Source organism: Krasilnikovia sp. MM14-A1259, from assembly GCF_047159535.1.
Classification (GTDB): Bacteria; Actinomycetota; Actinomycetes; order Mycobacteriales; family Micromonosporaceae; genus Actinoplanes.
Genome location: NZ_BAAGAJ010000002.1, coordinates 920160 through 977591, shown reverse-complemented (window position 1 = coordinate 977591; position 57432 = coordinate 920160). Strand labels below are relative to the sequence as shown.

The 57432-nt window shown below is 73.1% G+C and carries 50 protein-coding genes (2 of these 50 running past the window's edge); 21 read left to right on the top strand and 29 right to left on the bottom strand.

Translation table 11 applies throughout. From position 1 onward, the window contains the following. The 5 genes in view from paaA to paaN are tightly spaced (each overlapping or abutting the next) and all read right to left on the bottom strand, a layout consistent with a single transcriptional unit that may run on beyond the window. Positions 1–201 carry the start of a 1,2-phenylacetyl-CoA epoxidase subunit PaaA gene (paaA, locus tag ACMCNK_RS04085; RefSeq protein ID WP_412735041.1) on the bottom strand. The gene continues 756 nt to the left of window position 1, outside the view, so the window shows 201 of its 957 coding nt (coding positions 1–201); the start codon lies at positions 199–201; the stop codon falls past the left edge of the window. Then, positions 198–1061: a 3-hydroxyacyl-CoA dehydrogenase family protein gene (locus ACMCNK_RS04080; RefSeq protein ID WP_412735040.1), complete on the bottom strand. Its 864-nt coding sequence runs from the start codon at positions 1059–1061 to the stop codon at positions 198–200. Before ACMCNK_RS04080 ends, paaA begins: the two co-directional genes overlap by 4 nt. Beyond that, positions 1058–1843 (bottom strand): enoyl-CoA hydratase/isomerase family protein, encoded by a 786-nt coding sequence (locus ACMCNK_RS04075; protein ID WP_412735039.1) that lies wholly within the window; start codon positions 1841–1843, stop codon positions 1058–1060. Before ACMCNK_RS04075 ends, ACMCNK_RS04080 begins: the two co-directional genes overlap by 4 nt. Then, positions 1843–3063 carry a thiolase family protein gene (locus ACMCNK_RS04070; protein ID WP_412735038.1) on the bottom strand — a complete coding sequence of 407 codons (1221 nt, stop codon included), beginning with the start codon at positions 3061–3063 and terminating at the stop codon, positions 1843–1845. Before ACMCNK_RS04070 ends, ACMCNK_RS04075 begins: the two co-directional genes overlap by 1 nt. Further along, positions 3056–4741 (bottom strand): phenylacetic acid degradation protein PaaN, encoded by a 1686-nt coding sequence (gene paaN / locus ACMCNK_RS04065; RefSeq protein WP_412735037.1) that lies wholly within the window; start codon positions 4739–4741, stop codon positions 3056–3058. Before paaN ends, ACMCNK_RS04070 begins: the two co-directional genes overlap by 8 nt. 114 nt (positions 4742–4855) lie before the next feature. Here paaN and paaI point away from each other — a divergent pair, with 114 nt between their 5' ends. Both paaI and ACMCNK_RS04055 read left to right on the top strand, forming a co-directional pair. Next, a complete protein-coding gene (gene paaI / locus ACMCNK_RS04060; RefSeq protein ID WP_412740745.1) occupies positions 4856–5269 on the top strand; it encodes a hydroxyphenylacetyl-CoA thioesterase PaaI in 414 nt (137 codons plus the stop codon). Beyond that, positions 5266–5949 (top strand): TetR/AcrR family transcriptional regulator, encoded by a 684-nt coding sequence (locus ACMCNK_RS04055; protein ID WP_412735036.1) that lies wholly within the window; start codon positions 5266–5268, stop codon positions 5947–5949. The genes paaI and ACMCNK_RS04055 overlap by 4 nt, the downstream gene beginning before the upstream one ends. A gap of 8 nt (positions 5950–5957) precedes the next feature. On the opposite strand, the gene iolB is transcribed toward ACMCNK_RS04055, so the two are convergent. The 5 genes from iolB to ACMCNK_RS04030 all read right to left on the bottom strand — a co-directional run bounded on the left by iolB (position 5958) and on the right by ACMCNK_RS04030 (position 11181). Continuing rightward, a complete protein-coding gene (gene iolB / locus ACMCNK_RS04050; protein ID WP_412735035.1) occupies positions 5958–6869 on the bottom strand; it encodes a 5-deoxy-glucuronate isomerase in 912 nt (303 codons plus the stop codon). Between the two features lie 121 nt (positions 6870–6990). Beyond that, positions 6991–8277, bottom strand: a complete 1287-nt coding sequence (locus ACMCNK_RS04045) for an MFS transporter (protein ID WP_412735034.1) — start codon at positions 8275–8277, stop codon at positions 6991–6993. Positions 8278–8367: 90 nt separating this feature from the next. Continuing rightward, entirely contained in the window at positions 8368–8964 is a 597-nt protein-coding gene (locus ACMCNK_RS04040) for a GNAT family N-acetyltransferase (RefSeq protein WP_412735033.1), read from the bottom strand. Beyond that, positions 8961–10490, bottom strand: coding sequence for an APC family permease (locus ACMCNK_RS04035; RefSeq protein WP_412735032.1), 1530 nt, complete (start codon positions 10488–10490; stop codon positions 8961–8963). The genes ACMCNK_RS04040 and ACMCNK_RS04035 overlap by 4 nt, the downstream gene beginning before the upstream one ends. Positions 10491–10524: 34 nt before the next feature. After that, positions 10525–11181, bottom strand: coding sequence for a GOLPH3/VPS74 family protein (locus ACMCNK_RS04030; protein WP_412735031.1), 657 nt, complete (start codon positions 11179–11181; stop codon positions 10525–10527). Between the two features lie 287 nt (positions 11182–11468). Here ACMCNK_RS04030 and ACMCNK_RS04025 point away from each other — a divergent pair, with 287 nt between their 5' ends. Together ACMCNK_RS04025 and ACMCNK_RS04020 are read left to right on the top strand one after the other, a co-directional pair. After that, positions 11469–12251 carry a dioxygenase gene (locus ACMCNK_RS04025; RefSeq protein ID WP_412735030.1) on the top strand — a complete coding sequence of 261 codons (783 nt, stop codon included), beginning with the start codon at positions 11469–11471 and terminating at the stop codon, positions 12249–12251. Between the two features lie 82 nt (positions 12252–12333). Continuing rightward, positions 12334–13341 (top strand): TerC family protein, encoded by a 1008-nt coding sequence (locus tag ACMCNK_RS04020; protein WP_412735029.1) that lies wholly within the window; start codon positions 12334–12336, stop codon positions 13339–13341. A gap of 110 nt (positions 13342–13451) precedes the next feature. Here ACMCNK_RS04020 and ACMCNK_RS04015 read toward each other — a convergent pair whose 3' ends face one another. The 12 genes from ACMCNK_RS04015 to ACMCNK_RS03960 form a co-directional block, all read right to left on the bottom strand. Next, complete coding sequence (locus tag ACMCNK_RS04015) at positions 13452–13700, bottom strand: hypothetical protein (protein ID WP_412735028.1); 249 nt, start codon at positions 13698–13700, stop codon at positions 13452–13454. Between the two features lie 193 nt (positions 13701–13893). Beyond that, on the bottom strand, positions 13894–16722 hold the full coding sequence (locus ACMCNK_RS04010; RefSeq protein ID WP_412735027.1) for an AAA family ATPase: 2829 nt from the start codon (positions 16720–16722) through the stop codon (positions 13894–13896). Between the two features lie 170 nt (positions 16723–16892). Next, positions 16893–17708 carry a hypothetical protein gene (locus ACMCNK_RS04005; RefSeq protein WP_412735026.1) on the bottom strand — a complete coding sequence of 272 codons (816 nt, stop codon included), beginning with the start codon at positions 17706–17708 and terminating at the stop codon, positions 16893–16895. A 144-nt stretch (positions 17709–17852) separates the two neighbouring features. Continuing rightward, positions 17853–18854, bottom strand: coding sequence for a LacI family DNA-binding transcriptional regulator (locus tag ACMCNK_RS04000; protein ID WP_412735025.1), 1002 nt, complete (start codon positions 18852–18854; stop codon positions 17853–17855). A 66-nt stretch (positions 18855–18920) separates the two neighbouring features. Beyond that, positions 18921–19490 carry a histidine phosphatase family protein gene (locus ACMCNK_RS03995; protein WP_412735024.1) on the bottom strand — a complete coding sequence of 190 codons (570 nt, stop codon included), beginning with the start codon at positions 19488–19490 and terminating at the stop codon, positions 18921–18923. A 26-nt stretch (positions 19491–19516) separates the two neighbouring features. Beyond that, on the bottom strand, positions 19517–20122 hold the full coding sequence (locus ACMCNK_RS03990) for a CE1759 family FMN reductase (protein ID WP_412735023.1): 606 nt from the start codon (positions 20120–20122) through the stop codon (positions 19517–19519). Continuing rightward, positions 20119–21210: an LLM class flavin-dependent oxidoreductase gene (locus ACMCNK_RS03985; protein WP_412735022.1), complete on the bottom strand. Its 1092-nt coding sequence runs from the start codon at positions 21208–21210 to the stop codon at positions 20119–20121. Before ACMCNK_RS03985 ends, ACMCNK_RS03990 begins: the two co-directional genes overlap by 4 nt. A gap of 212 nt (positions 21211–21422) precedes the next feature. After that, positions 21423–22772, bottom strand: a complete 1350-nt coding sequence (locus tag ACMCNK_RS03980) for a carbohydrate-binding protein (protein WP_412735021.1) — start codon at positions 22770–22772, stop codon at positions 21423–21425. An 86-nt stretch (positions 22773–22858) separates the two neighbouring features. Beyond that, positions 22859–23647, bottom strand: coding sequence for an alpha/beta fold hydrolase (locus ACMCNK_RS03975; protein WP_412735020.1), 789 nt, complete (start codon positions 23645–23647; stop codon positions 22859–22861). Positions 23648–23669: 22 nt separating this feature from the next. Beyond that, positions 23670–24779, bottom strand: coding sequence for a winged helix DNA-binding domain-containing protein (locus tag ACMCNK_RS03970; RefSeq protein WP_412735019.1), 1110 nt, complete (start codon positions 24777–24779; stop codon positions 23670–23672). 40 nt (positions 24780–24819) lie between these two features. After that, on the bottom strand, positions 24820–26451 hold the full coding sequence (gene pgi, locus ACMCNK_RS03965) for a glucose-6-phosphate isomerase (RefSeq protein ID WP_412735018.1): 1632 nt from the start codon (positions 26449–26451) through the stop codon (positions 24820–24822). A gap of 76 nt (positions 26452–26527) precedes the next feature. Then, positions 26528–27238, bottom strand: coding sequence for a TetR/AcrR family transcriptional regulator (locus ACMCNK_RS03960; protein WP_412735017.1), 711 nt, complete (start codon positions 27236–27238; stop codon positions 26528–26530). A 100-nt stretch (positions 27239–27338) separates the two neighbouring features. On the opposite strand from ACMCNK_RS03960, the gene ACMCNK_RS03955 reads away from it, so the two are divergent. Next, positions 27339–28265, top strand: coding sequence for an NAD-dependent epimerase/dehydratase family protein (locus ACMCNK_RS03955; RefSeq protein WP_412735016.1), 927 nt, complete (start codon positions 27339–27341; stop codon positions 28263–28265). A gap of 24 nt (positions 28266–28289) precedes the next feature. Here ACMCNK_RS03955 and ACMCNK_RS03950 read toward each other — a convergent pair whose 3' ends face one another. Further along, the gene (locus ACMCNK_RS03950) at positions 28290–31019 is read right to left on the bottom strand and encodes a putative bifunctional diguanylate cyclase/phosphodiesterase (RefSeq protein ID WP_412735015.1); all 2730 of its coding nucleotides are present in this window, start codon (positions 31017–31019) and stop codon (positions 28290–28292) included. Between the two features lie 300 nt (positions 31020–31319). Further along, positions 31320–32966, bottom strand: coding sequence for a DNRLRE domain-containing protein (locus ACMCNK_RS03945; protein WP_412735014.1), 1647 nt, complete (start codon positions 32964–32966; stop codon positions 31320–31322). Positions 32967–33196: 230 nt separating this feature from the next. Between ACMCNK_RS03945 and ACMCNK_RS03940 the strand changes: the two genes are divergently transcribed. From ACMCNK_RS03940 to ACMCNK_RS03930, 3 genes are all read left to right on the top strand, one after another. After that, positions 33197–34408, top strand: a complete 1212-nt coding sequence (locus ACMCNK_RS03940; protein WP_412735013.1) for a dipeptidase — start codon at positions 33197–33199, stop codon at positions 34406–34408. An 80-nt stretch (positions 34409–34488) separates the two neighbouring features. After that, on the top strand, positions 34489–35319 hold the full coding sequence (locus ACMCNK_RS03935; protein ID WP_412735012.1) for a glycosyltransferase family 2 protein: 831 nt from the start codon (positions 34489–34491) through the stop codon (positions 35317–35319). Positions 35320–35512: 193 nt separating this feature from the next. Next, complete coding sequence (locus ACMCNK_RS03930; protein ID WP_412735011.1) at positions 35513–35779, top strand: hypothetical protein; 267 nt, start codon at positions 35513–35515, stop codon at positions 35777–35779. Positions 35780–35787: 8 nt separating this feature from the next. Here the strand turns inward: ACMCNK_RS03930 and ACMCNK_RS03925 are convergent, their stop codons facing one another. Next, positions 35788–36543 (bottom strand): cyclase family protein, encoded by a 756-nt coding sequence (locus tag ACMCNK_RS03925; protein WP_412735010.1) that lies wholly within the window; start codon positions 36541–36543, stop codon positions 35788–35790. Between the two features lie 97 nt (positions 36544–36640). Between ACMCNK_RS03925 and ACMCNK_RS03920 the strand changes: the two genes are divergently transcribed. Beyond that, a complete protein-coding gene (locus ACMCNK_RS03920) occupies positions 36641–37645 on the top strand; it encodes an aminoglycoside phosphotransferase family protein (RefSeq protein WP_412735009.1) in 1005 nt (334 codons plus the stop codon). 6 nt (positions 37646–37651) lie between these two features. On the opposite strand, the gene ACMCNK_RS03915 is transcribed toward ACMCNK_RS03920, so the two are convergent. Both ACMCNK_RS03915 and ACMCNK_RS03910 read right to left on the bottom strand, forming a co-directional pair. Further along, entirely contained in the window at positions 37652–38203 is a 552-nt protein-coding gene (locus ACMCNK_RS03915; protein ID WP_412735008.1) for a GNAT family N-acetyltransferase, read from the bottom strand. Next, on the bottom strand, positions 38200–38763 hold the full coding sequence (locus ACMCNK_RS03910) for a helix-turn-helix domain-containing protein (RefSeq protein WP_412735007.1): 564 nt from the start codon (positions 38761–38763) through the stop codon (positions 38200–38202). Before ACMCNK_RS03910 ends, ACMCNK_RS03915 begins: the two co-directional genes overlap by 4 nt. Before the next feature lie 64 nt (positions 38764–38827). On the opposite strand from ACMCNK_RS03910, the gene ACMCNK_RS03905 reads away from it, so the two are divergent. The 3 genes from ACMCNK_RS03905 to ACMCNK_RS03895 are packed head-to-tail and all read left to right on the top strand — an operon-like array spanning position 38828 to position 43028. Continuing rightward, positions 38828–39916 (top strand): CapA family protein, encoded by a 1089-nt coding sequence (locus ACMCNK_RS03905; protein WP_412735006.1) that lies wholly within the window; start codon positions 38828–38830, stop codon positions 39914–39916. A gap of 32 nt (positions 39917–39948) precedes the next feature. Continuing rightward, positions 39949–40659, top strand: a complete 711-nt coding sequence (locus ACMCNK_RS03900; RefSeq protein WP_412735005.1) for a MerR family transcriptional regulator — start codon at positions 39949–39951, stop codon at positions 40657–40659. After that, complete coding sequence (locus ACMCNK_RS03895) at positions 40656–43028, top strand: VIT domain-containing protein (protein WP_412735004.1); 2373 nt, start codon at positions 40656–40658, stop codon at positions 43026–43028. The genes ACMCNK_RS03900 and ACMCNK_RS03895 overlap by 4 nt, the downstream gene beginning before the upstream one ends. A 50-nt stretch (positions 43029–43078) precedes the next feature. Here ACMCNK_RS03895 and ACMCNK_RS03890 read toward each other — a convergent pair whose 3' ends face one another. Next, a complete protein-coding gene (locus ACMCNK_RS03890; RefSeq protein WP_412735003.1) occupies positions 43079–44875 on the bottom strand; it encodes an alpha/beta fold hydrolase in 1797 nt (598 codons plus the stop codon). A gap of 211 nt (positions 44876–45086) precedes the next feature. Between ACMCNK_RS03890 and ACMCNK_RS03885 the strand changes: the two genes are divergently transcribed. From ACMCNK_RS03885 to ACMCNK_RS03870, 4 genes are all read left to right on the top strand, one after another. Beyond that, positions 45087–47477 carry a phosphoketolase gene (locus ACMCNK_RS03885; protein WP_412735002.1) on the top strand — a complete coding sequence of 797 codons (2391 nt, stop codon included), beginning with the start codon at positions 45087–45089 and terminating at the stop codon, positions 47475–47477. 170 nt (positions 47478–47647) lie between these two features. Then, positions 47648–49885, top strand: coding sequence for a formate C-acetyltransferase (gene pflB, locus ACMCNK_RS03880; RefSeq protein WP_412735001.1), 2238 nt, complete (start codon positions 47648–47650; stop codon positions 49883–49885). After that, positions 49882–50631: a pyruvate formate-lyase-activating protein gene (gene pflA, locus ACMCNK_RS03875; RefSeq protein ID WP_412735000.1), complete on the top strand. Its 750-nt coding sequence runs from the start codon at positions 49882–49884 to the stop codon at positions 50629–50631. The genes pflB and pflA overlap by 4 nt, the downstream gene beginning before the upstream one ends. A 132-nt stretch (positions 50632–50763) precedes the next feature. Next, a complete protein-coding gene (locus ACMCNK_RS03870) occupies positions 50764–51741 on the top strand; it encodes a hypothetical protein (RefSeq protein ID WP_412734999.1) in 978 nt (325 codons plus the stop codon). 102 nt (positions 51742–51843) lie between these two features. Here the strand turns inward: ACMCNK_RS03870 and ACMCNK_RS03865 are convergent, their stop codons facing one another. Beyond that, a complete protein-coding gene (locus ACMCNK_RS03865; RefSeq protein ID WP_412734998.1) occupies positions 51844–52491 on the bottom strand; it encodes a response regulator in 648 nt (215 codons plus the stop codon). A 166-nt stretch (positions 52492–52657) separates the two neighbouring features. On the opposite strand from ACMCNK_RS03865, the gene ACMCNK_RS03860 reads away from it, so the two are divergent. From ACMCNK_RS03860 to ACMCNK_RS03840, 5 genes are all read left to right on the top strand, one after another. Then, positions 52658–53506 carry a universal stress protein gene (locus tag ACMCNK_RS03860; protein WP_412734997.1) on the top strand — a complete coding sequence of 283 codons (849 nt, stop codon included), beginning with the start codon at positions 52658–52660 and terminating at the stop codon, positions 53504–53506. Between the two features lie 50 nt (positions 53507–53556). After that, positions 53557–55284, top strand: a complete 1728-nt coding sequence (locus tag ACMCNK_RS03855) for a GAF domain-containing sensor histidine kinase (RefSeq protein WP_412734996.1) — start codon at positions 53557–53559, stop codon at positions 55282–55284. An 84-nt stretch (positions 55285–55368) separates the two neighbouring features. Then, on the top strand, positions 55369–56364 hold the full coding sequence (locus tag ACMCNK_RS03850) for an Acg family FMN-binding oxidoreductase (RefSeq protein WP_412734995.1): 996 nt from the start codon (positions 55369–55371) through the stop codon (positions 56362–56364). 9 nt (positions 56365–56373) lie between these two features. Continuing rightward, entirely contained in the window at positions 56374–57237 is an 864-nt protein-coding gene (locus ACMCNK_RS03845; RefSeq protein ID WP_412734994.1) for a universal stress protein, read from the top strand. Continuing rightward, positions 57234–57432: the start of an Acg family FMN-binding oxidoreductase gene (locus ACMCNK_RS03840; protein ID WP_412734993.1), read on the top strand. The gene runs 761 nt beyond the window's last position; the window shows 199 of its 960 coding nt (coding positions 1–199); it begins with the start codon at positions 57234–57236; its stop codon lies beyond the right edge, outside the window. Before ACMCNK_RS03845 ends, ACMCNK_RS03840 begins: the two co-directional genes overlap by 4 nt.

The window sequence follows — 57432 nt, the reverse complement described above, 5'->3', positions numbered from 1 at the left end:
GATGGCCTTACGGCGCAACGAGGGCGCCCGCGTGATCCAATCCCCCTCGGGCTGCATGCCGATGATCTCGGAGTGCGCGTGCTGCGCGATCTGCCGGATCATCGTCTTGCGGTAGCCCTCGGGCATCCAGTCACGCGGCTCGATCCGCTGATCCTTGTCGATGGTCTCCGTGAAGGCCCGTTCGCCCGCGTCGACGGTCATCGTGCCCCCTCCCACGTGTAGAAGCCCTGCCCGGTCTTGCGGCCGAGCTCGCCGCGGGCCACCTTGTCCCGCAGCAGCTGCGGCGGCGCGAACCGGTCGCCCAGTTCACGCTGCAAATGCTCGGCGATGGCCAGGCGGACGTCGAGGCCGACCAGGTCGGTCGAGCGCAGCGGGCCCATCGGGTGCCGATAGCCCAGCTCCATCGCCCGGTCGATGGCCGCCGCGTCGGCGACCCCCTCCTGCAGCATCCGGATGGCTTCGAGGCCGAGCAGCACACCGAGGCGGCTGGTCGCGAAGCCGGGCGAGTCGCGGACCACCACCTCGGTCTTGCCGAGAGCGCCCACCCATCCGACCGCCGCGTCGCGGACCGCCTCGGCGGTGCGCGGCCCCACGACGATCTCCACCAGCTCACTGGCGGGCACCGGGTTGAAGAAGTGCATGCCGACCAGGCGCTCGGGGTGGCGCAGGCCGTCGGCGAGGCCGCCGATCGACAACGAGCTGGTGTTGGTGGCGAGCACCGTCTGCTCACCGACCACGTCCTCGGCGGCGGCGAGCACCCGGGCCTTCAGGGCCGCGTCCTCGGGCACGGCCTCGACGACCAGCCCGGCCGCCGCGGGCACCGCGGACACGTCGCCGGCCAGGTCGATCCGCTCCAGCACGGAGGCGGCGTCCTCGCCCAGCTTGCCCCGCTCAGCGGCCCGGCGCAGTCCGGTGGCGACCCGGTCGCGGGCCGCGGTGGCCGCCGCCGGGTCACGTTCCACGAGGGTCACGGCAGCCCCGGCCACCGCGAGAACCTGGGCGATCCCGGCGCCCATCCAGCCGCCGCCGATCACCGCGACGATCTTCGGTACGCCGCTCACGGCCGCCCTCCCGCCAGAAACGCGTCCATCCGGGCGCGTTTGTCGTCCGACTCGAACAAGATGGCCTGTGCCAGGTCGTCGGCCACGGGGTGGGCCCTGGACGAGTCCGCCACGAGCTTGGTGAGCCGCAACGCGAGCGGGCCGCTCCGCGCCATCCGGTCGAGCAGCGCGTGGGCGCGATCCAGCAGGTCCTCGGCGGGCACGACCTCCGCCACCAGCCCCAGCCGGTACGCGTCGTCCGCGCCGAGCCGGCGCCCGGCCAGCAGCACCTGCTTGGCGACCGACGCCCCGACCAGCTCCCGCAGCCGCCAGCACGCCCCGGCCGCGGCGAGGATCCCCAGCCCCGGCTCGGGGTTGCCGAACGTGGCCGTCGGCGAGGCGAGCCGCACGTCGCACGCGTACGCCAACTCCGCGCCGCCGCCCAGCGCGTACCCGTCGACTGCGGCGACGGTCGGCATGGGCAGCCGCGCGATCCGGTCGAACAGGCGGCTGTTGATGCCCTGCAGCGCCTGGTCACGGCCGCGCTCACGCAGCTCGGCGATGTCGGCCCCGGCCGCGAACGTGCCGCCGTGGCCGGTGAGCAGCAGCAGCCGGGGGTGCTCCTCCAGCGCGGCGCACACGTCGTGCAGCTCGCGGATCATCGCCGCGTCGATGGCGTTGCGGGCCGCGGGCCGGTGCAGGGTCACCACGACGCGGTCGGGACGCTCCTCGACGAGCAGGGGGCCGCCCGGCGGCTCCCTGGTCAGGCCGGACTCGCGGGCGGCCGATCCGGTGGCGGTCATCAGGGCCGCTCCAGCAGCATCGCCACGCCCTGGCCGACACCCACGCAGAGGGTGGCGAGCCCGCGACGGGCGTTCTCGCGCTCCATGCGGCCCAGCAGGGTGACCGCCAGCCGCGCGCCGGAGCAGCCCAGCGGGTGACCCAGCGCGATGGCGCCGCCCTCGGCGTTCACCCGGTCCTCGTCGAGCTTGAGGCGGCGGATGACCGCCAGGGCCTGCACCGCGAACGCCTCGTTGAGCTCGACCGCGTCGAGGTCGGCGACGCCCCACCCGGCGCGGGCCAGCGCCAGCTCGGTGGCCGGCACCGGGCCCAGCCCCATGAGCTGCGGCGCGACACCGGCGCTGGCGGTGGTGACCACTCGCGCCCGCGGAGTCAGCCCGTACCGGCGGACCGCTTCGGCGCTGGCCACCACCACGGCGGCCGCACCGTCGGACAGCGGCGAGGACGTTCCCGCCGTGACCACCCCGTCAGGCCGGAACACCGGCCGCAGGGCCGCGAGCCGGTCGAGGCTGGTGTCGCGGCGCGGGATCTCGTCCGTGGTGAACTCGCCGCCGCGCACCGGTACCGGCACGAGCTCCGCGTCGAACCGGCCCGCGTCGATCGCCGCCGCGGCCCGCTGGTGGCTGCGCAGGGCGAACGCGTCGCTGTCGGCACGACCGATCCCGTCCAGGGCGGCGACCTCCTCGGCGGTCTCCCCCATGGCGAGGGTCACCCGGCGCTGCTCCGGGCTCGCGCCGGCAGGCACCGTCCGGTCGGCCTCGGCGAATCGCGGGTTGGTGAAACGCCAGCCCAGCGACGTGTCGGCGACCTCACCGGGCCGCGCCCACGGCGTGCCCGGCTTGGCCATCACCCAGGGGGCCCGGGTCATGGACTCGACGCCGCCGGCCACGACGAGCTGGGCGTCACCGGCGCGGACGGCCTGCGCGGCCGTCCCGATCGCGGTGAGCCCGCTCGCGCACAGCCGGTTGACCGTGTACGCGGGCACGGTGTCGGGCAGCCCCGCGAGCAGCACCGCCATCCGGGCCACGTTGCGGTTGTCCTCACCGGCCTGGTTCGCCGCGCCGAGCACCACCTCGTCGATCGCCTCCGGTGGCAGCCCGGCGCGGCGCGCCGCCTCCCCGACGACCAGTGCAGCCAGGTCGTCGGGGCGCACGCCGGCCAGGGCGCCGCCGTACCGGCCCTGCGGCGTGCGGACCCCGCCGACCAGGAACGCCTCAGGCATCGGCGGCCTCGATGTGGTGGCGCGACTGCAGGGTCTGGAAGCGGCCGGTCACGAAATGCGCGTCCGTCAGCGAGGCGGTGGCGGCCGGGTTGGCACCGGTGCCGTGTAGGTCGCTGAACGCCGCGGTCTGGTTGACGAACACCCCGCCGGTGAAGTTTTCCGCGAGGTGCACGCCTGCGTCCAGCGCGGCCTCCCGTGCGGCCGCGATGACCTGCGGCGACGTCGAGTACACCGCGGCGGTCAGCGCGCCGTGGTCACGGACCGTCTCGGTGAACACCCGCAGGCTGTGATCCGTCGACTCGGTGGCGATGACGAACGAGATCGGGCCGAACCACTCCCGCGTGTACGTCTTCTCGTCGGACGCGTCGAGCCGCACGACCACCGGAGTGCGGATGGTCGCGTTCGGGAACTGCTCGTCGGCGACCGCGGCGGACGGGTGGAGCACCGCGGCGGCATTGGCCGCCTCGGTCAGCCGGGCCAGCACGCCGTCGTTGACGATCGCGCCCAGGGTGCCCGCGGCCCGCTTCGGGTCGCCGAGCAGCTTGTCCAGCGCCGAGGCCAGGTCGGCGCCGAACTCCTCGGCGCTGCGGCGCCCCGCGTCGGTGGCGATGCCGGCCGCCGGCACGAGGAAGTTCTGCGGGGTGGTGCACATCTGGCCGCTGTACAGCGACAGGGAGAACGCCAGGTTGCGCAGCATGCCCTTGTAGTCGTCCGTGGAGTCGACGATGACCGTGTTGAGGCCGGACTTCTCGGTGTAGACCACGGCCTGGCGGGCGTTGGCCTCCAGCCAGTTGCCGAACTCGCTGGAGCCGGTGAAGTCGACGATCCGCACGTCGGGGTGCGTGGCCAGGGTGGCCGCGATGCCGTCGCCGCTCTCCTCGACCGCGAGTGTGACCACGTTCGGGTCCAGGCCCGCCTCGGCGAGCACCTCACGGGCGATCTGGACCGTGATGGCCAGCGGCAGCACCGCACCCGGATGCGGCTTGACGATCACCGGGTTGCCGGTCACCAGGCTGGCGAAGAGGCCCGGGTAGCCGTTCCAGGTGGGGAACGTGTTGCAGCCGATGACCAGGCCGACGCCGCGGCCGACCACCGTGCTCGTCTTGGACAGCCGCAGCGGGTCTGCGCCGCGCTGCGGCTTCTCCCAGGTGGTGGTGACCGGGACGCGGGTGGTCTCGGCGAGCGCGTACGCCACCGCTTCGAGGCCGCGGTCCTGGGCGTGCGGGCCGCCGGCCTGGAACGCCATCACGAACGCCTGGCCGGTGGTGTGCTGCACCGCGTGGGCCAGCTCGAACGAGCGCGCATTGATCCGGCGCAGGATCTCGGCCGCGACGCCGGCGCGTCCCTGCGGCCCGACGGCACGCCAGCCCGCCGCGGCGGCGCGGGCGGCCGCGACCAGGGCCGCCGGGTCCGCCCGGGGGTAGCTCACACCGAGCTCGATCCCGTACGGCGAGCGCTCGGTCGACACCGTGCCGGTGGCACCGGGCACCTCGATCGGGAACTGCTTGCCGAGCAGCGCGGTGAACGCCCGCTCCCCGGCGGGGGCGGCGTCCTCCCCGTACACGGATTTGCTGGGTGATTCGGGATAAGCCGACCAGTAGTCCCGCGTGCCGGCCGCCGCGATCGCCCGGTCCAGCAGCTCACGGTGCTGCTCGTAGAGATCGGCGGGGGTTGTCATCTGGCCTCCTGAGGTGTTGGCTTACCCTAAATATCTACCGTCCGGTCGGTTGGTTATCAAGGGTTTCAAGCGCTCGGCTGGCGGAGAGCGGGTGCGGCGGGAGAGCGGGTGAGAATGGCACGGACCGCAGCGCACGAGATGTTCGACCGCGACACGGCCTCGCGGAGTCTGGGCATGGAGCTGATCGCGGCTGCCGACGGCACCGCCGAGGTTCGTATGCCTGTCACTGAAGCCATGGTGAACGGCCACGACATCGTGCACGGCGGATTCGTGTTTCTGCTGGCCGACACCGCGTTCGCCTGCGCCTGCAACAGCCACGGCCCGGTCACCGTGGCGGCCGGCGCCGACATCGCCTTCCTGCGGCCGGTCCGCGCGGGCGACGTGCTCGTGGCGCGGGCCGGCGAGCGCGCCCGGCAGGGCCGCACCGGCCTCTACGACGTCACCGTGACCCGCGAGGGCCCCGGCGACGTGGTGGCCGAGTTCCGCGGGCGCAGCCACGTCGTGCGCCAGGCCGGAACACCGCGATGACCGGGCCCGCGGACAACGCGCCGGTGCGCGAACGGCGCGCCGACTTCGTCCGCGCCGCGCCGACCGTCCGCGCCGAGCCGACCGCGCGCGCGGGTGCCCGGCCGCGCCGGGGGCGCCCCGGCCACGACCAGGACGCCGTGCTCACCGCCGCGGTCCAGCTGTTCAACGAGCGCGGCTATGAGGCCACCAGCATGGGCGAGCTGGCCGAGCGCCTCGGCATCACCAAGTCGAGCATCTACCACCACGTCAGCAGCAAGCAGGAACTGCTACGGATGGCGGTCGACCACGCGCTGGACGGGCTGTTCGAGGCCGCCGACGAGGTCCGCGCCCAGCACACTCCCGCGATCGAGCGGCTGGAGCTGCTGATCCGGCGCAGCGTGCTGGTGCTCGCCGACCGGCTGGAGTATGTGACGCTGCTGCTGCGGGTGCGCGGCAACACCGCGGTCGAGCAGCAGGCTCTGCTGCGCCGCCGCGTCTTCGACGCGATCGTGACCGACCTGGTCAAGCAGGCCCAGGCGGACGGGGCGCTGCGGCCCGACGTGGATGCCGCGACCGCGGCCCGCCTGCTGTTCGGCATGGTCAACTCGCTGATCGAGTGGTACAGGCCGACCCGCGGCGGCGCCGAGCCGCTGGCCGACACGATCACCGCGATCGCGTTCGACGGGCTGCGCATGCGCTGAAGAACGCCTCACCAGGCGGGATCCCCGCGGCCCGGGCGGCGCGGGGTGGCCGAGGTGAGCGGCAGCCGCGGGTCGACCGCCCGGCCGGTCCACGAGGCGCGCACCCAGGCGTGCGCCGGGTCGTCGCAGGCGAGCCACCGCCGCTGACCCGGCCCGGCCATCACGTTCAGGTGGTAGAGGTCGTAGCCGGGCGCGGCCATCGTCGGCCCGTGCCACCCGTACGGGACGAGCACCGCGTCGCCGCTGCGCACCTCGGCGCACACCTCGATCGGGCCGTAGACCCGCTGGTAACCCACCCCGGGGGTGCCGGTGGGCGCCGCAGCGACCTCGAAGTAGTAGATCTCCTCCAGCCGGGCCTCCCCCGGGCGCTGCTCGTCGTGCTTGTGCGGCGGGTACGACGACCAGTTGCCGCCGGGCGTGAGCACCTCGCACACGATGAGCCGGTCGGCGTCGAAGCCCGGCGGCATGCAGATGCTGTTGACCTGGCGGCTGGCCTGCCCCGCCCCGCGCAGCTCGATCGCGACGTCCTCGGCGGCGCCGTACCGGAACGGCAGCGTCCGGCTCGCCCGCGCGCAGGGCAACGCGAACCGCCCGCCGTTCGGGGCGCGGACCGTGACGGTCGCGGCGCGCGGCACGTACGCAAAGTCGCTGATCCGGGCGAACACCGAGGCCCGGCCGGTCAGCGTGACCCGCTCGTCGTCGCAGGTGACGTCGCAACTGCCGGTCAGCGGCAGGACGAGCATCTCCTCGTCGCCGGTGGTGAACGTGGCCCGGCCCCCGATGGGCAGATCGAGCACGCGCAGCCCGGCGTACTGCCAGCCGGCCCGCTCCGGTGTCACCATCAGCTCGAACGGCGGCTGCGCGGTGCTGCCCCGGGGCACCCAGGGGCCGGCCTCGTGCGGTGCGTCGTCCGCGGGCATGCGGTTCCCTTCCACGGCGGTCGGTGTGAGCCGGGGCTGCGACGAACAAACCGGAAACGCGGGGATGACGGGGTCGCTGACATCGATGTAAGAGGGTGCGCCCGTCCACGTCAATACCCGGTCAGACCGGGCTTGTGACGCGCGGTTCCTCGGCGGCGGCCCGCCGCCGGGCGCGCCGGTCGGCCGACGCGACGAACGGGATGACCGCGAGCGCCAGCACGCCCCCTGCCACCGACAGCGTGGCGTAACTGGTGGCGGCCATGATCATGCCGCTGGCGATGCCGCCTCCGGCCCCGGCGAGTGCGACGCACAGGTCGACCGCGCCCTGGGTTTTCGCGCGGGTCTGCACGGGAGCCGCGTCGGTGATGATGGCGGTTCCGGAGACCAGTCCGAGGTTCCAGCCGAGGCCGAGCAACGCCAGCGCGAGCGCGAGCAGACCCACGGACGACTCGGGGGCGGTCGCCGACACGATCCCCGCCGCGAGCAGCGTGACACCGGCGGCGACCGCGACCGGGATGCGGCCGACGCGGTCGACGAGCAGGCCGGTGACCGGCGACGGCAGGTACATACCGGCGATGTGTACGGCGATGACCAGCCCGGTGGCGCCCAGGCCGTGGCCGTGGGCCTTCATGTGCACCGGCGTCATGGTCATCACCGCGACCATGACGAGCTGGGTGAGGACCATGGTCGCGGCACCCGCGGTGACACCGGCCGTCCGCGGCGCGGGCGCGTGCGGTGTCCCGGCGGGTACGGCGGCCGGTTCGGCCGGGGGCAGGGCGCGGGAGGCCAGCAGCGGATCGGGGCGCAGCAGGATGAACAGGATCGTCGCCGCGCCGGCGTACGCGACCGCGGCGAGGGCGAACGGGCCGGCGAGCGCGGGGATGTGCCAGTGCTGCGCGGCGTGGCCGGTGACGGTGACCAGGTTCGGGCCGGCCACCGCCCCGAGCGTGGTGGCGACGAGGACGGAGCTGACCGCGCGGCCGCGACGTTGCGGGCCGACAAGGTCGGCGCCGGCGTAGCGGGCCTGCAGGTTCGTGGCGGTCCCGGCGCCGTAGACGAGCAGCGACACGAGCAGGAGCACGATGCTGCCGATCGTGGCGGCCAGGACGACGCCCGCGCCGCCGAGCGCCCCGGCGGCGTAGCCCGCGGTCAGGCCGGCGCGGCGGCCGAGGCGTTGCGACAGGCGGCCGACCAGCAGTGCGGTGGCCGCCGATCCGGCGGTGAACAGCGCGGAGGGTAGGCCGGACAGGCTGGTGGTGCCGAGCATGGACGCGGCGAGCAGGGCGCCGACGGTGACGCCGGCGGCCAGGCCGGCGCCGCTGAACACCTGCGAGGCCATGACCACGGTGAGGGTCCGGCGGTACAGCGCCTCGCGCGCCGCAGCCGGGTCGGGGGCGTCGATGGTCATCTGGGGGTGTCCTTCCGGGGCTGAGGTCCGGCATGCCCCCACGAGCATGCCGGACCTGCCGCGCACCGCGCCGCCCCGCATCCGGCGGGATCAGGCCGGATGCCGCCACATCCGGAAGAACGGCGTCCCGTCAGGCAGCGGTATCTCGAACGGCGCCATGTCGGTGTAGCCGTTGCGGCGGTACAGCCGGACGTTGTCGCCGTTGGTGGCCTCCAGGTACGCGGGCACCCCGGCCGCGTCCAGTCCCTCGTGGGTGCGGGCCATCAGCGCGCCGCCCAGCCCGCGCCCTTGGGCGTCCGGGTGCACCGCCAGGAACGCCAGATGCCAGTGCGGCGGCTCGGGATGATGCGCGTCGAACAGTTCGTCGAGGGCCTCGAAGCGGTCCAGGTAGGGCCCCGCGAGCGCGGCGAGCCGGCTGTCGTACGACGGCGGCTCGGTCATCGGCGCGGTGCGGTCGAACCACACCGCGGTGGCGACGATGCCGTCGGCTCCGGGCACCACGTCGACCGAGCCGTGGCGGGCCGCGTGCTCGGTGTAGAGCGTGAAGAAGTCACCCATCACGCGCAGGCGGTCGGCGCCGTCCGGCACCAGGTAGTGGTTGGCCTCGAGGCGGTCGAACGACAGCGCGACGAGCGCCCCGACCGCCGCCAGCTCGGCTTCGCCGGCCGGGCGGATCGCCGCGCTCACCGCCCGGCTCCCGCGTCGCCGCCCTGCGCGAGGATCGCCGCGAAGCCGCGCGGCGCCGCGGTGACACTGCGGGCTCCGTAGCCGATCCCGGCGTACACCGTGGGGCGGGCAGCGCGCAGGATGAGCGCCCACGCGGCCCCCGCGACGGCGACGACCCCGAACGCCAGCGGCACCACCCAGGTCGGCGGGGAACCCGGCGCGACACCGAACAGGGTCGCGATGTTGGTCAGCGCCAGGTACGTCATGACGAGCAGCAGCGCGGTGCTGATCAACGGCGCGCCGACCCGGTGCCAGAGGTCCTCGCTCTCGCGGTGGCGGGCGAAGTAGCCGAGTACGGCGACGGAGGTCAGGGTGATCAGCAGCAGCACCCCGATCCCGCCGCCCGTGCCGCCCCAGAAGAACAACTGGACGAGCGGGTCCCAGCCCTGGACCGCGTACAGGGTGATGACGGCGAGCCCGAGCGCCGACTGGGCCAGGGAGCCGTTCTTGGGCGCGCCCGTGCCCGGCACGGTGCGCCCGAACGCCCGCGGGAGCACCCCTTCGCGGCCGAGCGAGAACGTGTACCGCGCGATGATGTTGTGGAACGAGATCATGGCGGCGATCAGCGAGGTCAGGAACAGGATGTGGCCCAGGTGCAGGGCCACGGCGCCGATCCGGTCGGCGGCCAGGTTGAAGAACAGTTCCGGGCCCTCGGTGCCGGCCCGGGTGACCGCCTCGGGGCCGGCCGCGCAGATCATCGCCCAGGCGGCGAAGCCGTACAGGACCGCGATGAGCGTGATGGCCAGGTAGGTGGCCCGGGGCACGGTGCGGCGGGGGTCGCGGGACTCCTCGCTGAAGACCACGGACTGCTCGAAGCCGACGAACCCGGTGACCGCCATGACCAGCAGGGCGCCCGCGCCGGCACCGGCCAGGCTGCCCGGGTCGAGCGGGGCCGCGGACGGGTGGAAATGCGGGGAGGTCACGTCGGCCAGCGCGAACGCGATCACCAGGACGATCTCGGCGACCAGCAGCGTGGCGAGCACCTTGCCGTTGACCGCGACGTCGCGCACCCCGAGCACCGCGACCAGGGCCCACGCGCCCAGCGCCAGCACCCACCACTGCACGTCGATGCCGAACCAGTCCGCGACCAGGGGGGCCGCGATCGCGCCGAAGCCGCCGTACGAGGCGACCTGGAACATGTTGTACGCGACCAGCGCGACCCAGGCCGCGCCCACGCCGAGCGGGCGGCCCAGCCCGCGGGACACGTACGCATAGAAGGCGCCCGCGTTGGCGATGTGCCGGGCCATGGCCACGTAGCCCACGGAGAACACCGCCAGCACGAGCGCGACCGCGACGAACGCGACCGGGATGGCGGTCAGTCCGGTGACGGCCAGACCGGTCGGTACGACACCGGCGACGACCGTGAGCGGGGCCGCCGCCGACATCACGAAGAACACGACGGCGGCGACGCCCAGTCGGTCGCGGGCCAGGGCGGTGGAAAGGTTGCTGACCGCGGGGGCGGCCGTGGTGGCGGTGGTGGTGGACACGCGCGTCTCCAGCGGGGTGAGGGATGGGTGGGGGTCAGGCGCGGCGGGCCATGACGGCGTCGCCCACCGCGGCCTCGGCGTGGCCGACCAGCTCCTGCAGCATGGCCGGCATCCGGCGGCGCAGCTGGTCGAACAGGTGCTCGCGCTCGCCGGCGTCGTAGGTGACCAGGAGGTGCTGGTCGAGCCCGGTGGCGAGGACGAGCCCGGCGAGCACGAGGTCGGGGATGTCGAGCAGTTCGCCGCGGGCGATCGCGGTGCGCACCCGGCTGCCGGGCCAGCCCGCGGCGGCCGGGTCCGCGGGTACGTAGGTGACCCGGGTGCCGCGCAGGCCGCGCCGCTCGTGGCGGTGCACGAGCCCGGCGCGGCCCAGCCGCCGGGCGACGAGGTCGGTGGCCACTCCGGTGGCCAGAAAGGAGATCCACTCGCGGATCCGGCGGTGCTGGGTCTCCCGGACGAGCTGGTCCAGGACTGCCGTGGTGGCGGCGTCGGTGGTGGCCCGCTCGTCGAGGACGGCGAGCCGCCCGTCGCACAGGTCGACGCGGCGCCACAGGATCAGCTCGGCGAGCAGGCCCGAGGCGAGACCGAGGCCGAGGGTGGCGGGGCTGAGCACAGACCGGCCGCGAGGGGTGTCGTGGGCGGCAAGAAACAGGTCGTCGGCGAGGGGGAGCTGCGGCGGTGACGCCACATGCATCGCCGCCTTTCGTCACGGTGTGCGCCCTCCGCACGACATCGCGTAGCATGCCAGCGCTCGACCGACGGGCGCAATGTCCATCGGGGACGGATTGTCCGTCCGAAGTGGCCGGTGTTGCAATGCATGCTGCACAGCGCGATGACCTGCAGAGATTGATGGCAGTCGGCAAATTCTTGCAGTCGCCGTAACAGAAACTTCACGGGCGGCGATGTCACCCAGGATTAGTTGACGGATCAAATAACTTGGCGTACTCTCGGTTTAGTTGAAGCGTCAACCTGGAGGCAGCCATGACCACCACCGCCGCGCGCATGCCCGCGCTGTTCCTCAGCCATGGCGCTCCCCCGCTGGCCGACGACCCGGTGTGGGTGACCCAGCTCCAGCGACTGGCCGCCGGACTGCCGCGCCCCACCGCGATCCTGGTCGCCTCGGCGCACTGGGAGTCCGCACCACTCATGCTGGGCGCCACCACCACGGTCCCGCTGGTGTACGACTTCGGCGGCTTCGCCCCCCACTACTACGAGGTGCAGTACCGCGCCCCGGGCGCCCCCGCGCTCGCCGACCGGGTGGCCGCGATGATGCCCGACCCCGAGCCGGTCGCCCGCACCGAGCGCGGTCTGGACCACGGGGCGTACGTCCCGCTGAAGGTCATGTACCCGGAGGCCGACATCCCGGTGCTGCAGATGTCGCTGCCCACCCTCGAACCGGACCGGCTGCTGGAGCTGGGCCGCCGCCTCGCCCCGCTGCGCGACGAGGGGGTGCTCATCGTCGGGTCCGGGTTCACCACCCACGGCCTGCCGTTCCTGCGCGACTACCGCACCGACGCGCCCGCCCCCGGCTGGTCGCGCGAGTTCGACGCGTGGGCGGCCGAGACCCTCGCCCGCGGTGCGGTGGACGAGCTGGCCGGCTTCCGCGACCGCGCGCCCGGCATGCCGTACGCGCATCCCACGACCGAGCACTTCGCCCCGATGTTCCTCGCCCTGGGCGCCTCCGACGACCCCGAGCAGGCCCCCGAGCAGCCGATCGACGGCTTCTGGATGGGCCTCGCGAAGCGATCCCTGGTGGCCGCCTGAGCACCGGGCTTTCAGGGACCTCCCAGCAGGAACCGGGAAAATCGGCGGGAGCTGCTGCATCGACGCCCGGAGGTCGCCGATCATGCTGGAGGTCACCGCGCTCGGCTGGACGCTGACCATCGCGGTCATCGCCGGGCTGCTCGCGCTGGATCTGAGCGTGGGGATACTGCGCCCGCATGTCGTCGGCTTCCGCGAGGCGGCCGCGTGGTCGGTGTTCTACGTCGCGGTCGCGGTCGCGTTCGGCCTGGTGTTCGCCGGGGTCGCCGGCTGGGATCTCGGGGCGCAGTACTTCGCGGGCTACATCGTCGAGAAGAGCCTGTCCGTCGACAACCTGTTCGTCTTCGTGATCATCATGAGCACGTTCGCGGTCCCGGAGAAGTACCAGCAGGAGGTGCTGACGTTCGGCATCATCATCGCCCTGCTGCTGCGCGTGATCTTCATTGCGCTCGGGGCGACCCTGCTGTCGCTGTTCACCTTCATGTTCCTGATCTTCGGGCTGGTCCTCATCTGGACCGCGGTGCAGCTGTACCGCCACCGCGACGAGGACCCGAGCGTCGAGGACAACGCGCTCGTGCGAGCCACCCGGCGCATTCTGCCGGTCACCGACGACTACGTCGGCGGCAAGCTGTTCACCCGCAGCGACGGGCGGCTCATGGCCACCCCGCTGTTCATCGTGCTCATCGCGATCGGCAGCACGGACCTGCTGTTCGCGCTGGACTCGATCCCCGCCGTGTTCGGCGTGACCCGGCACGCGTACATCGTCTTCGTGGCCAACGCGTTCGCCCTGCTCGGCCTGCGCGCCCTGTTCTTCCTCGTCAAGGGCCTGCTGGACCGGCTCGTGTACCTGTCCACCGGCCTGTCGATAATTCTCGCGTTCATCGGTGTCAAGCTGGTGCTGCACTGGGCGCACACCGCGATCAGCCCGGATTTCCCGGAGATCAGCACCGCCGCGTCGCTGGCCGTCATCGTGACCGTCCTGGTGATCACCACTGTGGCCAGCCTGATCAAGGTACGGCGCGACCCGTCCGTCACGGCGCACGCGGGCAGCGTCCGCGGCAGCACCCGGGAGCAGCGGCCCGCCGAGCGGTGAACCGGCACGCCGCCCCGGTCACGCGGACCGGGGCGGCGCATCGGCGGCCGCTTCGGGCAGGGGCCGCGCCGTCCGTGCGGGCGGCCGGACCGTCCGGCGCCCAGTTTCGCTCACGCGGCCCGAAGCCCGCCCGGGACGACCGCCCGGTGCTGGCGTTCCTGATCCTGACGGTCGAGGATCTCCCGGATCACTCGCGTCTGCTGCGGACTGTGCCGGTTCAGCGTCAACTCCAGATCGGTGCGCTCGGCGGGAGTGACGAACGCCGCAAGATCCGCCGCCAGCTCCCGGCGGGCGATCTTCTCGGTACGGCGCTGCGCCCGCTGGAGCCGGGCGGCGTGGATGCGGTCAACGAGTGGCATGAACGGGGCCCTCCTCACGTTCGGTTATCGATGCGGGCGTCGTTGCCCGTGGTTACAACGATGCCCCCGCCATCGTTCTTCCCTGGGTCAGCCAGGTAAAACTCTCGCTACGGGAGTGACCGTCACCACGCGACCCCTGTTGCCTGCGTCACTCTCGGTCGATGACTGTCCCATCACGACACGGGGTTGCGGGTCAGGCGTCGACGGCCCGCGCGGGGCCGGAAACCTGATCGCCACCGGGCCGCCACGCATGATCGCGATCGGCGCCGCCCGACAGCGGTCCCAGACCGGCCAGCCGCGACGACAGCTGGGTGCGCGACCGCACCCCGACCTTGCGGTACACCCGGGTCAACGTGGCCTCGACGGTCTTGACGCTCAGGAACAGCCGGGTGGCGATCTCCCGGTTGCTCGCCCCGTCCCGGACCAGCGTGGCGATGCGTGCCTCCATCGAGGTCAGTCCGAGCTCGGCCGGGGGCGTGCCGGTGACCGGGGCCGACGTACCGGCCAGGGCCCGCTCGGTCTGCTCCGCCCACGGCTTCGCATCGACCTGCAGGAAGATCGTCAGGGCCGCGCCGATCGCGACGCGGGCCGCCGCGTACCGGCGGCGGCGCCGCTCCGCACCGCCCTGCACCAGCAACGCGTGCGCCTGCTCGATCGGCTGGCGCAACTTCTCGAAGTGGCGCGCCGCCGCCGCCGAAAGCCGTACGGCGGAGTCGGCCTGCCCGCTCTCGGAGAGCACCACGGCGGTGGCCCGGTCCAGATAGCCGGCCAGGCCCGGAGCCGCCCCCAGCCGGTACGCCGCCGCCCGTGCCTCGGCGAGCGTCGCGGCCGCCTCCGCGTGCTCGCCCAGCCGGGCCAGCCCGCCGGCGAGATCCCCGTGCCACCGCACGATCATCGGGTCGTTGGCACCCACCGATTCCAGATCGCGTAACCGGCGCAGCGCATCCACCCCGGCCCGGGTGTTGCCCGCGCGCAGTTCGGCCTGCCCGAGCGCGTGTAGGTTACGGCGCAGGTAGATGCTGTCGCCCTCCTGCTCGCTGGCGCGCACCCCGCGCCGGGCGAACCCGGCCGCGGCAGCCAGACTGCCGCCGGCCAGTTCGGCGACCGCGGCGGTGTACCAGGTCGGGCCGGGGCTCAGGCCGGCGCGCTGGGCCGAGGCCACCGCCCGGTGTGCGTAGCGCAACGCGTCGCGGCAGCGCGCGGCCCGGGTGGCCACCTCCGACAGGCTGCGCAGCACTTCGACCAGTGCCTCACCCGTACGGTCCTGCTCGGCCACCGCCAGCAGCCGCAGCAGGTCGGCGCGCGCCTCGTCGAGCCGGTCGTCCACCATGGCGAAGCGGGCCGCCAGGTACCGCGGGCCCAGATGCAGCCAGCCCGGGACCTGATCGGCGGGCAGGGCCAGCGCCCGCTCCAGGGTCCGCGTCCACTGCGGATCGCCGCGCAGCCGCTGGGTCTGGGCCAGCGTGCTCAGCACCATCGCCTCGGTGGTCGGGTCGCAGGCCAGGCGTGCCGCGGTGACCGTACGCCCGGCCTCCACGACCGTCGCGTCCAGATCGCCGCCCACCATCGCCGCCCAGGTCAGCCGCAGCCGCACCGGGCCCACCAGGACCGGGTCGTCGCCGGCCTCGACCAGGGCCGCGGCGAACATCTCCCCCATGTCGGCGAGCGCCTGCCCGGCCAGGTCGAGCAGCACCAGCCGGGCCCGGACCCGGTGCTCGGGCGGCGCCTCGGCGGCCAGTACGGCCTCGGCGGCCCGCCCGGCCAGGACCGGCGCGCCCGCGGTGGCCGCGGTACGGGCGGCCGCGACCAGCCAGTCCAGCCGCTGCGCCGCCAGTTGATGCGGGCTCCGGTCCGCGGCCAGCAGGTACAGTTCCGCGGCGCTGCGCCCGGCGCCGCGGCCCGCGGCCCGTTGCGCCTCGGCGGCCAGGGCGCGGGCCACCTCGGCGTCCGGGCGCCCACTTTGCAGGGCCCGGTGCCGGATGGCGTCCGTGGCGTCGACCGCCGCGGCGGCCAGGGCCCCGTGCACCGTGGCGCGCCGGGCCGCGCCCGCGTCCTCCGCCAGCACCTGCGCCAGCGCGGGCGGGGCGAAGCGGATCGCGTCGCCGTCGAGTTCCACCGCGCCCGCGGCGGCGGCCAGCCGCAGTTCCCGTTCGGCGTCCTCGCGTCCGGCCCGGATCAGCATGGTCGCCGTGGGTTCGGTGGCCAGTGCCGCCACCAGCAGCGTGTCGGCGACCTCGGCGCTCAGCGCGGCGACGCGTTCGCGCAGCAGGGCCCGCGCCGGCTCGGGCAGCGGCGCCGGGCGCCACGCCGGCCCGGGGGGCGTGGCGGCGCCCAGGGCCAGCGCCAGGAACGGGTTGCCGCCGCTGGCCTCGTGCAGCCGGCTGGCCGTGCGGCAGGGCAGGCCGTGCGCCTCCAGCAGGGCGGTCAGATCGTCGGCGGACAGCGGCGGCACCGCCAGCTCGCTGACCGGTGCGGGGCACAGCCGTACGGCGCGGCGGCGCCCCATGGCGTCCGGGCAGCGCTGTGCGGCGATCACCCGGACCCTCGGGCCGGGGCGGCGGCGCATCGCGAAGCCGATCAGCTCGGCGGATTCGGCGTCCAGCCACTGTGCGTCGTCGAGTACCAGCAGCACCGGGGTCTGCCGGGCGCACTGGGCCAGCAGCAGCGGTAACAGCAGGCGGCGGGCGAGCGCGGGACCGCCGCTGCGGGCGGGCACACCTTGGCGCAGGGCGGCCAGCGTGGCCCGCTGTGCGGCCGGCAGTGCCGCGGCGGCGGGTGCCGGGACCTGGTCGGCGAGGTCGGCGAGTCCCGCGTACGGCAGCGCGCGTTCCGTGCGCGCCGGTCGCAGCCGCAGCACCAGGTCGCCGCGGGACCCGGCGGCCGTGGCCACGGCGTCCAGCAGTGCCGATTTGCCGATGCCCGCGGGGCCGTGCAGGGCGACGCCGCCCCCGGCGGCGAGGCGACCCTCGATCGCCGCCAGCAGCGACGCCCGCCCGAACAGGGCGGTTTCGTCCGGCTGCATGCGGGTGTCCAGGGCCGTCTCCCCAGCTTGGCCAATGGCTGATCGCCCTCAGCCTAGGAAGAGGCGTGCACGGCATCAATGATTTTGCATGCAACGATCCATCGATCTTGTCACAGCGTGTTCTTGTTCTCGTTCTTCTTCCGGTCCGATACGGGCGCCGCCGGAGGATGTCACGTGCCCGGCGAGTCGCGCAGCGTGCTCCAAGATCCGTAGTGGTGCACGGCGATGCCGGCGAACGCCGGATACCCGGCCGCGGCTTGGTCCACGTCGTCCAGCGTGGCGTCCAGCTGCTGCCGGCCCTCCTCGGCGAACGTGCAGTACGGGCAGTCCGGCAGCGCGGCCGTCTCGGCGCCCAGCCGCACCGGTATCCCGGCGGCACCGCCGCGCAGCAGCATGTCGGAGCCCACGTCCATCATCGAGTTCGGGCCGGTCGCGGTGTCGCGGTAGCTCATCACGGTGACCGCGTCGACGCGGGCCAGCACGGCGTCGGCGAGAGTCCCGCCCTCGGCCGCGATGGTGTCGTACCAGAACGGCACGTCGACCTCCAGCGGGCGCGCGTCGTCGGCCTGCAGGTCGTCGAACAGTCGGAGCAGGGCGGCGACCGTGCCGGCCTGGTCGGCGCTCCACGCGTTGAGCACGTACGGTTCGACGTCGACGTGGCTACGCGCGAACAGTTTGGTGCCCAGGGCCGACTTCTGCCAGGCGCGCGCAGCGGCGACGTCGAACACCCAGCCCGGCTCGCCGCCGAGCGCGGACAGGGCGATGCCCGCCCTGTCCGCGCGTTTCTTGAGGTCCTTCAGCCGCGGAAGATCACCGCTGGACGCGACGTTGGGCTCGACGAACGCGAAGATCTCCCGCACGTCGTTGGCCTTCGCCCAGGTGATCACGGCGGCCGGGTCAGCGCGGTTCCACAACCACATGGCCCGTCCCGGCGCGGCCGCCCGGGCCGGTGCCGGCCCGGCCACCGCCGTCACAGCCGTCAGCACGACCGCTCCCACCGCTGCCGCCACCGTCCGCCACGATGCCATCCGAAGCCCCCGATTCGTCGCCGGTCACCTGCGGCCCGACACTCACGGTAGCCACTTCGGCCGGTCGCGGTGGCCGAACGTCGACAGTGCACGGCCGCGGGCTCAGGTCGACGCGCGGCGCACGACGCGGGTGATCTCGTCGCCCGGCCCGGGTGGTTCGGTACGCCCGTGGATGACCTCCACGATCGTCTCGGCCAGGTGCGCCGCCACCGCGGACTGGTCGGTGGTGACCGTACTGAGGGCGGGGTCGGCCAGACCTGCCGCCGGGATGTCGTCCACCCCCACCACCGCGAGGTCGCCCGGCGCCCGCAGCCCGCACACCCGCAACCCGGCCAGCACGGCCAGGGCCACCTCGTCGTTGTACGCGCACACCGCAGTCACCCCGGCGTCGCGCCAGGCGCGCACCGCCGATGCCGCGGCGGCACCGTCCAGCGGGACCGTGCAGGTGACCGGGGCGGGCAGTCCCAGAGCCGCGCACGCCGCGCGGGCCCCCTCCCGGCGCGGGTCGGCGAAGATGGCGACCCGCGGATCGTCCGGGTACGCGTATCCCAGCCGCTCGTGCCCGAGAGCCGCCAGGTGCTCGGCCTGCAACCGGCCCACCCGCTGCTGCGGCACCTCCAGCTCGTGGCGGCGCTGCCGGGACCGGCCCAGCAACGCGACCAGCAGCGCCACACCCGCCGCGCGCATCGCCGCGTTCTCCGCCTCCGACAGGTCCTCGAACGCGAGCACGGCGGCCGGGGTGATCGCCTTCCAGATCTCGGCGATCGGCCGGTCCTCCCGGGTCGACGGGTGCGCGACCAGGGTCAGGCCGCGCCGGGCCAGCTGGGCGGAGAGGTTGCCGAGCAACGCGCCGACCTCGGGCCCGACCGGCCAGTCGGGCAGCAGGCACAGCACCACGTCGGAGCGCCCCCGGCGCAGCGTCCGGGCGGCCGCGGACGGCGCGTAGTCCAGGCGCGCGGCGGCCTCCAGCACCCGGCGCCGGGTCTCGGCCGGGATGCTCTGGTGTGGAGTGTCGTTGAGGACGTAGCTGACCGTGGCGCGCGACACCCCGGCCTCACGGGCGACGTCCGCACTGGTGACACGCCGCACCCTGCCATCGACCATGACGACCGCCCTTCCGCGCCGCACGCAGACCGGGCCCTGCGCCGGGTCCACCGTACTGACCGCGGGTCAGCCGGGGGCGTTCCAGGTGTCCAGGACCGGGGTGCCGTGTTCGAAGCCGAGCGCGGACAGGGTGGCCGTGTCGAGCCGGAGCCGGCCGCCCTCGCCGGGCGGCAGGCCGATCCAGCGGGCGCCGGCCACGCGCAAGGCGTGACCGTGCGCCACCAGAGCGACGTCACCGTCGGCGAGCAGGCCGGTCGCGTGCTTCAGCACCCGGTCCAGGCGGGCACCCACCTGGTCCGGGGACTCCCCGCCGGGGCAGCCGTCGGTCCACAGCGACCAGCCGGGCCGGTGCTCGTGGATCTGCGCGGTGGTGATGCCCTCGTACTCGCCGTAGTTCCACTCCGCCAGGTCGTCGGTGACCTCGGTGACCGCGAGCCCGGCCAGCTCCGCGGTGCGCAGCGCCCGCGCCCGCGGACTGGACAGGATCGCCGCGAAACGCCTCCCGGCCAGGCGGGCGGCGAGCGCCCGGGCCTGCTCCTGGCCGTCCGGATCCAGCTCCATGTCGGTGTACGACGTGTGCCGCCCGGCCGCGCTCCACGGGGTCTGCCCGTGCCGGATCAGGACGATCTGCGTCATGGTCATCCTCCGTGGTGCACCGGTGTCTACCCCGCGAGCAGATCCTCGAACACGGTGGTCAGGGCGAACGGGTCCGCGGCGGCGGCCGGGTCCCGGCGGGCCATCTCGCGGGCGAGCTCGCCCGCGGCCCGGTCGATGCGCGCGTGCAGCGGCCCACGAGCCTGGGCGCCGGCCCAGTCGTCGCCCGCGGCCAGCACGGCGGTGGGCACGACGACCGCCCCGAGGTACGTGAACAGCGGCCGCAGGGCATGCTCCAACGCGAGCGAGTGACGTGCGGTGCCGGCGGTCGCCGCGATCAGCACCGGCGTGCCCGTAAGCGCACCGGGCTCCAGCACGTCGAAGAACGACTTGAACAGCCCGCTGTAGCTGGCGCTGAAGATCGGCGTGACCGCGATCAGCGCGTCGGCGGAGGCGACCGCGTCGAGGGCATCGGCGAGGGCTGCCGGAGCGAAGCCGGTGAGCAGGTGGTTGGTGATGTCGTGGGCGAGCTCCCGCAGCTCGACCACGCGTACCTCCGGCGGCGTGCCGTCGGCCGCGGCCACGGTGGCCGCGGCGAGCCGGTCGGCGAGCAGCCGGGTGGACGAGGGCCGGGTCAGTCCGGCGCTCACCACGACGAGCCGGCGCGCGGTCACTGCGTCACCTCTTCCGGTTGCGGGCGGGCGGCGAGCAGCGAGGCGTGGACGGGCGCCTCGGGCACGTGCGCGGGCTTGCGCGCGGCGAACTCGCGGCGCAGCACCGGCACGATCTCGCCGAGCAGGTCGAGCTGCTCCAGGACGGTCTTGAGCGGCAGCCCGGCGTGGTCGAGAAGGAACAGCTGGCGCTGGTAGTCGCCGACGTACTCGCGGAAGCCGAGCGTGCGGTCGATCACCTGCTGCGGGCTGCCCACGGTCAGCGGGGTCTGCTCGGTGAAATCCTCCAGCGACGGGCCGTGGCCGTACACCGGGGCGTTGTCGAAGTACGGCCGGAACTCAGCGATCGCGTCCTGCGAGTTGCGGCGCATGAACACCTGCCCGCCGAGGCCGACGATGGCCTGGTCGGCGTCGCCGTGGCCGTAGTGGGCGAAGCGCTCGCGGTACAGCGCGACCATCTTCTGGGTGTGCGAGGGCGGCCAGAAGATGTGGTTGGCGAAGAAGCCGTCGCCGTAGTACGCGGCCTGCTCGGCGATCTCCGGGCTGCGGATGGAGCCGTGCCAGACGAACGGCGGCACGCCGTCGAGCGGACGCGGCGTCGAGGTGAACGACTGCAGCGGGGTGCGGAACTTGCCGGACCAGTCGACCACGTGCTCGCGCCAGAGCCGGTGCAGCAGCGCGTAGTTCTCGATCGCGAGCGGGATGCCGGCGCGGATGTCCTTGCCGAACCACGGGTAGACCGGCCCGGTATTGCCGCGCCCCATCATGAGGTCGACCCGGCCACCGGACAGATGCTGCAACATCGCGTAGTCCTCGGCGATCTTGACCGGGTCGTTGGTCGTGATCAGCGTGGTGGCGGTCGACAGCAGCAGGGTGGAGGTCTGTCCCGCGATGTAGCCGAGCAGGGTGGTGGGCGAGGACGGGACGAACGGCTCGTTGTGGTGCTCGCCGGTGGCGAAGACGTCGAGCCCGACCTCCTCGGCCTTGCGGGCGATCGTCACCATCGCCGTGATCCGCTCGTGCTCGGTCGGCGTCCGCCCGGTGGTGGGGTCGGGCGTGACGTCGCCGACCGTGAAGATCCCGAACTGCATGGTCGCTCCTGAGCCTCGGGCCGGGGCGGGCACGCCCCGAACTGCCCCGCACAACATCTTTGACTCGTCAACTATTTCATAGTCAGACAAGTTGTGTGCGGTGAGCGCCCTCACGCCCGGCCAGTGTCGCACGCGGCCACGGCTCAGGAGACGACCGCGCAGAACGCAGGTACGCCCGCCCGGGGGGGCCCAGACCCCGGGCGGGCGTGGCATCAGCGGCCCTGCAGCGCCCGGACGTTGTCGCCGAACGTCCAGCCGAGGGAACCGTCCCAGTTCGCCGACCAGGTCATCAGGCCCTTGATCCCGCTGACTCTGCCGTACGCCTGGGCGACCAGCGACGGGCTCATGTACCCGCCGCCCGCACCCGGCTGGGCGGGCAGGCCGGGGACCTGCCGGTCGTACGGGACGCGGATCGTGGTGCCCTGCACGACCAGGCCGGAGTTGAGGCACTGGGTCTGGGTGACGAAGCCCTGCACGGTGCCCGCCTGGTACGAGTCGCCCGCGCAGCCGTACATGCTGCCGTTGTAGTACTGCATGTTCAGCCACCACAGCCGGCCGTTGTCCACGTACTTCTTGATGATCGGCAGGTACGCGCCCCAGATCGAGCCATAGGTCACGCTGCCGCCGGTGACGTACGCGGTCTCGGGCGCCATGGTCAGGCCGAACGTCGACGGCATCTGCGCGAGCACCCCGTCGATGATCCGGATCAGGTTCGCCTGCGAGGCCGACAGCGTGCCGATGCTGCCGCTGCCGGTGAGGCCGGTCTCGATGTCGATGTCGATGCCGTCGAAGTTGTACTTCTTCAGGATCGGCACGATCGTGGCGACGAACCGGTCGGCCACCGCGCTGGAGCTCAGGTCGATGCCCGCCGCCGCGCCGCCGATCGACATGAGGATGGTCGCGCCGGACGCCTTGGCCTGGCACATCTGCGCCGGGGTGGCCACCTTGACGCCCGCGTCCATGCCGTCCTCCCACAGCACGGTGCCGTCCGCGCGAATCACCGGGAACGCGGCGTTGATGACGTTGTATCCGTGCTGGGCGAGCCGGTTGTCGGTGACCGGGATCCAGCCGAGGCCGGGGTGCACGCCGTTCGCGGCGCCGTCCCAGTTCTCCCAGTAGCCGACGAGGACCTTGCCCGCGGGACGGGACTTCACCGCGCACGTATCACCCGCCGGCGTCGTCGTGGGCGCGGTGGTGGGTGGTGTGGTGGGAGGGGTCGTCGGTGGCGTCGTGGGCGGGGTGGTCGTCGGTGGCATCGTCGGCGGGGTGGTGCCCGAGCATGCGCCCAGATCCGTCCACAGCGACGGGGTGGCGGCCGGGTTCCAGCCGGCGCCCGGGTAGGCGGTGTGCGTCACCAGGGCCTGATAGAGACGGCCCTGATAGGTCACCTGAGTCCCGGCCGGGTAGGTGGTGCCCTCCGCCCACGCCGGGGCGGTGCAGGCGACCGCGGCACTGTCCGCGGTGGAGACGGCGGCCATGCCGTCGGGCGCGACTACGACCGCCATCGCGATGGTCATCGCCGCGCCGGTGATCAGGGCAAACGCCCGACGTCGAATTCTCATGGCACTCCTGAAGTCCGCGATCCAGGCTGGTGCCAAACATATTGACGATTGTGAACAGCAATTGCAAGGGTTGTTAACAGATTAGCTCAGGTGGCGAGGAAGCTGCGCAGCACCGCGGCCGTGGCCTCCGCCGGAATGCCGTGGTTCTCGCCGCCGGGGACCTGCGTGTGCCGCGCCGCGGGCAGCGACGCCGCCAGCGCACCGGCAGCCTGCGCGAGCCACGGCCAGGTCGCGGCACCGTTGAGCACCACGGTCGGCACACGGACCGCGGTCATCGCGGGGGTGGGCACGGCGAGCTCCGTGGTGATCGTGGCGTCGTAGACCACGCTCTGCGCCAGCGCCTCGAGGCCCGTCCACATCGGGGACTGCCGCAACTGCGCGACGGTCTCGGGCGCGAGCCCGATCGCCTCGGTCTGGAACAACGCGACCGCGTCACCGCGCCGGCCCTGCTGCACGAGCGCATCGAGCCGGGCCGGCAGGTCGGCGGGCCGGGGCGGGGCCTGCGCGAGCAGGAACGGGGGCTCGTACAACGCGAGGTGGGTGATGCCCGCGGCGGCCGGACCGGCGGACGCGGCGCGCAGCGCGAGCACACCACCCGAGGAGTAGCCGAACACCGCCGCCCGGCCGCCGGCCGCGTCGATCACCGCGGCCAGGTCCTCGACCTCCCGATCGATCGCGTACGGGCGGGTGTCGCCGCTGCGGCCACGGGCCCGCCGGTCGTAGCCGACGACCGTGTGATCGCCCGCGAGCGCGGCGGCCAGGGGGTCACCGACCGTGTGATCGTGGAAGGCCCCGGCGACCACGATCAGCGGCGGGCCCGCACCGACCGCCCGGTACGCGATCGTCGTGCCGTCGGCGGAGGTGATCGTCTCCATGGCGGTACCCCTCTCGTACGGGTCAGGAATGCGCCCACCGGATCTTCGACGGCAGGCCGTGGAAGTCGCCATACGCCTGCAGGGTCTGCTCCGCGTGCTGCCGCTCCCCCGCCCGCAGGCCGGCCAGGGGCAGCACGTCGATCGTGACCGCCGCGCGGCCCACAGTGTGCGTCCAGGTGGCGACCACCTTGCCCGCACGCACGATCGTGGCCCGGAAGACCCCGTTGCCGCCCGGGATGATCGCCTGCATGTCGGCGTCGTCCACCATCAGCGACCGGTCCTTGTAACCCAGCAGGAACTCGTCGAAGCCGGGCAGCGCCCACCAAGTGTCGTCCGGCGCGCCCGCGCCGGCGTCGAGCAGGGCCGCGTCGGCGATCATCTCCACCCCGTCCACGTCGACCGTGGTGAGCGCGGCGCCCGCCGCGGCGATGCCCACCTTCACGTCCGCCATGGTCAGGCCGGTCCAGCCCGCGAAGTCCTTGCGCGGCGCGGGGCCGTGGCTGCGGAAGTAGCGCAGCGCGATGATGCCGAGCGCTTCCTCCCGGCCGGGCCGGTTCGGCTGCGGCACCCACTCGTCGAGCAGGACGAACGTCTGCTCCTTGCCGATGTTGGGCGCGATGCACGTGACGCCGCGCTGGCTCGCATACCACAGCAGGTGGTAGCCGAGCTGGCCGGAGACCTCGACGCCGCCCTCGGCCAGCGCGGCCAGGCACTGCGCCCGGGTCAGGCGCCCGCCGCCCGCAAGCGCGGCGCCCAGCACGTCCACACTGCGCTCCGCGGTGTGGTCGTCCAGCCCCAGGAACGCCCGGCGCTTGGCGGCCCCGGCGAGGGCGCGCACGCCCATGAGGTCGAGCATCCAGTGCGCGTCGGCGGGCGGCACGAGGTGGACCGTCCCCCGCATCGGCCAGGTGCGGATCGCCTCGCGCCGCTCCAGGGCCGCGTCGATCTCCGCCAGGGTGCGGCCGGGCAGCCGCACCCCCAGAGACCACTGGCCGCTGGCCAGATCCTGCGCCTGCATGGCGCCGAACCACTCCACTATCCCGGCGACGTCGCCGGGTGCCGCGCCCGGGTGCGCGCGCAGCAGCAGACTGCGCAGGCGCAGGGACAGGGCGTCGGCTCCGGTGATCTGCACGGCGGCAGCCTACGCCGGGGGACCGACAGAAACGGGCGGGTCAGCGCCCGCGCTGGGCGCGGTACCGGGCGATCAGCGCGGTGGTCGACGAGTCGTCCGTGGCCGGCGGCTCGGCGGTGGCGGTCAGCTTCGGCGCCAGCTGGTTCGCCATCACCTTGCCCAGTTCCACACCCCACTGGTCGAACGGGTTGATCTCCCAGACGGTGCCCTGGGTGAACACGATGTGCTCGTACAGGGCGATCAGCTGGCCCAGCGTCGAGGGCGTGAGCCGATGGCCGAGGATGGTCGTGGTGGGATGGTTGCCCTGCATGACCTTGTGCGGCACCAGCGCCTCGGGCACCCCTTCGGCGCGCACCTGCTCGGCGGTCCGGCCGAAGGCCAGCGCGCCGGTCTGGGCGAGGAAGTTCGACATGAACAGGTCGTGCATCTCGCCGAGGTCGTGGTTGGGCTCGGAGAAGCCGATGAAGTCGGCCGGGATCAGCTTCGTCCCCTGGTGGATCAACTGGTAGAACGCGTGCTGGCCGTTGGTGCCGGGCTCGCCCCAGAAGATCTCCCCGGTTCCGAACTCGGCCGGGGTGCCGTCCAGGCGCACCGATTTGCCGTTGCTCTCCATGGTGAGCTGCTGCAGGTAGGCGGCGAACCGGTGCAGATACTGCGCGTACGGCAGCACCGCGTGCGACTGGGCGCCCAGGAACGTGTCGTACCAGACGTTGAGCAGCCCCAGCAGGGCCGGGACGTTGCGCTCCAGCGGCGCGGTGCGGAAGTGCTCGTCCACGGTGTGGTAGCCGGCCAGCATCGCGCGGAAGTGCTCCGGGCCCACCGCCACCATCACGGACAACCCGACCGCCGAGGGCAGCGAGTACCGGCCGCCCACCCAGTCCCAGAAGCCGAACATGTTCTCGGTGTCGATGCCGAACTCGGCGACCCGCTGGGCGTTCGTGCTGACCGCCACGAAGTGCTTGGCCACCGCCGACTGGTCATCGCCGAGGCCGGCGAGCAGCCAGTCGCGGGCGTGCCGCGCGTTGGTCAGCGTCTCCTGCGTGGTGAACGTCTTGGACACCACGATGAACAACGTGGTCGCCGGGTCGAGGTCGTGGGTCTTCTGCCACAGGTCCGTCGGGTCGATGTTGGACACGAACCGGCACTCGAGCTGCGGATCCTTGTACGCCTTCAGCGCCTCGTACGCCATCACCGGGCCGAGATCGGAGCCGCCGATGCCGATGTTGACCACCGTACGGATCCGCTGGCCGGTGTGGCCCTGCCACTGGCCCGAGCGGACCCGTTCGCTGAACGCGGCCATCCGGTCCAGCACCGCGTGCACGTCCGCGACCACGTCCTGGCCGTCCACGACCAGCGACGCCGTACGCGGCAGCCGCAGCGCGGTGTGCAGCACCGCCCGGTCCTCGGTGGTGTTGATGTGCTGCCCGGAGAACATCGCCTCGATGCGCTCGCGCAGCCGGGCCCGCTCGGCCAGCGCCAGCAGGGAGGCCATCACCTCGTCGGTGACCAGGTTCTTGCTGTAGTCCACGTAGAGGTCGCCGACTCCGGCGGTGAGCCGCTCGCCGCGCCGGGGGTCGGCGTCGAACAGCTCCCGCAGGTGCACCGCCGAGAACTTCTCGGCGTGACCCTGCAACGCCTGCCACTCCACGCTGTCGGACACGTGTCCACTCATGCTGTCTCCCACCTGAACCCGGACTCTCGCCGCCATCCTGGCACGAAGTTCCCGCCCCCTGCCGCACTTCCCCCGGCTACGCCGCCCCGCCCGCCTGATCGGCCGCGGGTTCCAGGCCCGTGGCGCGGACCGCACCACGCATCTGGAACTCGAAGAACCCCCGCCGGTCCTCCTCGATGGAGTTGGCGAGCTGGCCGAACAGTTCTCCGCTGATCGCGCCGCACAGGTGGAAGTACAGCGCGAACGTGCCGGCGAGCAGCCGTACCGGCACGTCGGGGCCGAGCCCGGCGGCCGCGGCGGCAAGCTCCTCGGCGTACCGGCCGGTCAGGGGCTCGCCGAGGTGCAGCCGGCCGGCCTGGTGCGCGTCCATGAGGATGTGCCCGATCAGCAGCGGTACCCGGATGCCGGGGCCGACGGTGTCCTGCGGCGCCTGATAGCCGGGTACCGGGGTGCCGTAGATGAGGGCCCACCGGTGTGGCTGGGCGAGGGCCCAGTCACGTACCGCGGAGGCGACCGCCAGCAGCCGGTCCAGCGGCGCCGCGTCCGGGTCGTCGGCATTTTCGGCGGCCGCCCCCACGGCGTCGTACGCATCGATGATGAGTGCGGTGAGCAGGTCGTCGCGGCTGGTGAAGTAGCGGTAGACCGCGGAGGACGCCATGCCGAGGTCGCGGGCGACCGCGCGCAACGACAGGTTCGCCCCGTCGCTGGCGAGGTGGCGCACGGCCACTGCCTTGATCTCTTCGGTCATCTCGGCCCGGACCCGGGCGCGAACCCCTGAAGCGCGCATGCGAACAGTGTGCCATATCGAGAGCAGTGCTCTTGCGTTTCCTTCGCAGATGTGGAACTGTCGTTCTCCGTAGAGAGCAGTGCTCGCAAAGGAGAACGTCATGGCACAGCATGTCGTCGTCGGATCCGGCCCGATCGGCACCACGGTCGCCCGGCTCCTGGCCGCGCAGGGCGAGAGCGTCCGGATGGTGACCCGCAGCGGCACCGGACCGGAACGCCCGCTGATCGAACGGGTCGCCGCCGACGCCTCCTCCGACCGGCTGACCGCGCTCACCGCCGGAGCCGAGGTGCTCTACAACTGCGCCAACCCCCGCTACACCGAGTGGGAGAAGCTCTGGCCACCGATGAACGACGCCATGATCGCGGCGGCCCGGTCGGCCGGCGCGGTCTATGCGATCACCGGCAACCTCTACGGCTACGGCCCGCAGCCCGACGGCCGGATGACCGAGCACACCCCGCTCGCCGCGACCGGCCGCAAGGGCCGGGTCCGGATCCGGATGTGGCGCGACGCGCTGGCCGGCGGCGTACGCACGGTCGAGGTGCGCGGCTCGGACTACCTGGGCGCGGGCGCCACCGGGGTCTTCTCCGCGGTGATCCTGCCCGCCGCCCGCAAGGGCCGGACCGCCTGGATGCCCGCCGACCCCGACCTGCCGCACACGTTCACCTACACCGGCGACATGGCCCGGGCGCTGATCACCCTGGCCCGCGACGAGCGGGCACACGGCCACGCATGGCACGCACCGTCGGCCGCGCCGGTCACCGTACGGGAGCTGGCCCGGCAGTACTGCGCGCTGACCGGCGCCGCGCCGATCACCGTGCGGACGATGCCCCGGTTCGTGATGCGTACCGCCGGGATGGTCGTGCCGATGGCCCGCGAGCTGGCCGAGATGGACTACCAGTTCTATGCGCCGTTCGTGCTCGACAGCGACCTCACCCAGCGCACGTTCGGGCTGGCGCCGACGCCGGTCGAGGTCGCCGTACGGGAGACCGCCGAGGCCGCCGAAGCCACCGCCGCCCGCCGCATGTGACCGGGGCGGGCGGCCCGGCCGGATTCAGGCCGCGATGGCGGGGGTGGGCAGGCCGTGCACCAGCAGGCGGCCCGCCTCCGGGGCCGGAAGCGGCCTGGACAGGAAGAAGCCCTGCGCGAACGGGCAGCCCATCTCCCGCAACGCGGCGAGCTGAACCTCGTCCTCGATGCCCTCGGCGACGGTGGCCATGCCGAGACTCTGCCCGAGCTGCACGATCGTCCGGACCAGCGCGATGTCCTCGCGGTCCCCGCCGCCGAGGCGGTCCACGAACGACCGGTCGATCTTCAGGATCTCCATCGGGAACCGCCGAAGGTACGCCAGCGACGAGTACCCGGTGCCGAAGTCGTCCATCGCGAGCGTGACGCCCAGCGCCCGGACCCGCTGCAGCTGTGCGAGGTTCTCGTCGGTGTCCGTGAGCAGCACGCTCTCGGTCATCTCCAGGCGCAGCCGGTCGGCGCGCATCCCGGTCTCGGCGAGCACCTCGGCGACGGTCTCGGCGAGATCGCAGTGCTCGAACTGCCGCACCGAGACGTTGACCGCCATCGAGAGGTCGCGGTCCGCGCCGGCGCCCCAGGCAACGGCCTGCCGGCACGCCTCGGCGAGCACCCAGCGGCCCAGCGGCACGATCAGGCCGGTCGCCTCCGCGATGCCGATGAACTCCAGCGGCGAGACCATCCCGCGGGTCGGGTGGTGCCAGCGCACCAGCGCCTCGAAGCCGACGATCAGGCCGGACTGCAGATCCACCGTCGGCTGGTAGTGCAGCGCGAGCTCGCCGCGCTCCAGCGCGACCCGCAGATCGGCCTCCAGCTGCAGGCGCTCCACGAGCACGTTGTGCATCTGCGGGTCGTAGCTGGCGACGCCGCCGCCACCGCCCGACTTCGCCTTGTACATGGCCAGGTCGGCGTTGCGCAGCAGCTGGTCGGTGTCGTCCGCGTCGGCACCCGAGGCAAGCCCGATGCTGGCCCCGACGTGCAGTTCCCGGCCCCCGACGGCGACCGGCTCGCTGATCGCCGCCACGATGCGCCGGCCGACCGCCTCGGCGTCCGTGGTGGCCGCGATGGACTGCACCAGCACCGCGAACTCGTCGCCGCCGAAGCGGGCCACGGTGTCCACCTCGCGGACCGTCTCCCGGATCCGGGCGGCCACCCGGACCAGCAGCTCGTCGCCCGCGGCGTGCCCGAGGCTGTCGTTGACCTCCTTGAACCCGTCGAGGTCCAGGAACAGGATCGCCACCTCGGCGCGCGGGCCGGCGGCCAGAGCCTCCTCCAGCCGCTCCCGGAACAGCGCCCGGCTGGCGAGCCCGGTGAGCCCGTCGTGGTACGCCGCGTGCAGCAGTTGATCCTGCAGTTCCTTGGCGTCGTGGATGTCGCGGGTGTTGAGGACGAAACCGCCGACGGCCGGGTCGTCGAGCAGGTTCGTGATGGTCATCTCGGCCAGCCGCACCGAACCGTCGAAGTGCCGCAGGTGCACCTCCAGCACGGTCGACGCGTACAGCTCGTGGCGCACCGAATCGATGGCCGCGGCGATGCGCGGGCCCGCGTCCCGGCCCGTGACCTCGGTCAGGCGGTGGCCCAGCAGCATCGACGCGGGATATCCGAAGATCCGTTCCACGGAGTCGCTCTGGTAGCGGATCGTGGAATCGGACGAGATGATCGCGACGGAGTCGGAGCTCTGCTGCACCAGGGCGCGGAAACGCTGCTCGCTCGCGTGCAGCTCCGTGGTCCGGACCGAGACGCGGGCCTCCAGGTACCGGGTCAGGTGCCGGTTCTCGCGCAGCGTGATGAGCTGGCGGGCCAGGACCAGCACGATCAGGATCGTCCGGGACCAGGCGAAGAACGCATCCGCGTGGCCGGTGCGCGCGAACCAGACGACGCTGACCACGATGGCGGCGACGACGGCCGCGTACGGCAGCACGATCGCGAACGGCCGCTCCGCCTCCGCGACGGTGTCGCGCTCCACGCGCTCGGCCACCTGCCGCATCGGCAGCCTCGCCGCCAGCAGGACCAGCGCGAAGCCCGCGAACCAGCCGACGTCGAGCAGGCCGCCGGTGTTGTAGCCGCCCTGGAGCGAGGTGAAGACGTACACCGAATCCGTCACGCAGATGATCACCATGGCGGCGCCGATGAGCAGCGGCGGCCCGTACTCTTCGCCCTGGCGGCGCAGCAGCGCGAGCATGTGCAGCATGACCGTGATCAGGACGACGTCGCCCAGCGGGTACGCGAGCATCACCGCGAGACCACCGAGCGAGTTGCCGGACGTCCCGATCAACGGGGAGATCACCAGGAGCCACACGACCAGCAGCAGCGACGTGGCGATCATCAGGCCGTCCACGACGCTGCGCACCCGGTGCGCGAGGGTCTGCCGGGCGACCGGCGCGAACATCAGCGCGGCGGTGAAGAACGGCATCATCGCGACGTAGCTGACATCCGCCACCGAGGGGAACGGCACCTCGTGGTGCAGCACGCTCTCCTGCCAGGTCCAGATTCCCTGCCCGAGCGACCACGACAGCAGGCCGACCGCCATGCCGTACCAGAAGCCGCGCACCCGGCCGCGGCGCCGGGTGCCCCGCAGCACGCAGGCGCCGGCCGCGGCCAGGGTCAGCAGCAGCGTCCCGACGTTCGACACCATGCGGGTGACGGTGTCGCCGCCCAGTCCGGTGGACATCCAGACGGCGAACACCGCGACGAGCCCGAGCACGACGGCGGTGCCGGGGCGCATGCCACCGACGACCACGCGAACGCGCCTGAGACTCATCGCCGGCACCTCCCGAGACCGTGGGGCTCGCATGCCGGTTTGGCACGCCGTCCTCGTGGAGATCGGGCAGGCGCCCGCGGATCTGAGGGGTTCACCGCAGCGTGGGACAGGTTTTGCCGCAACTGTGCCGTACCGGTGCCGCAACCACGGGACAAGATCGAGAGGAGCCATGGCGACCTCCCGAGAGGTGATCGCGGTCACAGGGGGCGGAGCCCCGGGCGCCGTGTCCGTGATCGCTTCGGGCACGGCACGAGCCGCCCGGCGTGGTGCCGGGCGGCTCGTGGACGTTGCTGCCGGTCGTCAGGCGATCTTCACGTTGAAGAGCGGGTTGGCGGCCAGCTTCTTGAACGCGGCCAGGTTGCCCGGCGTGCTGTCGATGCTGATGTCGCGGTCGCCCTGGTCGTCGTGCTTGGTGTCGAAGTACACGATCGCCTTGATCCCCGGGCGCTTGGCCAGCTCCGGCAGCACCGAGTTGTAGCCGGCGCTCTTGTCGACCGGGTGGCCGATGCGGTGGTAGACACCCCACTCCGCGATCATGATCGGCTTGCTGGCGTGGTTCGTGATCGCCCAGTCGTACCAGCCCTGGCCGCCGCCGGTGGGCTGACGGTCGAGCAGGTCACCGAACTGGCCGTAGTGGTAGTAGCCCTTCTCCGCCGAGACGTAGGAGTCCAGGCCGACCCAGTCCACGACGTCGTCGCCGGGGTACAGGTCCTTCCACCAGGACTGCGCCATCCACTTCTCGTTACCCATGTACGCCATCACGTTGATCGCGTTGGTCACGCCATCGGCCTTCAGACGCGCGATGGTGTGGCGGTACATGGCGGCGAAGTCCTTGGCCTCCATCCCGGAACCCTTCGTCGCGATCACGTCGTTCTCCGGCTCGTGGTTGAGCACCAGGAAGAACTTCTGCGGGTACGTGGTCTTGATCCGCTGGGCGAACGCGTCGATCCGCTTGTCCTGTTCACCCGCGGCGACCTTCGCCCAGGTCGAGCCGTACGCGATCTTCCAGTTCACCAGCAGCACCCGCGGGTGCGCCGGGTCCTGCGTCATCGCGATCTCGGACTTGGTCGGGAAGACCTCGTCGCCCTTGTGGTACGTGTGGAAGATCGACGCGTCCCGGCCGGACAGCTGCTCCCACTTCTTCAGCTCCGCGTCGCGCGGCGCCGAGGTGAACCCGCCCGCGGCGGCACCCCACAGCACCCCGCACGTCGGGACCAGCTTGTCACCCGTGACGCACTCCTTCGCTGCCGGAGGCGTGGTCGGCGGCGTCGTGGGCGGCGTGGTCGGCGGCGTGGTGGGAGGCGTCGTCGGCGGCGTCGTGACCGGCGGCGTCGTGGGAGGCGTCGTCGGCTTCGGCGGCGCCGGCTTCGGCGGCGTCGTGGGCTTGGGAGCCGGCGTGGTGAGGACCAGCTGCGCACCGCCGGCCGGGTTCTCGGCCGAGCGGATCCGGGTGACCGCGGCGTTGGAGTTCAGCGTGAACGCGTACACACCGGGCTTGGTCACGACCTGGCTCAGGTCGATGCTCAGCGTCGTGCCGGTGGCCTTGGCGGTGCCGACGCTCGCGCCCGGGGCGGGAGCGTTGGCCGCGGTCAGGGTCTTCTCGTTGAAGCCGCCGGCCAGGCGACGGACGGTGACCGCACCGGCCGCGGTGCCGTCCACCGGCAGATCCAGCCGGGCGCCGGAGACCTTGGTACCGGCCGGGACCGTGAACTCGACGTAACCGGTCTTGACCTCCTTGCCGGCCTTGCCGACCGCCACCTTGTCGTCGGCGCCGAACACCGTGGTGCGGCGGACGCTGGAAACGTAGGAGTCGTCCGAGGCCGCCAGCTTCACCTGGGTGGTGGCCGCGCCCGCGGCGTGCGCGCCGAGCGGCGCGAGCAGCGCGGTACCGGTACCCGCGAGCACCGCACCGACCATGGTCACCGAATTGCGGACCTTGCGTCCCACTCGAATCTCTCCCCCGTCTCGTTCCGGCCACGTCAGCCGGTCACGTGAAAGAGATTCGAGGTCGCCCGGTGCGCCCCCCGGTCCCGGACGGTTGCCCGACGGTTGCACCTAGTACTTTCGGTTTGCGTACGCGTCTGCACGGGCCCGGCAGGGCGCCGAACGTACGGCGCGCAGCGGCCCATCATGGACCGCCGTACGGTGGCCCACGTCACATCTGGGAGGCTGGCCGGGTGACTGACGTCGTCGCGCGAGTGCTGCGCACCATGCCGGTGATCGACGGGCACAACGACCTGCCCATGGCGCTGCGCGCGCGGGCCGGGTACGACGTGTCCGGCCTGGACCGGCACCGCCCCGAGTTCCACACCGACCTGCCGCGGCTGCGTGCCGGCGGTGTCGGCGCCCAGTTCTGGTCCGTGTTCGTGCCCGGTGACCTGCCCGAGCCCGAGGCCGTGGTGGCCACGATGGAGCAGGTCGACGCGGTGTACCGGCTGGTCGCGGCGTACCCGGGCGAGCTCGCGATCGCCTACGACGCCGACGCCGTGGAGGCGGCGATCGCGGCCGGACGGATCGCCTCGCTGCTCGGCATCGAGGGCGGGCACAGCCTGGCCACCTCACCGGGGGTGCTGCGCTCCTTCGCCCGGCTCGGCGTGCGGTACGTGACCCTCACCCACAACCACCACACGTCGTGGGCGGACGCGGCCGTGGTGGCACCGGTGGTGGGTGGCCTGAACGATGCCGGGCGGGCCGTCGTGCGGGAGATGCAGCGCATCGGGGTCATGGTCGACCTGTCGCATGTGGCCCCGGTCACCATGCACGCCGCCCTCGACGTGGCCGCCGCGCCGGTGCTGTTCAGCCACTCGTCGTGCCGGGCGCTGACCGACCATCCCCGCAACGTTCCCGACGACGTCCTGGCCCGGCTGCGCGGCAACGGCGGGGTGGTGCAGGTGACGTTCGTGCCGGCGTTCGTGTCGCCCGCGGTCGTGGAGTGGTCCGCGGCGTACGTGGCCGAACGTGACCGGCTCGGCCTGCCGCCCGCCGACGAGCCCTGGCCCCGCGCGCCCCGGCCCGGGGAGTCCGCCGCCGCGCTCGTGGCGTCCGCGCCGCAGCCCGACCCGGACGACGACCCCGCCCTGCAGGTCTGGCTGGCCGCCCACCCGCGGCCCGAGGCGACCCTCGCCCAGGTCGCCGACCACGTGGAGTACGCCCGGGAGGCCGCCGGGGTGGATCACATCGGGCTCGGTGGCGACTACGACGGCACGGACCGGCTGCCGGCCGGCTTGGCGGACGTGTCGGGATATCCGCGGCTGCTGGCCGAGCTGGCGCAGCGCGGCTGGTCCGAGGCGGACCTGATGAAACTGACGGGACGCAACGTGCTGCGGGTGCTGCGCGAGACGGAAGAGGCGGCCGCGGAGCCGCTGTGGCCGCGTTCGCCGGCCCGCTGATCCGGAATCGGAGCCAAGCTTGCCGTCGGCTTGAATGCCGCTAGAGGTTGTCTTGAGGTTGGGCGCCGAACTACGGGGGCATGACCGCAACGCTGATCGCCCGCCCCGCCGCCACCGCCGCCGCGTCGCAGCTCGCCGACGCCACGCTGTGGAGCCCCGCCACCGCGGGCGTCGAGCTCACCGTCGTGGTCCCCTTCTACAACCCCGGCATGGCGCTGCGCCCGACCGTGCAGCGGCTGGTCGCCTGCCTGACCGAGGCCGGCGTCGGGTTCGAGGTCGTCGCGGTCTCCGACGGCAGCACCGACGGCTCCGAGCAGACCCTCGCCGGGATCCCGGGCGTGCGGGTCATCGTGAACGCGGTCAACCAGGGCAAGGGCGCCGCGCTGCACACCGGCTTCGCCGCCGCCCGCGGCGCCTGGATCGGCTTCATCGACGCCGACGGCGACATCGACCCCGCCCACCTGGTCCAGTACCTGCAGCTCGCCCGCAGCGGCGCGCACGCCGGTGTGTACGCCGACAAGCGTCACGCGCTGTCGACCAGCGGCGCCACCGGCTTCCGCAAGATCGTCTCGATCGTCTACTCGACCCTGGTGTCCGTGCTGTTCTTCCTGGGCATCCGGGACAGCCAGACCGGCTGCAAGATCTTCCGCCGTGACGTCCTCGCCGGCCTGCTCCCCAGCCTGCGCGAGCGCCGCTTCGCCTTCGACCTGGAGTTCTTCGTCGCCGCCAAGGCCGCCGGCATCCGCAACTTCATCGGCGCGCCGGTCCGCCTCGAGGAGCGCACCGCCGGCTCCACCGTCGGCCGCAGCGCCATCGTCCGCACCCTGCGCGACACGTTCACCATCTTCGCCCGGCTGCGCCGCAACGAGTACGCGCCGGTCGTCCGCGAGAACCTGGCCCTGGCGGCCTGACACGTCGGTTCCCCCACCGGCCGGAGGCGGTGTCCGCGGGCTTCCCCCGTTCCGCGGACACCGCCTCCTTTTCCGTACCTTTTCGCTGGTGGCGGGTCCCTCGGCCCCCGCACACCGCGGTGGACGGGCGTGTCGCACCGGTCCGACCGGGCCCGCGGGTTTACGCGCCGGGCAGGCCGGGTAGGCGCTGGCCATGCCGATCGGAGCACAGCCGCCCGGCCGGCGCGGGACGGTCGGCCATCCGTACAGCGCGCTGAACCTGCGACTGGTGCTGGCCGTGTTCGGTTTCGTCGTCTGTTCCGTGCTGGCCGTGCTGCTGTGGCGCGGCGGCTGGACCGTGCCCGGATGGCTGCTCGCCGCGTGGGCGCTGGTGGCCGCGGTCGACGGCGTGGTGGTGCAGTTGCGGCGGCGGGCCCGGCTGCGCGCCGAGGGCGGCCGCCATCATTCCCTGTTCGAGTAGGGGGGCGCTCAGCCGGCCGGTGGGAGCACCCCGTAGATGAGCGCGGTGGATCCGGAGCCGTTGCGGTTGATCTGTCCCCCGCACAGGATGTACGCGCCGGCGGCGGGCAGGGACGCGAGGTTGGCCAGGGCTTCCAGGCTGATCCGGCGCCGGTGGTGGAGCAGCCGGGACACCGCGTACGTGCGGTCGGTGCCCACGTCGGGGCCGAACGTGTCCGTCCCCAGCGCGCCGTTGCGGCCGAGACGCCCGGTGTCCACCAGCCATTGCAGCGCCGTCACCGAGAAGCCGGGCTGATGCATCACCCCGTCGGCGTCGTACGCAAAAAAGGCGTCCGTGCCCCAGCGCGACTCCCAGCCGGTCCACATGACGACCGCGGCGCCGTCCGGGATGCGGCCGTGGGCGTGCTCGAAATCGCGCAGGTCGGCGACCGTGAGAACGTAGTCGGGGTCGTGGGCGCACCGGTCCCGGACGTCGATCTTGACGGCAGGCCGGAAGAGGTCGCCCGGGTCGAGGCCGTCGGCGAGCGCCTCGCCCGCCGTGAAATGCCCGGGAGCGCTCCAGTGGGTGCCGGTGTGCTCACCCTCGCGGACGTACTGGAGGTGGTAGCCCTCCCGCGCGATGGTCGCCGCGGACTCCAGCGTGAACGGCGGGTCGCCCGGGTACAGGCTGGTGGTCGCCGGGTCGTTGACGTGCGACAGGCTGACCAGCGTGATCAGCTCCAGCACGGAACGACCGCGCGGGTCTGCGTCGCCGGGCTCGCCCATCGGCAACACTCCGTTCCCTTACTCATGGTCGGGGGGACCCGCGCAGGCGGACCGGATCGGTACCTTGCCGACCGGACATGGCCGTAAGGTGACGAGCTTGGACGACCTGGTGCCGGCCACGCTGCCGGTGGTGACCACGCTGGGCCGCATCGCGGCGGCCCGGCCATGGCTCGCGGCGCTGCCCACGCTGATCGCCGAGGTACGCGAGCAGTTCGGCGTACGCCTGGGCGCGCCCTGGCACGCGGGCAGTTGCAGCTGGGTGGCACCGGCCGTGCTGCCCGACGGTACCGCGGCCGTGGTGAAGATCGGCTGGCCGCACCGCGAGATGTACGGCGAACCCGTGGCGCTGCGCCGCTGGGCGGGACGCGGCGCGGTCCGCCTGCTCGCGCACGACCCGGCACGCCACGCCCTGCTGCTCGAACGATGCGAGCCCGGCACGCCACTGTCCGCCGTGGACGGCCCGGCCACGGCGCGGCTGCGGGCCGGCGCCGCGGTGCTGCGCCGGTTGTGGTCGGTTTCCCCGCCGGACGGGCCGGCCGCCACCGGTGCACCGGTGGTGGAGCGGCTGGGCGACGTCACGGCCGAATGGGCGGAGCTGACGCAGGCGCGGATGGATCGGCTGCGGCCGGGCTACGACCCGGGGCTGGTCGCCGAGGGTGTCGCGCTGTTACGGGCGCTGCCGGGATCCGCGGGCCGTACCGTGCTGCTGCACGGCGACGCCAACCCGGGCAACATCCTCGCCCACACGGCCGTACCGGATTCTGGGTCCGCCGTACGCCGCGGGCCGGACGGCGGGCAGCCCCGGCTCGCCGACGTCGCGCAGTGGCGGGCGATCGATCCGAAGCCGATGGTGGGCGATCCCGCATACGATCCGTGGCCGCTGCTGGAGCAGATCGACGACCCGTTCGGTCGCGACGACGCCGTGGCGGTGCTACGCGAGCGGGTGGCGCTACTCGCGGACGAGCTGGAGCTGTCCGCGGAGCGGATCGCGCAGTGGGCGGTGGCGCGCCGGGTGGAGGCAGCACTGTGGACAGCCGCGCACGGCGACGTGCCCGACGGGGCGACGGACATGGCCCGCGCACGGATCCTGGCCGCGTGGTGATCGTGTTCAGACGCTGAGCGCCTTGAAGAAGAAGCTGCCGTCGCGCAATGCCCCGGCCGGGTCCGCGGCGTAGTCCGGCACGATGCCGTAGCGCGTCCAGCCGGCCGCCTGGTACAGGCGCTCGGCGGGGCTCGCCGTCTCCGTGTCGAGCAGCAGCAGCGTGACCCCGGCGCGGGCCGCCGCGTCCTCGGCGGCGGCGAGCAGCCGGCGCCCGAGCCCGTGTCCGCGATGCTGCCGGTGCACCGCGAGCTTGACCACCTCGGCGCGGTGCCGGGCGTTGGCCTTTCCCGGGTACGCGAGGCCGACCGTCCCGCTGACCCCGGCGGGTCCGCGGGTCACCCAGACGACGAGGCTGCCGTCGGCGACCGCCGCGGCCTGCGCGCGCCACCACGAGGCGGCGTCGGCCCGGCTGAACGGGGCGAGGAAGCCGACCGAGGCGCCGCCGTCGACCGCGTCGGCGAGCACCTCCGCCAGCTCGGGGACGGCGGCGGCGAAACCGTCGGTGGTCAGCCGCTCGATCACGTGCGGCACGGTCACCTGAGCGGCCCGGGCGTTCACGGCAGCACCACGAAGACGGCGTAGCGGACCGCGACGGCGCCCGGGTTGCGGAACCGGGTGCCACCCCACAGCCGGAACCGCAGGCACTCCCCCGCGGCGATCTCGTGGCGGCGGCCGTCGTCGGTCAGTTCCAGCGTGCCCTCCAGAACCCACACGTGCTGTTCGAGCCCGGGCACCGGCGGGGCGTCGTACCGGATGTCCGCGCCCGGTTGCAGCCGGCCCTCGACCACCTCACCACGCAGTCCCGGCCGGGGCGGCGAGACCAGCCGGCGGGTGAAGCCGGACGACTCGTCGCGCCACACCGGCTGATCCTCGCCGCGGACCAGCTCGGCCGGGGCCGCCTCCACCTCGGCGAGCAGCGCCGACATGGTGCGCTCGTACGCCGTGCACAGCCGCCCGAGCAGGCTGGCGGTCGGGCTGATCTCGCCGCGCTCCAGCCGGGAGAGGGTGGAGCGGCTGACGTTCGTACGGGCGGACAGATCGTCGAGGGACCACCCGCGCTCGGCCCGCAGTGTGGCCAGCCGCTCGGCGAGCCGCCCGTCCACCGTCTCTGTTCTCATATCCGGGATGCTATCCCATATCAGGGATGACTCTCGGCCCGGCACGGCGGCATAGCGTGGAGCGGTGGTGCGTGTCGCCCTGTGCGGCGATGTCATGCTCGGCCGCGGGCTCGACCAGATCCTCGGGCATCCGGGCGCCCCCGGGCTGGGGGAGGCGTACGTCCACGACGCCCGCGACTACGTGCGCCTGGCCGAGGCGGTCAACGGGCCGGTGCCGCGCCCGGCGGACCCGCGCTGGCCCTGGGGCGAGGCCCTGACCGCACTGCACGACGCGGACGTCCGGGTGCTCAACCTGGAGACCGCGGTGACCGCGGGCGGCACCCCGGACCCGGGCAAGGGGATCCACTACCGCATGCACCCGGCGAACCTGCCGTGCCTCGCGGCGGCCCACCCGGACGTGTGCGTACTGGCGAACAACCACGTCCTGGACTTCGGCGCCGCCGGGTTCGCGGACACCCTGGAGGTGCTGCGTACGGGCGGATTCCGCACCGCCGGGGCCGGGGCGGACGCCGCCGCCGCGTGGGCTCCGGCGCTCGTACCGGCCGCCCGCGCACGCGTCGTCGTGCTCGCCGCGGGCATGCCGTCGAGCGGCGTCCCGGCGCAGTGGGCGGCGCGCGCGGACCGCGGCGGCGTCGCGTACGTTCCGGTGCCCTCCGGCGCCTGGGCGCGCCGGATCGCGGGGGTCGTCGACCGGGTGCGGCGCCCGGGCGACCTCGTCGTGGTCAGCCTGCACTGGGGCGGGAACTGGGGATACCAGGTCGGGCAGGACGAACGGCGCTTCGCGCACACCCTGATCGACGGCGGGGCCGACGTCGTGCACGGCCACTCGTCGCACCACCCGCGGCCGGTCGAGGTGCACCGCGGACGGCTGATCCTGTACGGCTGCGGCGACCTGATCAACGACTACGAGGGCATCGGCGGGCACGAGCGCTACCGCGCCGACCTGCGGCTGCTGTACCTGGCGGAGTTCGAGGCGCCCGGCGGCATGCTGGCCGCGCTGCGCATGGTGCCGCTGCGGGCGCGCCGCCTGCGCCTGGACCGCGCCACCGCCGGGGAACGGTCCTGGCTGCGGGACACGCTGGACGGCATCTGCGCGCCGTACGGCACCCGGATCGGCGCGGCGCCCGACGGGTCGCTCATCGCGGCTATTTGACAGTGACATATGACAGTGTCATTGTGGTGGGCATGTGGACGATGGACGAGCTGGTCGAGCGCGTCCGCCTGGCTCTGGCGGCGCAGTACCCCGGCGCGCCCAACGGGCGGATCCGCGACCTGCCCGACCGCCGCGCCATCCGCTGGTATGCCACCACCGGTCTGGTCGACCGCCCCGCCGCGATGCGCGGGCGCACCGCGCTGTACGGCCCCCGTCATCTCCTGCAACTCGTGGCGGTCAAGCGGCGGCAGGCGGCCGGGCTCAGCCTCGCGCAGATCCAGGCCGAGCTCGCCGGCGCGGGCGACGCCCAGCTCGCCGAGATCGCCCGGATCCCGGCCGACCTGCTGACCACCGCCGCCGCCCCCACCGCCGCCGACACACCCCGGGCCCGCTTCTGGGCAGACGCCCCGGCGCCCCCGACTTCCGCACCACCGGCCCCGGCACCGCCGGCCCCGGCTTCCGCACCACGGGCCCCGGCTTCGGCATCACCGGCCCCGGCACCGTCGGCTTCGGCGCCGCCGGGCGCAGCGCCATCAATGTCGGCGCCGCCGATGCCGGCACCGGTTCCTGCGGCGCCGGGGACACCGGTCGCCGCGGTGGCGCTCGGCGGCGGCGCGGTCCTGCTGATGCCGGGCACCCCGCACGGCACCGACTACGCCGACATCACGGCCGCCGCCCAGCCCCTGATCGACCTGCTCGCCGCCCGCGGCCTGCTCGCCAACCCCGATGGGAGACACCGATGACCTTCTCCGTCCTTCCGATGAGCCAGGCCGACCTCGACCGGGCCGTCCGCCCCAAGATGGACGGCGGCCTGGGCATCCTGCTCACCGAACGCGGCAACCTCCCCCTGGACGTCCTCGACGTCGACGCCTCGATCTGCGGGCTGCTCGCCCGTACCGTCGTGACCACCGAATTCGTCAACGTGCACGACACCGCGCTGGAGGCCACCTACGTCTTCCCGCTGCCGGACCGGGCCGCCGTCACCGGCATGACCATGACGGCCGACGGGCGCACCGTCGAGGCGGAGCTGCAGGAACGGGCGGCCGCCCGCGAGGAGTACGACCGGGCGATCGCGGCCGGCCGGCGCGCCTCGATCGCCGAGGAGGAACGCCCCGATGTCTTCACCATGCGGGTCGGCAACATCGCCCCCGGCGAACGGGTGACCGTGACACTGCGCCTGGCCGGCCCGCTGCCGTACGAGGACGGGGCGGCGACGTTCCGGTTCCCGCTGGTGGTGGCGCCGCGGTACATCCCGGGCGCGCCGCTGCCCGGGCCCGCGGTGGGCGACGGGCACGCCGAGGACACCGACGCGGTGCCGGACGCCTCCCGGATCTCTCCCCCGGTGCTGCTGCCCGGCTTCCCCAACCCGCTGCGCCTGTCGATCCGCGTTCACCTCGATCCGGGCGGGCTCACGCTCGGCGAGGTGCGTTCCAGCCTGCACGCGGTCACGGGGGCCGACGGGCATCTGGAGATCCGGCCCGGTGAGCGCGCCGACCGTGACTTCGTGCTGCGGCTGGCGTATTCGGGGGCCACCCAGTCGGCCGTCGCGGTGCCCGACGCGACCGGCGAGGAGGGGACGTACCAGCTGACCCTGCTGCCGCCGGCGGACGCCGCGGTGTCCGCGCGGCCCAAGGACGTGGTGCTGCTGCTGGACCGCTCCGGCAGCATGGCCGGCTGGAAGATGGTCGCCGCCCGGCGCGCCGCCGCCCGGGTGGTGGACACGCTGACCGGGTCGGACCGGTTCGCGGTGCTGACGTTCGACCATGCGGTCGAGCACGCGGACGGCCTCGGTACCGGGCTGGTGGAGGCCGACGACCGGCACCGGTTCCGGGCGGTGGAGCACCTGGCCCGGGCGGAGGCGCGCGGCGGCACCGAGCTGCTGGCCCCGCTGGACCAGGGGCTGAGCCTGCTCGACGCGGCCGGCGAGGGACGCGACCGGGTGCTCGTGCTGGTCACCGACGGCCAGGTCGGCAACGAGGATCAGATCCTCGCGGAGGTCGCGGGCCTGGTCGGGAACACCCGCGTGCACGCGGTGGGGATCGACCGGGCGGTCAACGCCGGTTTCCTCGCCCGGCTGGCGGCGCTCGGCGCGGGCCGGTGCGAGCTGGTCGAGAGCGAGGACCGGCTGGACGAGGCGATGGAACACATCCACCGGCGGATCGGCGCCCCGGTGCTGACCGACCTGGCCGTACGCGCCGAGGGACTGACCCACCTGCCCGACACCCGCAGCCCGCACCGGCTGCCGGGCTGCTATCCGGGCGTGCCGCTGGTGATCACCGGCCGGTATTCCGGCGCCGCCGCCGGCGCCCTGACCATCACCGGGCGCACCCGCGACGACCAGCCGTTCACGGTCACCGTGCCGGTGCAGCGCCGGGATGAGCCCGCGGTGACCGCGCAGTGGGCCCGGGCCCGGCTGCGTGACCTGGAGGACCGGTACGCGTGCGGCGAACACGACCTGGAACCGCAGATCGTCGCGACCTCGCTGCGCTTCGGCGTGCTGTGCCGGTTCACCGCGTACGTGGCGGTGGACGAGCGGGTGGTGCCGGTCGACGGCGGGCTCCGCCGGGTCACCCAGCCGGTCGAGCTGCCGTCCGGGTGGACCCCGCCGGGCGGCCCCGTCGACGCCGTGGTGCCGGTGCTCAGCCTCGGTGCCGCGCCGATGGCGCCGCTCGCGGTGGCGCCGATGCCGCCGACGTTCGCCCCGGCACGGGCTTCGATGCGACCGGCGGGTGGGCCGCCGCAACCGTTCGCGGCCATCCCGTCGACGCTGCGGATGCGGCACACCGGCGGCGCGGCGGCGCGGCACGACGACGGGTCGCTGCGGGGCATCGTCGCGGTGGAGGCGCGCCGCCTGCGCGAGGCCGACGGGCTGCCCCCGGCCGAGCGTCGTGACCTGCTCGCGGACCTGGCCAGCCGGCTCGGGGTGCTGCTCACCGGGGTCACCGACCCGGCGGTGGAGCCGTTGCGTGCGCTGCTGGTGCGGCTGAACTCCGACGAGGATCTGGCCGCCCGCTGGCGTGCGGCCCGGGAGGCCCTGGACGCGTTCGCCGCCGCGGAACCGGCGGCCGGCGGGCCCCCGCAGGGGCGCCGGGCGGCGTTCTGGAAGCGGTGAGTAAGAGGGTGCCCCGCCCGGAGGCACGGAAGCGGGGCACCCGGTCCTGATCAGCCGGCGAACGGCGCGCGGTACACCGGCGGCAGCAGTTTCGCCGCACCCGCGGCGGGCAGGCCGTGGGCCACGATCTCGTCGGCGGTGGCGGTGCTCAGGTCGAACGCCGTCCCGACAGCCATCGCCCGGGTCCGGTCGATCTCCTTGGTGAACGGCTGGACGTCGCCGGTGCACACCGTCCCGGCCTTGGGCAGGTCCTTGTACAGCAGGTAGCGGTCGACGTAGCCGGTCGCGCACGACGACGTGCCGTACGCGGTGTGCCCCCAGTTGTCGCTGCTGAGCAGGCGGCTGTTGGGCAGCAGCCCGGCGGAGCTGACCGCGTCGCGGTAGTTGGTGGCCGGGTCCCAGTAGCTGCCGACGATCAGCACCGGCCGGGCGGTGAGCCGGTTGAACGGCCCGGTGTAGGCGTCCTCGTCGCGCGCGGTCCAGGTGTCCCGGGCGCACGGGACGCTGGCCCACGCCCAGGCCCGCCCGAAGTACGGGGCGCGCCGGTCGGCCGCGGCCGCCTTGCGGGCCCACCCGTTGGCCGACGCGGGGTGCCGCCCGTCGGTGCACATGACCGCGGTGTACGCGTCGATGTCGTTGTCGTACGGGAACTCCCGGCCGATGCGGCGCGTGTGGAGCCGTTCGCGCACCGCGGCGCGGGCGGCGGCGAGTTCACCGGGGACGGTGGCGTTGGCGGGGTCGGTCAGCTCCCACATGTCGGCGGCGAAGCCGGCCACCTCGTCGCCCGCCTCGGGGTCGTACAGGGCGCCGAGCACGAACGAGACGAACATGGCGTACGTGACGTGCTCGCCGCCCGCGACCCGCAGCGGCCGGTCCTTCAGCCGGTTGGCGATGGTCCGGAACTTGCGGACCGTGTCCGGCCCGGCGAACGCGCACTTGGTGTTGCCGGCCCGCTCGCACCGGTGCAGCAGCTCGATCAGCGCCCGGTACGCGCCGTCGGCCGAGTGCAGCCGCTCGTCCTGGATGTCGTCGGCGGTCTTGGGGGTGCCGACCCAGGCGCGCGGGTTGATCGTGCCGTCGACCACGAGCGCCCGGAACCGGTCCGGGAACATGTTGGCGTAGTACTGGCCGAGCGCCGTGCCGTAGCTGAAGCCGAGGTAGGTGAGTTTGTCGTCGCCGACCGCGCGGCGCATGACGTCCATGTCGCGGGCCACTTCGGCGGTGCTCATGGCGGCGACCAGGGGCCGGCCGGTGGTGGCGCAGCCGCGGGCGAGTCGCCGGGCCGCCGTGACGTACGACCTGGTCTCCACGGCGCCCATGGGGAACGGCATGTCGTTCATGGCTTTGAGCGCCTTGGTCTGCTTGCCCGCCGACGGGAAGCACCTGATCTGGTCGCTGGCGCCGATGCCGCGCGGGTCCATCCCGACGACGTCGAAGCGGGCCAGCACCGCGTCGCTCAGGAACAGCGGTGCGGCCAGCGCGAGGGAGGTGGCCGGGGCGCCGGGGCCGCCGGGGTTCACGAACAGGCTGCCGATCTTGTGCTTCTGGTCGCGGGCGCGCACCCGCAGCAGGGCCACGGTGGTCTGGGCGCCGTTCGGCCGGTCGTAGTCCAGCGGCACCTGGGCGGTCGCGCACTGGGCCCACCGGTAGCAGGCGTACCAGTCGAGCTTGGGGGTGGGCACCCGGTCGACCCGGCGCGCCTCGGCGGCACTGGTGTGTGCGGACTGCGCGGCCTCAGCGGTGGCGGTGGGCGCGGCCGGGGCGGCGGCGACCGGGGCGACCAGGGCACCGGCGAGGGCCAGGCCCGCGGCGCCGGCGGCGAGCAGGCGGGAGCTGAGAGGCGGCAAGGGGGAACCTTCCAGGCGCGGCGCCCTATTCGCGCCGGATACCACAAAGGTACGGATTGGCGCGGTATTTCATGAGGGCGCAACGGTGTGACCGAGCGGACCGCCCCGGCGGGACCTCTGGCCCTGCCTGCGCCCGGAACCGGCCGAAAGCATGGGTGCGGTTCCCCCGAACGGGGCACCGCAGCGCAGTGCATACGGGAGGATCACGGGCATGACCTCGACGCAAGCCCTCCAGGGGCCGCTGACGGACGACGAGCTGCGCCGGCTCGACGCGTACTGGCGCGCGGCGAACTACCTCACAGTCGGCCAGATCTATCTGCTCGACAATCCGCTGCTGCGTGAGCCGCTGCGACCCGATCACATCAAGCCCCGGCTTCTCGGGCACTGGGGCACCAGCCCGGGCCTGAACATGATCTACGCCCACGCCAACCGGCAGATCGTCAACCGCGACCTCAACGCCATCTACATCATCGGACCAGGCCACGGCGGCCCCGCCATCGTCGCCAACACCTGGCTCGAGGGCACCTACAGCGAGCTGTACCCGTCCGTGAGCCAGGACGAGGCCGGGATGGCCCGGCTGTTCCGGCAGTTCTCGTTCCCCGGCGGCATCCCGAGCCACGTGGCGCCCGAGGTGCCCGGCTCGATCCACGAGGGCGGCGAGCTCGGGTACTCGCTGATGCACGCGTACGGGGCCGCGTTCGACAATCCGGACCTGACCGTGCTGTGCGTCGTCGGCGACGGTGAGGCCGAGACCGGCCCGCTGTCCGCGAGCTGGCTCTCCAATGTCTTCCTCAACCCCGCCCGTGACGGCGCGGTGCTGCCGATCCTGCACCTCAACGGGTGGAAGATCGCCAACCCGACCGTGCTGGACCGCATCGACGAGTCCGACCTGATCGCACTGTTCACCGGTTCCGGGTACGAGCCGATCATCGTGAGCGGCGACGAGCCCGCGCTGGTGCACCAGAGTCTGGCCGCCGCGATGGACCAGGCCCTGGACACGATCGCGGCGATCCAGCGGCACGCCCGCAGCACCGGCGACGGCACCCGGCCCCGCTGGCCGATGATCATCCTCCGGACGCCGAAGGGCTGGACCGGCCCGCGCGAGGTCGACGGGATCCCGGTGGAGGGCACGTTCCGCGCGCACCAGGTGCCGCTGGCCGGCACCCGCGACAACCCGGACCACCTCGCCCAGCTGGAACGCTGGCTGCGCTCGTACAAGCCGGAGGAGCTGTTCGACCCGATCGGCGCGCCGGTCGCCGAGCTGACCACCATGCCGCCCAAGGGCATCCGGCGGATGAGCGCCAACCCGCACGCCAACGGCGGCGAACTGCTGCGCGACCTGGTGCTGCCCGACTACCGCGACTACGCGGTCGAGGTGAACCACCCGAAGCACCCGAAACGGGAGGCGTGCCGGGTGCTCGGCGACTGGCTACGCGACGTGGCCCGCGCCAACCCGGACCGGTTCCGGCTGTTCGGCCCGGACGAGGTCGCCTCCAATCGGCTGGGGGCCGCGTTCGAGATCAGCGACCGGGCGTTCACGGCACGCACCACGCAATTCGACGAACACCTCTCGCCCGACGGACGGGTCATGGAGGTGCTCTCCGAACACCTGTGCCAAGGCTGGCTGGAGGGCTACCTGCTGACCGGCCGGCACGGCGTGTTCACCAGCTACGAGGCGTTCATCCACGTCGTGGACTCGATGCTCAACCAGCACGCCAAGTGGCTCAAGACCACCAACGAGATCCCGTGGCGGCGCCCGATCGCGTCACTGAACTACCTGCTGTCCAGCCACGTGTGGCGCCAGGACCACAACGGCTTCTCCCACCAGGACCCGGGCTTCATCGACCACGTGGTCAACAAGAAGTCCGAGGTCGTCCGCGTCTACCTGCCGCCGGACGCCAACACCCTGCTGTCCACCATGGACCACTGCCTGCGCAGCCGCCAGTACGTCAACGTGATCGTCGCCGGCAAGCAGATGGCGCCGAACTGGCTGACCATGGAACAGGCCGCCCTGCACTGCCGCCGCGGCCTCGGCATCTGGGACTGGGCCAGCACGGACGCGGGCAGCGAACCGGACGTGGTGCTGGCCTGCGCCGGGGACGTCCCGACGCTGGAGACGCTCGCCGCGGCCGACCTGCTGCGCACCCACCTGCCCGACCTCAAGGTACGGGTGGTCAACGTCGTGGACCTCATGCGGCTGCAGCCGGAGAGCGAGCACCCGCACGGCCTGTCCGACAAGGAGTTCGACACGATCTTCACCACGGACCAGCCGATCGTCTTCGCGTACCACGGCTACCCGTGGCTGATCCACCGGCTCACCTACCGGCGGACGAACCACGGCAACATGCACGTCCGTGGATACAAGGAGGAGGGCACCACCACCACGCCGTTCGACATGGTGATGCTCAACGACCTTGACCGGTTCCACCTGGTGATCGACGTGATCGACCGGGTGCCCGGGCTGGGCGCGCGGGCCGCGCACCTGCGCCAGGCGATGATCGACGCCCGCCAGCAGGCGCGCGCGTACACCCGCACCCACGGCGAGGACGACCCGAAGATCTCGGAGTGGACTTGGCCCGAGGACGCACCCGCCTCCGCCTGACCCGCCCACCGCGGCGCCAGGACCCGGGCCGCGCCGCCCGGATCCTGGCGCCGCCGCCGTTCCCGGCCCGGGGAGAGAGCTGGGGCGGGGGCACCGCCGGGACGGGACCTTCGGCCATGTCCGGCGCGACGGACGGCGGAGATGCTGAACAAGGACACGAGGAGGGGGCTATGCAGGCTGAATCGCACGATGCCTGGCGCGCATTCGACGGCCAGGGCTGGCGTACGTCGATCGACGTCGCCGCATTCATCCGAGACAACGTGACGCCGTACACCGGCGGGGCGGAGTTCCTGGCCGGCCCCACCGTCCGCACCGAGCGGATCTGGTCGACGTTGCAGCGCATGTTCGTGGAGGAGCGCCAGCGCGGGATCTACGACGTCGACGCCCACACGCCGTCGACGATCACCTCGCACGCCCCCGGCTACCTGGACCGCGACCACGAGCTGATCGTCGGCCTGCAGACCAGTGCCCCGCTGCGCCGGGCCATCATGCCCGCCGGAGGGCTGCGCATGGTCGAGGGCGGCCTCAAGGCGTACGGATTCAGCCTCGACCCGGCGGTGAAGAAGATCTTCTCCACGTACCGCAAGACGCACAACGACGGCGTCTTCGACGCGTACCCGGCGGACGTGCTGGCCGCCCGCCGCTCGCACATCATCACCGGCCTGCCCGACGCGTACGGCCGCGGCCGCATCATCGGCGACTACCGCCGCATCGCGCTGTACGGCGTCGACACCCTGATCGCCGAACGCCGCGCGATCAAGGCCGCCGACGACCGCCTGTCCAGCGAAGACGTGATCCGCGAGCGGGAGGAACTGGCCGAGCAGATCCGCGCGCTGGGCGAGCTCAAGGAGATGGCCTCGGCGTACGGATTCGACCTGTCCGGCCCGGCCACCACCGCCCGAGAGGCGATCCAGTGGCTGTACTTCGGCTACCTGGCCGCCACCAAGGAACAGAACGGCGCGGCCATGTCGCTGGGCCGCACGTCCACGTTCATCGACATCTACGTGCAGCGCGACATCGCCGAGGGCACCCTGGACGAGAGCGCCGCCCAGGAGCTGATCGACGACTTCGTGATCAAGCTGCGGATCATCCGGTTCCTGCGCACGCCCGAGTACGACGAGCTGTTCTCCGGCGACCCCACGTGGGTCACCGAGGCGATCGGCGGCATCGGCACGGACGGGCGGCCGCTGGTCACCCGTACCAGCTTCCGGTACCTGCAGACCCTGTACAACCTCGGGCCCGCGCCGGAACCCAACCTGACCGTGCTGTGGTCGCCGCTGCTGCCCGAGGGGTTCAAGAAATTCTGCTCCCAGGTGTCGCTGGACACCAGCTCGATCCAGTACGAGAACGACGACCTGCTGCGCCCGGCGTACAGCGACGACACCGCGATCGCGTGCTGCGTGTCCGCGATGCGGGTCGGCAAGGACATGCAGTTCTTCGGCGCCCGCGCGAACCTCGCCAAGGCCCTGCTGTACGCGATCAACGGCGGCCGCGACGAGCTCACCGGCGCGCAGGTGGCCCCGGTCAGCCCGCCGCTGGAGAGCGACGTGCTGGACTACGAGGAGGTGATGGCGGCCTACGACAAGACCCTGGACTGGCTGGTCGAGACGTACGTCGACGCGCTCAACGTGATCCACTACATGCACGACAAGTACGCGTACGAGCGGATCGAGATGGCCCTGCACGACCACCCGGTGCACCGGTTCCTGGCCACCGGCATCGCAGGCCTGTCGGTCGCCACGGACAGCCTGTCGGCGATCAAGCACGCCCAGGTCAAGGTGCTGCGCGACGCGGAGGGCCACGCGGTCGACTACCAGGTGGACGGCGAGTACCCCACGTTCGGCAACAACGACGACCGGGTCGACTCGATCGCGGTGGACCTGGTCGAACGGTTCATGGACAAGGTGCGCCGCCAGCCCACCTACCGGGGCGCGGAGCCCAGCCTGTCCGTGCTCACCATCACGTCCAATGTGGTGTACGGCAAGCACACCGGCAACACCCCGGACGGCCGGCGCGCCGGGGAGCCGTTCGCGCCCGGGGCCAACCCGATGAACGGCCGCGACAAGCACGGCCTGGTCGCCGCGGCCCTGTCGGTGGCGAAACTGCCGTACCGCAGCGCTCGCGACGGCATCTCGCTGACCACGACCGTGACGCCCGGCGGGCTGGGCCACACCCGGGAGGAACGGATCGACAACCTGGTCGGGGTGCTCGACGGCTACACCGACGCCGGGGGCTTCCACCTCAACGTCAACGTCCTGGACCGGGCCACGCTCGAGGACGCCATGGTGCACCCGGACCAGTACCCGCAACTCACCATCCGGGTCTCCGGATACGCCGTGAACTTCGTACGGCTCACCGCGGAACAGCAGCGCGACGTCATCTCGCGCACCTTCCACGGTGCTCTGTGACCCCAGCACTGAAACAGATCGTCGGCGCTGTCCACTCCTACGACGTGTCCGTGGGGGTGGACGGCCCGGGCACCCGGTTCGTGGCGTTCCTCGCCGGATGCCCGCTGCGCTGTCTGTACTGCCACAGCCCCGACACGTGGTTCCGGCGCAGCGGCACCGCCACCACGGTGGACGAGCTGATGACCAAGGTGCACCGGTACGAGCGGTTCGTGAAGATGGCCCGCGGCGGCGTGACGCTCTCCGGCGGTGACCCGCTGCAACAGCCCGACTTCGTGCGCGCGGTCTTCGCCGCGTGCCGGGACCTCGACCTGCACACCGCGCTGGACACCAGCGGGTTCCTCGGCGACCGGGCCGACGACGACCTGCTCGACGTCACGAGCCTGGTGCTGCTGGACGTGAAGTCCGGCGACGAACAGACGTACAAGGCGGTGACCAAGACCGGGCGGCTCGCGCCGACGGTCCGCTTCGCGCACCGGCTCGCCGAGCGGGGCACCCCGATCTGGGTACGGTTCGTGCTGGTGCCCGGGCTGACCGACGCGGTCGACAACGTGGCCGCCATCGCCGACATCGTCGCCGGGGTCAGCACGGTCGAACGAGTCGAAGTGCTGCCGTTCCACACCCTCGGCGCGCCCAAGTACGCGGCGCTGGGCCTGGACTATCCGCTCAAGGACACCCCCGGGCCGAGCCCCGAACTGCTCGACCGCGTACACGGACAGTTCCGCGAGCGCGGCCTGACGGTCACCTGACGCCGCCCGCCCCCGGCAAGGGTCGAAAGCCTCTATGCCCCGCACTGACGCCCTCAGTACGGTCCGATCGATCGATCAGTGTCGATGGATCCCGCGCTCCGGCGCGGAATGATCGAGAGGGGAAAGCCAGTCATGGTTACTGAGGCGCACGTCGGCGGCAGCCGCCGACTCGTCCGTGCCGTCGTGGCGATAATCGCCGCGATGACCACGGTCACCGCGCTCGCCGTGGCACAACCCGCTCCGGCCCAGGCAGCGGCGGCGGCACCGACCGCGGCGTGGTCCGGCTGGGTGCCCGTGCCCGGTTCCGGCGCGACCAGCGACTCGCCCGCCACGACCAGCTACAACGACTCGCAGTACGTGTTCATCCGCGGCACGGACAACCGGATCTACACCCAGGCCGCCGACGGGGTCTTCTGGTACGGCTGGCGTGAGGTGCCCGGTGGTGGCCTCACCACGGCCGCCCCGGCGGTCACCGTGTTCGAATCCCAGCTCCACCTGTTCGTCCGCGGCACGGACAACCGGATCTACCTGAACCGGCTCAACGGCACCACCTGGGGCGGATGGTCCGAGGTGCCCGGCGGTGGCGCCACGCTCGGCGCGCCGAGCGCGACCGTCTACCAGAACACGCTGTTCCTGTCCGTCACGGGCACCGACGGCCGGATCTACCTCAACCGGTACGCCGGCGGGACGTGGAGCGGCTGGTACCAGCCGCCCGGTGGTGGCGTCTCGCCGTCCGGCCCCGGCTCCGCGGTCTACCAGAACACGCTGTACCTGTTCGCCCGCGGCAACAACTACCGCCTGTACGCCAACCGCCTGTACGGCACCACCTGGAGCGGCTGGTACGAGGTGCCCGGCGGCGGCGCCACGCCGTCCTCCCCGGCGGCGGTGACCTACCGCGGCTCGCTGGGTCTGTTCGTCCGCGGCACCGACAACGCGATCTACGTCAACGCGCTGACGAACACCACGTGGAGCGGCTGGTCGGCGCTGTCCGGCGCCAACGCGACCCCGTCGGCGCCCGGCGTCGGCGTCTTCCAGAACTCGCTGGACGTGTTCGCCCGCGGCAACAACAACCAGATCTACCTCAACCGGACCGGCCCGCCCGCGTCCTGACCCGTTCGCCCCGCGTGCCGCCACGGGCGGCACCCTGAAACCCCGCCCCGGGTCCGGCGACACACCGCCTGGCCCGGGGCGGCATCATGCCGTCACGGCGGGTCAGAGGCTGTGCGGGTGCTCCCCGAGCAGGCGGGTGGCGAGCACCGCGGCCTGGGTGCGGCGTTCCAGGCCCAGCTTGGCGAGCAGGCTGGAGACGTAGTTCTTCACCGTCTTCTCCGCCAGGAACATCCGGCCCGCGATCTCGCGGTTGGTCAGGCCCTCGGCCACGTACTCCAGGATCCGGCGTTCCTGCTCGGTGAGGTTGGCCAGCTCACGCGGCTGCTCCACCCCGTTGCGGATGCGTTCGAGCACCCGCTGGGTGACCGCCGGGTCGAGCAGCGACTGCCCCGCCGCGACCCGGCGCACCGCGTCCACCAGGTCGGTACCGCGGATCTGCTTGAGCACGTAACCCGAGGCACCCGCCATGATCGCGGCGAACAGCGCCTCGTCGTCCTCGTAGGACGTGAGGATGAGTCCCTTGATCGACGAGTCGATGGCCCGCACGTCGCGGCACACGTCGATGCCGTTGCCGTCGGGCAGGCGCGCGTCGAGGACTGCCACATCCGGATGCAGGGCGGGGATGCGGCGGGCGGCCTCCTGGGCCGAACCGGACTCGCCGACCACCTCGATGTCGCCGGCCGCGTGCAACAGGTCGGCCAGGCCGCGCCGGACGACCTCGTGGTCGTCGAGCAGGAAGACTCGGATCATTGCTCATTCCTACCCTGACCGTGTTCCGATGACCAAGGGACGAAGGTCCCGGCCGCGTCGCGCCGCGGCGGGCCGGACGGCCCACCGGGACGGGACCACGCGCCCTGACCGGCCGCCACCGGCCCGGACGACGATCGAGACGGAACGTGAGGGAAGGAGCCCGGCCATGCCCGAAAAGATGATCGTTGTCGGGTACGACGGCTCGCCGGACGCCCGTGCCGCCGCGCACTGGGCGCTCGACGAGGCCGCCCGCACCGGGGCACCGCTGCAGTTCTGCTGCGCGTACGAATGGCCGACGTGGTCGCCCGCCGCCGCGACCGTCCCGGCTCCCGCGCCCTGGCCCGACCCCGAGACCGAACGGGCCATCGCCGGCATGCTGGACCGCGCTGCCGCGGCGGCGCGGCTCAGCCACCCCGGCGTCCGCGTATCCACCTCGGTCTCCCACACCGGCGCGGTGATCAGCCTCACCGACCGTTCGGAGCACGCCCGGCTCGTCGTGCTGGGCAGCCGCGGGCACGGCGCGGTCGGCAGCCTGCTCGGCTCGGTCAGCGTCGCGGTCAGCGCCCACGCCCGCTGCCCCGTCGTGGTGGTACGCGGCGAGAGCGACCCGGCCGCACCCGTGGTGGTCGGCGTGGACGGCTCCGACTGCACCCCACCCGCCCTGGAGTTCGCGTTCGCGCAGGCCGCGGCGCGCGGCACCGGACTGCGCGCGGTCCACGCGTGCGGCCCGCCCCGCGACGGCGACCCGGCCGGCACGGCCCGGGAGAGCCACGACGTGGCCGCGCTGCTGGATGCGTGGCAGGACACCTACCCGTACGTCAAGGTCACCCGCGAGGAGGTCACCGGCGACCCCGGCCCGGCCCTGGCCGAGACCAGCGGCGCGGCGCAGCTCATCGTGCTCGGCACGCACGGCCACGGCGCCCTGCGCGGCCTGCTGCGCGGCTCGGTCAGCCAGCACCTGCTGCACCACTCACGGTGCCCGGTGGCGGTCGTCCATGACCTCGCACACGCCTGAGCGGCGCACCACCGGTGCACCGGAAACGGGTGGATCGTTAGCATCGGCTCATGGTCGGCGCTCCGGACATGGGTAAGCCCACGCACGAACCGCCCTCATTGGGCCTCACCCCTCTGTCGCGGGTCCGCCTCGACGAGCTGTTGCAGGAAACCCTCGACCGGGTCGGCGAGATCGTCGCCAGCCGGGAACGGCTGCGTGCCCTGCTCGACGCGGTCGTCGGCATCGGCACCGACCTTGACCTGCGGATGACCCTGCAGCGCATCGTGCAGGCCGCGTGCGCACTGGTCGGCGCCCGCTACGGCGCCCTGGGCGTGCTCGGCCCGGACCGGAGGGACCTGTCGGACTTCATCACCCACGGCATCGACGAGGCGACCCACGCCGCGATCGGGGACCTGCCCCACGGGCGTGGGGTGCTCGGCCTGCTCATCACGGATCCCCAACCGGTACGCATGCCGGACATCACCACCCACCCGCGGTCGTTCGGCTTCCCGCCGCACCACCCGCCGATGCACAGCTTCCTCGGCGTGCCGGTGCGCGCCCGCGACCAGATCTTCGGGAACCTGTACCTGGCCGAGAAGATCGGCGCGGACCAGTTCAGCGACGACGACGAGGAGATCGTCGTCGCGCTCGCCGCCGCCGCCAGCATCGCCATCGACAACGCCCGGCTGTTCGCGCTCGCGCAGCGCCGGGAACGCTGGCTCGCCGCCACCGCCGAAATCACGTCGGTGCTGCTCGGCACGGTACGCCGTACCGAGGCGCTGCGGCTGATCGCCCGCCGGGCCCGCGAGGTCGCCGACGCCGAGCTGGTGCTGGTGCTGCTGTACGACGAGGACAATGCCCGCTACACCATCGAGGTGGCCGACGGCGCCGACCCGTACCCGGTGGACCTGCTCGGCCGGCAGCTCGCGGTGGATGGCGACGCCCTCGACACGCTCGGTCACGAGAAGTATCGGGTCGTGGACAATCTGCGCGCGGCGGCCGACTGGCCCGGCCCCGTGCCCGACGGGCCCGCCATGGTGGCCCCGCTCGCCGGGTCGGACAGCGTCCGCGGTGTGCTGATCGTCGCCCAGCGCCCCGGCAGCGGGCCCGGCGACGGCGACGACGCGGCGCTGCTGTCCAGCTTCGCCGGACAGGCCGCCCTCGCCCTCGAACGAGCCCGTGCGCAGGACGAACGGGAACTGCTCGTGGTGCTGGAGGACCGCGAACGCATCGCCCGCGACCTGCACGACGTGGTGATCCAGCGGCTGTTCGCCACCGGCATGCACCTGCAGGGGGTGGCGCCGCACGCGCTGCGCCCCGACGCCGCGAAGCGGATCAACTCCGCCGTCGACGACCTGGACGCCACCATCCGCGACATCCGCCGCTCGATCTTCGAACTGCGCGCCCCCGCGGAGGCCACGCTGCGTACCGAGATGAGCGACGCGGTGAACGCCGCCGCGGACGCGCTGGGCTTCCGGCCGGTGCTGGACGTGTCCGGGCCGGTCGACAGCGCGGTGCCCGACGACGTCGTGCCCGAACTGCTGGCGGTGCTGCGCGAGGCGCTGTCGAACGTCGCCCGGCACGCCCAGGCCACCGCGGCGCGGGTGTCTGTCCGGGTCGTGGATGGCCAGCTGTCGCTGACCATTGAGGACGACGGCGTCGGCGCCGACCCGCTGCAGGCCCGCGGCGGGCTGCTGAACATGGGCGAGCGCGCCAACGACCTGGGTGGCACGTTCGAGGTGGGCCGTGGCAGCGCCGGCGGCACCGTGGTGACCTGGCGGGTACCGATCTCCGAATGACCGGATGACAGGGGTCTTTCGGCCCTGAACGGACACCGGGCGCAGCCGCGAGGGTGGTGGTAGACACCGCAGGAGGTTCCCACCATGACCGCTCCGTCCGAGCACGGCACGCGCGAGCGCGCCACCGAGGTCCTCGCCGACGCCGCGCGGGCGTCGTTGCACGCCCCGTCGGTGTTCAACACCCAACCGTGGCGCTGGCGCATCACCGGCGACACGATGGCGCTGTACGCGGACCCGGCGCGCAAGCTCGACGCCACCGACCCGGACGGCCGGCTGCTGTTGCTGAGCTGCGGCACCGCCCTGCACCACGCCCGCGTCGAGCTGGCCGCGGCCGGCTACCGGCCGCAGGTGCTCCATCAGCCCGACCCGCTCGACCCGCACCTGCTCGCCACGGTCACCCTCGGTGAGCCCGGCAACCCGGACCCTCGCGCCGAACGGCTGGCCGCCGCGATCCCCCGCCGCCGCACCGACCGGCGTGCGTACGGCGACCGCACCGTACCGGAGTCGGTGCTGGCGGGCCTGCGCAACGCGGTCGAGGCCGAGGGTGCGTACCTGCACGTCGTACGCCGCGACCAGATGCCGATGCTGGCCGCGTCCACCGGGCGTGCCGCCGACACGGAGGCGGAGGACCCGGCGTACCGGGCCGAGCTGGAGCACTGGACGCACCGGCCCGAAGGCAGCGGCGACGGCGTCCCCGCGTCGGCCGCGGTCCAGCCCTCCGCGCGCCGGGTGCCGGTCCGCGACTACGCGCCCGACGGCAACGCCGGGCTGGACCCGGGCGACGGATACGACCTGGGCGCCGCGTTCGTGGTGCTGTTCGGGCTCACCGACCGCCCGGCCGACGTGCTGCGCGGCGGGGAGGCGATGTCGGCGCTGCTGCTCGGCGCGACCGCCGAGGGCCTGGCCACCGCACCGCTGAGCGACATGATCGAGGTCGACTGGCCCCGGCACCTGCTGCGCGAACTGCTCGCCGGGGTCGGCGAGCCGTACGTGGTGGTGCGGCTCGGCTACCTGGACGCGGACCCGCTGCCGGCCACCCCCCGGCGCGCCGCCGCCGACGTGATCGAAATCGTGGAGTAGGTGAGAGGGATGGTCGCCACGGTGGCCGCCGGCGTCGGCGGCGCGGGCGGGTGGCAGACCCTGGCGTGGGCGGCCGAGCAGGCGATCACCCGGAGCGGCGCGCGGCTGGAGTTGCTGCGCGTGACCGAACCGGGTGCGCCACTGGCCGGGCTGGCCGGCGAGCCCGCGCCCGCGCTGCTGGAACTCACCGACCCCGCACTGTCGCGGGCGCTGTCGGCGACCCGTACCCAGCTCGGCGGGCACCGGGTGCGCCTTCGCATCCTCGTCGGCGACCCCGGCACCGCCCTGACCGGCGCGAGCGCGGGCGCGGACCTGCTGGTCATCGCGTCCGGCGGCAGCGGCCACACGATCCGGCGCATCGTGCACCACGCCCGCTGCCCGGTGATCGTGGTACGCCCGGTCAGCGCGGGGCGGGGGGCGCCGCTGGCCGGTCACGTGGTGGTCGGGGTGGACGGCAGCGACGCCGGCCGGGCCGCGCTGGAGTTCGCGTTCACGTACGCCGACGACCACCGGCTGCCCGTGGCCGCCGCACACGTGTCCGCCCGCATCTCCGACGACTACTACTCCGACGAGATCACCCGGCCCGCCCACGCCCGCGGCGAACCGGCCGCCCTGGAGTGGCTGGACGCCGAGATGCAGCCGTGGATGCTGAAGTACCCGCAGGCGCGGGTGCGCCAGGCCGTACTGAACGGCCGGGTCGCCGACGGCCTGCGCCGCGCCGGCCGCGGCGCCCACCTGCTGGTCGTGGGCGACAAGCATCGGGGCCTGCTGTCCCGCACCCGGACCGGCGACGTGCCCGCGACGGTCGCCCAGCGCGCCGGCTGCCCGGTCGCCGTGGTCCCGCTCGCACGACGTGAAGGGGAAAAGCTGTGACCGCCCGGTACTCAGAGGCCCACCTGCGGCAGGCCGCCGCCGCGGGGATCCGCGCGCCGTCGCTGCACAACAGCCAGCCCTGGCTGTTCCGGCTGCACGACGGCGGCATCGACGTGCTGGCCGACACGGACCGGCAGCTGGCCGTGGCCGACCGGGCCGGCTGGGCGCTGCGCATCGCCTGCGGGGCGGCGACGT

Bases quoted from the DNA above. Each gene is read 5' to 3' on its own strand.
- ACMCNK_RS04010 (WP_412735027.1), bottom strand. From the start codon at position 16,722: ATGCAGCCGGACGAAACCGCCCTGTTCGGGCGGGCGTCGCTGCTGGCG.
- ACMCNK_RS03955 (WP_412735016.1), top strand. From the start codon at position 27,339: ATGGCACAGCATGTCGTCGTCGGATCCGGCCCGATCGGCACCACGGTC.
- ACMCNK_RS04000 (WP_412735025.1), bottom strand. From the start codon at position 18,854: ATGGTCGATGGCAGGGTGCGGCGTGTCACCAGTGCGGACGTCGCCCGT.
- ACMCNK_RS03900 (WP_412735005.1), top strand. From the start codon at position 39,949: ATGTGGACGATGGACGAGCTGGTCGAGCGCGTCCGCCTGGCTCTGGCG.
- ACMCNK_RS04030 (WP_412735031.1), bottom strand. From the start codon at position 11,181: ATGCATGTGGCGTCACCGCCGCAGCTCCCCCTCGCCGACGACCTGTTT.
- ACMCNK_RS03930 (WP_412735011.1), top strand. From the start codon at position 35,513: ATGCCGATCGGAGCACAGCCGCCCGGCCGGCGCGGGACGGTCGGCCAT.
- ACMCNK_RS03860 (WP_412734997.1), top strand. From the start codon at position 52,658: ATGCCCGAAAAGATGATCGTTGTCGGGTACGACGGCTCGCCGGACGCC.
- ACMCNK_RS03855 (WP_412734996.1), top strand. From the start codon at position 53,557: ATGGTCGGCGCTCCGGACATGGGTAAGCCCACGCACGAACCGCCCTCA.
- ACMCNK_RS03895 (WP_412735004.1), top strand. From the start codon at position 40,656: ATGACCTTCTCCGTCCTTCCGATGAGCCAGGCCGACCTCGACCGGGCC.
- ACMCNK_RS03950 (WP_412735015.1), bottom strand. From the start codon at position 31,019: ATGAGTCTCAGGCGCGTTCGCGTGGTCGTCGGTGGCATGCGCCCCGGC.
- pflB (WP_412735001.1), top strand. From the start codon at position 47,648: ATGCAGGCTGAATCGCACGATGCCTGGCGCGCATTCGACGGCCAGGGC.
- ACMCNK_RS03910 (WP_412735007.1), bottom strand. From the start codon at position 38,763: ATGAGAACAGAGACGGTGGACGGGCGGCTCGCCGAGCGGCTGGCCACA.
- ACMCNK_RS03960 (WP_412735017.1), bottom strand. From the start codon at position 27,238: ATGCGCGCTTCAGGGGTTCGCGCCCGGGTCCGGGCCGAGATGACCGAA.
- ACMCNK_RS03995 (WP_412735024.1), bottom strand. From the start codon at position 19,490: ATGACGCAGATCGTCCTGATCCGGCACGGGCAGACCCCGTGGAGCGCG.
- iolB (WP_412735035.1), bottom strand. From the start codon at position 6,869: ATGCCCGCGGACGACGCACCGCACGAGGCCGGCCCCTGGGTGCCCCGG.
- ACMCNK_RS04045 (WP_412735034.1), bottom strand. From the start codon at position 8,277: ATGACCATCGACGCCCCCGACCCGGCTGCGGCGCGCGAGGCGCTGTAC.
- ACMCNK_RS04075 (WP_412735039.1), bottom strand. From the start codon at position 1,843: ATGACCGCCACCGGATCGGCCGCCCGCGAGTCCGGCCTGACCAGGGAG.
- ACMCNK_RS03985 (WP_412735022.1), bottom strand. From the start codon at position 21,210: ATGCAGTTCGGGATCTTCACGGTCGGCGACGTCACGCCCGACCCCACC.
- ACMCNK_RS04055 (WP_412735036.1), top strand. From the start codon at position 5,266: ATGACCGGGCCCGCGGACAACGCGCCGGTGCGCGAACGGCGCGCCGAC.
- paaN (WP_412735037.1), bottom strand. From the start codon at position 4,741: ATGACAACCCCCGCCGATCTCTACGAGCAGCACCGTGAGCTGCTGGAC.
- ACMCNK_RS03975 (WP_412735020.1), bottom strand. From the start codon at position 23,647: ATGGAGACGATCACCTCCGCCGACGGCACGACGATCGCGTACCGGGCG.
- ACMCNK_RS03885 (WP_412735002.1), top strand. From the start codon at position 45,087: ATGACCTCGACGCAAGCCCTCCAGGGGCCGCTGACGGACGACGAGCTG.
- ACMCNK_RS03935 (WP_412735012.1), top strand. From the start codon at position 34,489: ATGACCGCAACGCTGATCGCCCGCCCCGCCGCCACCGCCGCCGCGTCG.
- ACMCNK_RS03845 (WP_412734994.1), top strand. From the start codon at position 56,374: ATGGTCGCCACGGTGGCCGCCGGCGTCGGCGGCGCGGGCGGGTGGCAG.
- paaI (WP_412740745.1), top strand. From the start codon at position 4,856: ATGGCACGGACCGCAGCGCACGAGATGTTCGACCGCGACACGGCCTCG.
- ACMCNK_RS03870 (WP_412734999.1), top strand. From the start codon at position 50,764: ATGGTTACTGAGGCGCACGTCGGCGGCAGCCGCCGACTCGTCCGTGCC.
- ACMCNK_RS04020 (WP_412735029.1), top strand. From the start codon at position 12,334: ATGCTGGAGGTCACCGCGCTCGGCTGGACGCTGACCATCGCGGTCATC.
- ACMCNK_RS03865 (WP_412734998.1), bottom strand. From the start codon at position 52,491: ATGATCCGAGTCTTCCTGCTCGACGACCACGAGGTCGTCCGGCGCGGC.
- pgi (WP_412735018.1), bottom strand. From the start codon at position 26,451: ATGAGTGGACACGTGTCCGACAGCGTGGAGTGGCAGGCGTTGCAGGGT.
- ACMCNK_RS04070 (WP_412735038.1), bottom strand. From the start codon at position 3,063: ATGCCTGAGGCGTTCCTGGTCGGCGGGGTCCGCACGCCGCAGGGCCGG.
- ACMCNK_RS04015 (WP_412735028.1), bottom strand. From the start codon at position 13,700: ATGCCACTCGTTGACCGCATCCACGCCGCCCGGCTCCAGCGGGCGCAG.
- ACMCNK_RS03925 (WP_412735010.1), bottom strand. From the start codon at position 36,543: ATGGGCGAGCCCGGCGACGCAGACCCGCGCGGTCGTTCCGTGCTGGAG.
- ACMCNK_RS03980 (WP_412735021.1), bottom strand. From the start codon at position 22,772: ATGAGAATTCGACGTCGGGCGTTTGCCCTGATCACCGGCGCGGCGATG.
- ACMCNK_RS04025 (WP_412735030.1), top strand. From the start codon at position 11,469: ATGACCACCACCGCCGCGCGCATGCCCGCGCTGTTCCTCAGCCATGGC.
- ACMCNK_RS03850 (WP_412734995.1), top strand. From the start codon at position 55,369: ATGACCGCTCCGTCCGAGCACGGCACGCGCGAGCGCGCCACCGAGGTC.